Origin of the sequence: Pseudomonas sp. 22490, from assembly GCF_052044465.1 — a bacterium.
Classification (GTDB): domain Bacteria; phylum Pseudomonadota; class Gammaproteobacteria; order Pseudomonadales; family Pseudomonadaceae; genus Pseudomonas; species Pseudomonas aeruginosa.
Genome location: NZ_JBQENS010000033.1, coordinates 1 through 55,595, shown reverse-complemented (window position 1 = coordinate 55,595; position 55,595 = coordinate 1). Strand labels below are relative to the sequence as shown.

Genomic DNA, 55,595 nt, shown 5'->3' with positions numbered 1-55,595 from the left:
GGTTGGCAGGCCCGCGACCCACGGCCACGGAGCATGAGCGAAGGGCGCCAGTTGCTCGGCTGGGGCATGGCCGGCGGCGTCTGGGAGGCCATGCAGAGCAAGGCCAGCGCGAGGGCGCGGCTGGAGGCGGACGGCCTGCTGCGGGTGGCCAGCGCGACCACGGATATCGGCACCGGCACCTACACGGTGATGACCCAGATCGCCGCCGACGCCGCTGGCATGGCGCCGGAAGAGGTGCGCTTCCAGCTTGGCGACAGTGCGTTGCCCAAGGCTCCATTGCAGGGCGGCTCGTTCACCGTCTCGTCGGTCGGTTCCGCCGTCCGCCTGGCCTGCCTGCGCCTGCGCCAGGCCCTGGTCGCCCATGCCAGGGCCCGCCATCCGGAGCTGGCCGGCACCGCCGAAGAACGCTTCCGCATATGCCGTGGCCATCTGGAAGCGGGCGATACGCGATACGCCCTGGCCGACCTGCTGCAAGGGCTGCCGGAAGACGCGTTGCAGGTGGAGGTGGAAGCTGAACCCTCGGCGCGGCGCAAAGGCTACGCCACCGCGACCCATTCGGCGGTATTCGTCGAGGTGCGGATCGACGAAGCCCTCGGTACCCTGCGTGTGAGCCGGGTGGTCAGCGCGGTCGCGGCGGGGCGGGTGATCAACCCGAAGACCGCTCGCAGCCAGATACTCGGCGGGGTGGTCTGGGGCCTGGGCATGGCCTTGCAGGAGGAAACCCAGGTCGACCATGCGCTGGGCCGCTGCATGAACCACAACCTCGCCGAGTACCACATCCCGGTTAACGCCGATATTGGCGATATCGAGGTGATCTTCGTTGACGAACCCGACGATATCGTTAACGAACTGGGCTCCAAGGGCGTCGGCGAAATAGGCATCGTCGGCGTCGCCGCCGCAGTGGCGAATGCCGTGTACCACGCCACCGGCCGCCGCCTGCGCGACTTCCCGCTGACCGTCGACAAGTTGTTGCTCGGCTGAGCCCGGCAGCCTGCGCAAGCGGCTTGGCGGCCACCCGCCGGGTCGCCGGGCTGGACTCTCCCCCAAGGGAAGATCGCAGGCCCCGCTCGCCACCCGCAACGGAGTCGAACACGACATGCCGCCGACAGCCTCGGTGGCGCCCTCGCCGAGCGCTACCGCGATGCCGGTCCAGGCGCACTTGTTGCATCGCGGCCACGCCGAAGCGGACCTGCCCGGCGCCCATTGGGCCATCGCCTGGGCCGAGCGTCCGGCCTGTGGTTGCAAGTGTTCGAGGGCAGCTTGGCGGGCGCGAGGATCGTGTGGGGCCGAAGACCGGCGCTCCGCGTAGCGAGCGGTTTTCGCCTGGAAGCACGGTTGCGGGAAAAGTTCCGCTGGAAACCCTCCGACTTGCAGAACACGAGGCGCCCCGCATTCCTTGGCACTGCGCTTGATCGCGGCGAAAAGACCCACGGAAAATCACCGGGTCGTTCAGTCTTTGCCAAAGGAAATCAGTATGAAGAACGCAATGGCCCTGACCCTGGCCGGCCTGCTGGCCGCTCCTTCCCTCGGCTTCGCCGCCGCGCCGGACGCAGTGATGGTCTTCGCCCGCCAGGGCGACAAGGGCAGCGTATCCGTCGGCGACAAGCACTTCCGCACCCAGGCCTTCAAGGTCCGCCTGGTGAATGCGGCGAAGAGCGAGATCAGCCTGAAGAACAGCTGCCTGGTGGCGCAGTCCGCCGCCGGCCAGTCCTTCAGGCTGGATACCGTGGACGAGGAACTCACCGCCGAGACCCTCAAGCCGGGGGCCACCGTCGAAGGCGAGGCGATCTTCGCCTCCGAGGACGACGCGGTGTACGGCGCATCGCTGGTCAGGCTGAGCGACCGGTGCAAGTAGGCGGATAGCCGTTGCGCAGCGAAAGCCGCAGGGCAGCCTCGGCGGCTTTCGGGTGCGAGGAAACGGCTTTCGAAGGTTTCGGCGCGAATCTGAAATCATTCAGGGCGCGTTTCCGGTGCTTCTGGTTGCCTGGGCTGGGGGCCGAATTCTAGATGCCAGATGCCAGATGCCAGATGCCAGATGCCAGATGCCAGATGCCAGATGCCCGGGGCTAGGGGAGGTAGACATCGCTCCAGGCTGCGCCCGAGCGAGGCGCTCGACCCATAAGGCACGCCCGGCCCCCTCTCCCGCGTGCGGGAGAGGGTTGGGGTGAGGGCCGCCAACACCACATTTCAAAAACCAAATCCGCAGCACTCAAGCCGCGACTATTGCGGTTAGCAGCGGGGGAGGTTGTGGTTTTGCGGGTGGCAATAGGTGTGCCGTTCAGGTATGGGGAAGGGCTATGGCTTAGGGAGGGAAGGGCTGTATACGGCCAGAAGCTGTCACTCACCAAAGGATACTTCTGTCACTAACTATCGGGGGCCTGCACTCAGGAGCACGCTGGCGAACCGTCACACCAGATACGCCCAACTATGACATCCTTAAGGATGTGTTGGACGATGATGTGGATGTGGCCGTGTCCTACCGTATGCAAGTCGGCCACGGCTTAAGGTGTGACTGAGATCTGTCCTGGTTAGACGAACCATGATCACTGACTAGGCGGCTATGATGCTTCCGGGACTCTCTAAACACGGAACGGCCAAATAGCCTTTGGCGCCGTTACAGTTTCGCACCAAGCGACCTCGTACAACACAGGGCCGACCCTCGACGATCCTTCGCTCCCGGCCACGGTCTACGCCCGCCTGATCGAAGGCGAGGGCGGCACGCACGACCTGATCTGGTCGCGCAGCAAGCCCCATGCGGCGTAACCGCCGCTGCACTCCGCCCACACGCGGCGGGGCTCAGTGTTCATCTAGCCGTCTGCCGTTTGGGTTAGCGCCATGCGTAAGTCTTGTTCTTACGCCATCTGACCACTCCAATGCCTCGGGCAATCGCGTGTGCGCAGCCCAGTGTCATTGCATATTCATGGAACAGCCTTTGATTGAAAAATATCTCTTCAAAATCCTGGGTTCCGTCCGGGTTTTCTATAACAATGGCGGCGTGGGAAATGTCGTTGCATTTGTCTTGCCCAATTTCTTCGGTAACGATAAGCATGTACCTGTTGGGCAATATTCCTACCCCATCTATATCTTTTGCTTCGTTTAGAAGTTCGGATATTTTCTCTTGAAAGACATGGGTTGCATAATGGTGCGTTGTCAATCGCCGATTCCCTCCTGACTCCTCATTCCACTTGAGCCAAGCATCCCAAGTTACAGGAATTGAGATAAATACCTGTCTGTTTGTTGCTTGCTTGGCAGCATCTGCTCTTTTCAGCTTCCAGTCCTCATAGTTTTTCCGAAGCCATTGTGCATTTGGCAGGTTTTCACGAAATGTTGTCCATTGCCCAAGCGACAGATCGCCAAAAACCAGTCCCACCGGAGGAGATGTCGTTATTCCCGTGCTATTCAATCTTGGGCGGCCATGCCGGAAGAAATCTGATTTCCCTCCAATCGGCGGTGCCGGTTTCACGTAGGTGATGTTATCAATGTCGAATTGTGTATCTACCACCGGCCCCTTTATCTCCTGCTTTCCGGGAAATTTTTGCATGAGAGCAGTCATGCTCCTTGTGGCAAGATCGTTCCAGGCACGGTGCAAGTCATCGAACTCTGGAAAATCCTTATCCAGGTTTATGGGGACGTATTCAAAGGGCCACAGGAAAAAGCTGTCGAAGGAATCGCTGTGGAAGTAGCAGCCCGAAACAATGATCCCATCAATCTCATTGGTGTCATTCCGCACTCGGTGAGCTATTAGCGTGAGCAATGCATCGTGATCGAGCGCGGTGTAGCCGTTGTTGACAAACCAAATAATTGAAGTCGTCGTTCCTTCATGTTCAAGCCTGGACTGCTTGAGTTGTTTTTTGGCTTTGCTGATTGCCGTTTTGATTGGACCTTCTAGAATCCGATCATAATTTCTCTGCTCAGGCGGCGGCAAAGAGCCACGATCCAGAACGACAACCGGTCTGTCGGCGTTAAAAGGGCGGAACAACGCAGCAAGTTTGGCTTGTCTCTCTGGCTTTGCTAAGCCCTCATCATCCAGCGCCTTTAACTCTATAACGCAGTTGCCCAGCACATAGTCAGCCCCAATTTGCTCTCGGCGATCAGCATCCGGATGTGCCCGTTTTCCCCTGGCATCTTCAACAACCTGGTCAATGTCAGACTCTGAAATCGGCCGCAGCCTGAAATGATCCATAACTGGATTTGGCATTGTGTCTTTTCCCCGGTGCTGCCCACGATCCTTCTTTTAGCAAATTATTGCTGCGTACGCCCTTGGATGGCGCGCAGCGCATCCCCGGTGTGCAGCCTGGCGCGCGCCTGCTGCTGCACGCTGAGGGAGAGAACCCGGTGCGCGCCGTGCTGGCACGCATTGACGCCATCGAGGCGCTGGGCATCGCGCCTGTCGGCGTCTCGCCCGCGTACTGGCGCACGCTCGCTAACCGGCTCGCGGCACGCTTACCGCTCGCGTTGTGAAAACAGGTGATCAGCGATCGCATCCGCCAATCTGATCTGAGCGGCAACGACCTGGGGCTGGCGCAGGCTGAGGACGTGTCGGTCATGGGCGATGCCAGTGCCCTGGGCATCCTGCTCAACAACCTGACGGCCAAAAGGGGCCAAAAGGACGGCCAAAAGGGGACGGATTTATTTTTCCTATTCTAAACTTGACCGGTCAGGCAGAATTAGAGTGCAATAAATAAATCTTTCCCCTTTTACACAGAGGTCTGATCAGGGCGTTGTGGTAAGTCTTGGTGCTTTCGCTACCTACCACAATGCTGCGCCCCTGGTTGGAAGAAGTGATCTCAACGCGTCGGCGCGAATTTCGATCGGCGGCAAGCTTTAGTGGCTGCCTAGCTTTACCTGCCTCACGGGTGCTCCTGCGCAGACAGGTGCAGAGGAGGGGCGGCGCTAACTCCGACCACTTCGCAGCTGGCGTTACTGGAACAGCCCTGGATTTCGATCAATTGTTTCTTTCAATGCGTCCTCGGTTGTAAGTCCCACTCTGACCATTTCCGCGAAGTCCTCCAAAGCAAACAGCGCGCTTTCGTTTTCCAGAGCTGTTTTCATGAAGGCTGCGGCTAACGCGTGAAGATTTATTTCGCCCCCACTCTTTTCGCCTAGGCGATCAAACAACGCCTGCGCATCTGTCCCTTTAGTGTATTCGTCCAGCCCAAAGAGTGAGTAGAACATCATTCCCAATGAGCCCGTTATGTGGGGTTCTGGCCGGGTCCATTCGTTTCGAAGCTCGGTACCTTGATCGGCGTTTTCCAGTTGCTTACGAATCTTATTAGGAATAGTGGCGGCGGCTGTCTCGCGGTTGTAGTAGCTACGGCTAGCAAGGGCTGCTGCATCTCGAGTGACCTTCCACATGATGAACCACATCTGCGCGACGCTGTATTTGCGCATCCCATGGCGCACGGTGGCTTTGATCTTGTCTACATCTGCAGCGCAGAGGATGTGGTTGTGCACGTCGCATTGATATTCGAAGTAGCACATCACGTCTGTGACGGCATGGTCCAGCCAGAGTTCGGTCAGCGCTACGGAATCTGAGAACTCTCGCTCAAACAGCATGTTGAGCGCTGCCTGACTTCCTCCTAGGTCAGCATCCGGAGGAAGAAAGTAACGAGCTGAAGCTTTGGAGAACCAGAGCTTCTCGTCTTGGATCCAGTAGGTCCCCGGTTTAGCTGCTGCAGGGTCGTCTTGCAGGATGTTTTGCTTGTAGAGGCGATCAATGAGGCCGCCTGTTCCCTGAGGAGTCATCGCTTCACAGTCGTCCAGCGAAAAGGTCCCTTGCGTAAGCAGAGGGCCGACCAGTGCATGGATTGCTTGCAGGATGAGTACAGTGTCGTCAGGTAGCGCAGAGTAGGAAATGGTCGCTTCCCGTGCACGGGAGATGTAAGGGGCGAGCTTAGCTTCCAACTCAGCGCGTTGCTGAGCTTCCTCCTTTTGCCTCTCCTCGTCCTGAATTTTTTGACATTCCTCGCACGGTTGATTGGAGCGTTGAATTACCTTCTTGGCCTCGGTCCGGCCACCTATCTGGATTTGCCCATCGCACTTGGGACAGGTCTGATTTTCGTCATAAGCCGTGCAGATCTGCCGGACAAATTTAGCGACCATGCTGGCCTGGGTAATTTCTCGGAAAGGGAGGAGATCGGCTACGCGTTCCAGGTACGCGCCTTCCTCGTCCATGGCCCAATACCGCTTCGCCAACTCAATCTCTTGACTGTCTGTAGTTTCAAATTCCAACCTAACTGCCATGTAGCGACCTGCATCATCAAAGAGTTCAACGACTTGGAGAAATCCGTTTTGCCTCGCTCAAGCTCCAAGAAAGGCAGCTGAACCACTGAGACAATCGAGATCAGCTTCTGCGAGTTCAGCCGCAGTTTGAGCCATTCTAGTGACTGCGGCACGGCAGGTGTTTACGCTGCCAATAATATAGGGGGAAATCCCGTGATATTAAGCGCGTGCGGTGCTCATTTACCTTGCGGCTCTGGGCGACACCACCCGCGACCCTGGCCAAAGGTACAGTCAATCGTGATGGGGCCTGGAACCCCTGCCGCAAAGTCGACGCCAACCTCAGGCCGCTTTTGGCCGTTTTCTGACAGTCCAAATTGGCGAAATCAATACCAAGGGAGACGCCATACACAGCTACCTTCCACCTTCCCAACCCCTCACCCATTCCTCCCCAACCTATACCCACTGACCGCCTCGTAAACCGCCTTCCGCAACCGGTTGATCCCGCCGATCGGCCGATGCTCCGGCAGTGCGTGCCAGGGGTTGAACGAGAGGTTGTCACAGAACAGGTTCTGTTCCCGGCTATCAAAATCCTGAGCTGGCACAATGATGTCGGCTATGGTAGCGAAGGGCGCGTCCGACTCCTTCCATTCGACGCTGGTGTCTTCGATGGGCATGTACTTGCCCGGGTCCTGGCGCTGCACCTGGAAGGCGTAGCAGGCGGGGGCGCGGTCGATGGAGAGTTGCTGGTACAGGGCGGCGCGGAGGAAGTTGGGCAGGTCCTGGTTCTGCTTCGGCAGCTCGTAGGCCGGGCACTTCTCCGGGGCGGGGACGACGCGGAACTTGATGTTGTGTTCGCCCAGCTTGTACGGCGAGATGCCGTTGTAGCCGGCGTGCAGCGGGCTGTCCGGGGCGGGGGCGAGGGTGCGCAGGGCGATCAGCAGGTGGCGCAGTTCCCAGCTGGCGGGGTTCCAGTTGGGGAAGAAGGCCAGGGCTTTCTTGCCGTCGGCCTGGGCGGCGAAGTTCTGCCGGTATTCGGCGATGTCGCGGATGAAGAACACCGGCTGGTTGAACATGACGAAGTCCTGCTCGCCGTCATGGCCGCGGCCGGGCAGGAGTTTTTCGCCGGGCACGTCGAGCAGCTTGATGGCCATGCCGCGCGCGTCGTTCTTGCTGTCGAACTGCGGGTAGGCGTTGCCGTTGGAGAAGCGCACCCAGGCGTTCCAGCTCTTGCCCGCTTCGGCGAACACGCCGCGACGCAGGGTTGGGTCGAGGTCGGCGCGTACCTTGAATTCGGCCTTCACGCAGCCGTGGGCCTTGGCGTGGGCATCGCGCAGGACGCGGGTGTTGTCGCGGTGCTGTTCGACCACGCGGATGGCGTCCTGGATGATCGCCTGGGTGATGCGGGCTTCGTCCGGGGCGATCTGCTCTTCCGCGGACACCGGGCCGGAGAATTTCCAGGCGTAGTAGAGGCTGCCGATGGCCCAGCCGCCGAGGCCGACGGCCAGCAGGAGGAGGAGCAGACGGCCGAGCCATTTGCCGAGGAACAGCCAGGCGTGGGTGAGGAGTGCGCGCATGGAGTGGGTGTCCTTGGTGGTGTGCGTTGGCTGTGGGCTTTTATTCTTCTTGGGCGGGGAGTGCGCCACGATTGCTTCTCCCCGTCCTCTGGCTAGGCGTCCCCCCTGAAGGGAGAGGGGCTGCTCGGGGTGGAGAGGGGCGGCGGCGCCATGCCTCGCGCTTCTCTATTTCCCAGGTTCAGCGTTGCGCGGTCCGTTGCTCCGGCGCCGGGCATTTCGGGCCGGGCGTCCAGGGTGGGGTCTGGGCCGGGACCAGGCGGCGCTCGAATTCGGGGTTGCCGAGCACCTTCAGGTATTCCACCAGCGCCCAGCGTTCTTCCGGGCTGAGGGCGCGGCCGATCACGCCGTTCTGCCGGCAGCCGTCGCGGAATTCGTGGCCGCTGTTGCGGTTGCCGGTGAGGCGGGTGTCGAGGAGGAAGCCGCCGGGGAATTTCTCGGTGCGGAATCCAACGAATTTCGGATCGAATTCGAAGGTGCCGACGTAGAACTGCGGCGAGCGTTCGGCGGCCGGGGAGAGCAGTTGGAACAGGTTGGGCACCGAGCCGTTGTGCAGGAACGGCGGGGTCGCCCAGACGCCGTCCAGCGGGCGTGCCTTGTAGGCGCGCAGTTCCTGTACGCCGATCGGCAGGTCGAAGCCGTTCATGGTCTTCTGCTGTTCCGGCGGGATGCCGGCGTCCCGGTAGGCGCGCTGCTCGACGAAGGCGGTGATGTAGGCCAGGCCCTTGGCCGAGGACAGTTGCGAGAGGTCGAGTTGCTGCGGATCGGCGCCGATCAGTTGGACGTTCATCCGCGCCAGTTCGTCGACGCTCCAGCCGAGCTTGCGCAGGTCGTAGCGGTGGTCGGCGATGTTGTCGGCGGTGGTCGGATCGGTGCCGATCACCTCGGTCGGCACCATGTGCATGCGCCACTCGGGATTGCGTCCGGGGGCGGCGTATTCCGCCGGTTGCACCTTGGGCGCATGGCAGAAGGCGCAGTTGGCTTCGAACAGGGCGCGGCCCTGGGAGGCGCGTTGCAGGTCGATGCGGCCGAAGAGGTCTTCCGGCCAGGTCGGTGGTTTCAGTTGTTGCAGGGTTTCTTCCAGGGTGTGCAGGTCGTGCAGGCGTACGCTGGAGGCGTAGCGCTGCTCGCCCTGCAGCGGCTGGCCGTGCTCGTCGAAGATCTGCAGGCGCGCGCCGACGCCGAGGGCCTCGCCGATATTGCGCGCCATCGGCTGCATGGCCGAGCCGTTCCATTGCACCCAGTCGAATTTCCAGATGTCCCAGACCTGCGGATAGCTCACCGGGGCGTTGGCGACGCGGTAGTTGCCCGGGTCGATGGCATCGCCGAAGACGCTGTTGGCGATGCGCCCGAAGGCGTCGGTGCGGCCGGGGCCTTCCTCGGTGGGGTAGAGGTGGCGGCGGGTGTCGTTCCAGGCGGTGCGCAGGAGGGTGTCGAGCACGGCCTTGAAGTCGGCGCGCAGTTGCGACTTGTCCTGTTCGTAGCGTTCGCCGAGGACTTTCCTGGCGAAGCGGTTGAACTTGAACGGGTTGTAGTAGGTGGCGGCCATGCTCGCGCCGAGCGCCTGGCCGAAGGCGCCGCCGCGCAGGGTCGGCACGGTGGCGGCGATGGAGTGCATGGCGGCGCCGCCGTCGATGCGCAGCGACTTGCCCTGGTAGCGCAGTTCGCCGGTGTGGCAGGCGGCGCAGGTGATGTCCAGGTAGCGGGTGCCGGTCTTCTCGTCGCGGTGCTGGCTGAAGCCCACCGGCAGGTTGCCGGGGTTGAGGTCGCTGGCCTTCTGCTGCGGATCGACGAGGAAGCCGAAGCGGGCGAGGTATTCGGGGGCGGCGAAGGGTTCTTCGGAGAAGGGCAGTTCGAGGGCGGTGAACCAGTCGTAGTGCAGGCCTTTCACCAGGGTACCCTGGGGCGTGTAGTAGAAGCGCTGGCGGGCTTCGTCCTGCCATTGCGGCAGGTAGCGTACCTCGCTCGGCGCCTGGTAGTGGGGGAGGTTGGGATTGGCGACGTAGTAGACCACCACCCCGACGACCGCCAGCACGATCACGCCGACAACCAGCAGAGCCTTTTTCACGGTGCGCATCAGGAACGTCCTTGTAGGCCTTTTTTGGGCACCGTTATGCCAAGGCGTTGGCATATTGGCAAGCTGCTATCAGCTTTTTTGACAAGGTTTTCTTGACAGCGAACGGGTGAAACGTTTGCGCAGGCCTCGCCTGGCGATGTTGACGACGAAAGCTCGGTATTTCACCGGAGAAAGGCGGGACGCCGGAGCGTCTTGGAACGGCAGGGCGAGGCGCCGGTGGCCTGCCGGTCAGAGACCGGAGAAGGCCAGCCAGGCGATGATTGCGGCGTAGAGCATCCAGGTGGGATCGGTACGGCGGTCGAGCAGGGCTTTCATTTCTTCGCCTCCGCGCTCCAGAAGCCCTGGGCGTTGCGGAAGGGCTGGCGGGCCAGTTGTTCCAGGCGGGTGATGCCGTCGGCGCGCATGGCATTGATCAGGGCCGAGAAGGATTTGGCGGAGTAGCTCATGGTGTCGTCTCCAGTTCCGTTCTGGTTATTCGGGGATCTGGCGACTATGTAAACATCGGCGTTGGCGAATGAAAAATGGATAGTCTCACTAGCCACTATCGATGGAATTGATTGATAGGCGAGAACATCTCCCCGCCGCAGGGCGGGGCGATGCGGATCATTCCGGGTTGAACAGGATCACCGCCGCGCGCAGCTTGCTGCGGCCGAAGCGGCTCATCTTGTCGAACTCGGCGTGGCTTACCGGGATGTGTTGGCAATCCAGCGGCTGGCGGTGCTGGCTGTGGTCGACGTCGGGATCGTGGAGGTAGACGAAGTCCTCGTCGTAGTGGGTGACCAGCACCCAGTGCGGGGCCTTGGAGCGGGTCAGGCGGTAGCTGCTGATCAGCACCAGCGGCTGGCCGCCCCTGGCCAGCTGGCGCGGGATGTCGAGCCTGGCCGAGCGTTTCTGCTCGACGCCCGAGGCGTCCAGTTCCTCGCAGAAGTCCTCGTGGACCAGGCGCATCACCGCCTTCTTGTCTTCGTTGCGTACGCCGTCGAGGAACAGCGGGCCGCTGGCGGACAGCACCAGCTTGACCCGGAAGCCGCGCCGCCAGGCGGCCAGCGCCAGGCCCTGGGGGCTACAGCCGCCGTGCCCGGCGGTCATGTAGATGGTGGTCGCCTCGCGCCACAGGCGCAGTTCCTCGCGGCGGGTCAACTGGCGCTCCGGTTGCAGCGCGCCCATGGCCATCAGCAGGCAGGCCGGGCCGCAGGTGAAATCGGTGGTCTGCCGGTAGAAGGGCACGTGGCGGCGCTGGTCGTGGCCGGGGTTGCGGATGCGTTTCTCGAAGCGCAGCGCTTCGCTGTGGTCCTCGTAGTAGTCGCGCACGGTGGCGAAGGGACGGTAGCCGTTGCGCTCGTAGAGGGCGATGGCGCCACGGTTGTCCGGGCGCACTTCCAGGCGCATGTAGGCGCGGTCGTTGTCCCGCGCGGCCTGCTCGGCGGCTTCCAGCAGCTTCTGGCCGAGGCCGATGCCGCGGGCGCGCGGGTCGATGGCGATGGAGTAGAGGCGGGCCAGCGAGGTGCCTTCGTGGAACAGCACCAGGGCGTAGCCGAGCACGCCGCCGTCGCCCTCGGCTACCGTCAGGCTGGCGTGGGCGCGGGTGAGCATCCACTGGAAGTTGCGGCGGGACAGGCGATCGTAGTCGAAGCAGCGGTTTTCCAGCTCGACCAGGGCGGACAGGTCGTCCACACCGGCCGGGCGGAGGGTCAGGTTCATAGCGGTCTCCACGGCCGCGGGCGGGAACTTCCGCGCGGGCGTGCTGTAATGGGTGCTGTACGCTTCGGTTTGCTGGCAGGCGCCATAGAGCGGTTTCGCAAGGGATTCCCGCCGAGTATTGGCCGGGATGCGTGCGCCGGCAAGCCGGTTCCGAATGCGCCGTGGTTTCGCTGTCACCCCGGGAGGTGTCGTGAGCAAGCTGTTCATCATCGTGGAACGCAAGGAAGACTGGACGTCCTATTACCCCAGCGAGGATGTGGTCACCGCCCAGGAATACCTGGAACTGCCCATCGACGACGACACTGGCAAGCGGGTCCAGGTGATCAACCTGTGCCGGCACTACAAGTACCTGCGCCATGGCTACTACTGCTCGCTGCTCGCCGAGGCGCGCGGGCACAAGGTGATCCCCTCGGTGCGGACGATCAGCGAGCTGGCCAGGAAGTCGCTGTACAGCCTGGTCCTGGAAGATCTGGATCGCACCCTGGACAAGGCCCTGGCCGCGCACCCCTACGGCAGCACCGATGGTTTCACCCTGACCCTGTATTTCGGCCGTACCGACATCGAGCCGCTGCAGGACCTGGCGCGACAACTGTTCGAGGCGTTTCCCTGCCCGTTGCTGCTGGTGGAGTTCAAGCGCAACCGCACCTGGCACATCGAGGGCATCAAGCCCGGCGCCATCCACAAGCTGCGCGAGGACCAGGAAGACCTCTTCGCCAACGCCCTGGACAGCTTCAGCCGGCAGATCTGGCGCAAGCCGCGTTCGCGCAAGCCGTTCCGCTACGACCTGGCGATCCTCCACGACCCCGGCGAGGCGTTCCCGCCCTCCGACGCCAAGGCGCTGAAGAACTTCGTGCGGGTCGGCCGCAGCCTCGGCATCGACGTCGACCTGATCGAGCGCAAGGACTATTCGCGGATCGCCGAGTACGACGCGCTGTTCATCCGCGAGACCACCAATGTCGCCGATCACACCTACCGTTTCGCCAAGAAGGCCGAGAGCGAAGGGTTGGTGGTGATGGACGACCCGGTGTCGATCCTGCGCTGCACCAACAAGGTGTACCTGGCCGACCTGCTGCGCAGCCACAAGCTGGGCATGCCGGCCACCGAGATTCTCTACAAGGAGAACCCGCAGGAACTGGAGAAGGTCGGCGAGCGCCTGGGCTTCCCGCTGGTGCTGAAGATTCCCGACGGCAGCTTCTCGCGCGGGGTGATCAAGGTGGAGGACCAGGAGCAGTTGCTGGCGGCCAGCGCCGAGCTGTTCGAGCGCTCGGTGCTGATCCTTGCCCAGGAGTTCTTCTATACCGAGTACGACTGGCGTATCGGCGTGCTCAACCGCAAGCCGATCTTCGCCTGCCAGTACTTCATGTCCAAGGGCCACTGGCAGATCTACGACCACAGCCCGGACGCCGAGGAGGTCAGCGGCGATTTCCGCACCATGCCCGTGCACGAGGCGCCGCGCAAGGTGGTGGAGCTGGCGGTGAAGACCGCCAATCTGATCGGCGACGGCCTCTACGGGGTGGACCTGAAGCAGGCCGGCGACAAGGTGGTGGTGATCGAGGTGAACGACAACCCGAACATCGACTGCGGGGTGGAAGATGTCTACCTCGGCGACGACCTCTACAAGCTGGTCCTGGAGGAGTTCGTCCGGCGCCTGGAAGTCAAGCGTCGCGGCTACGACTGATAAGACGATTTCGGCATTGGCGATATAAACAAAGATTCACTTTCGCGCGTCAAAAAATTGCTAGATTTTCCTTTCAGAGCGCCAACATGCCGTTTTTATGACGGTTCAAAGAATTGGCGCCGCAAAGGAGCACACATGCCAGATGCATCGAACCTCCGCCGTCTGCTGGTGGTGGACCCGTGCGACGATTGCCGGCGCCTGTTGCCGGGCCTTCGCGAGGCGGGTTGGGCAGTGGACAGCTGCGCGCTGGAAACGGCGCGCGAACGCGCCTGCGACGTCGGCCTGCTGCGCCTGCGGCCGTTCCACCTGGAGCGGCCGGAGACGGTGAAGGACCTGATCAGCCGCAGCGGCACCGAGTGGATCGCTGTGCTCAGCCCGGACACCTTGCCGGTGAATGGCGTCGGCGATTTCGTCTGCGAATGGTTCTTCGACTTCCATACCTTGCCGTTCGACATGGCGCGGGTGCAGGTGACCCTCGGCCGCGCCTTCGGCATGGCCCGCCTGCGCGGGCGCGGCACGGTGCCCGGCGATGCCGAGGGCGAGCACGAACTGCTCGGCGAGAGCCTGGCCGTACGCGACCTGCGCCGGCTGCTGGCGAAGCTGGCGCCGACCGACTCGCCGGTACTGATCCGGGGCGAGAGCGGCACCGGCAAGGAACTGGTCGCGCGTACCCTGCACCGGCAGTCGCGGCGCGCGGACAGGCCGTTCGTCGCGATCAACTGCGGGGCGATTCCCGAGCACCTGATCCAGTCCGAGCTGTTCGGCCACGAGAAGGGCGCCTTCACCGGCGCGCACCAGCGCAAGGTCGGGCGGATCGAGGCGGCCGACGGCGGCACCCTGTTCCTCGACGAGATCGGCGACCTGCCGCTGGAGTTGCAGGCCAACCTGTTGCGCTTTCTCCAGGAACAGCAGATCGAGCGGGTCGGCGGTAGCCGGCCGGTCGAGGTGGACGTGCGGGTGCTGGCGGCGACCCATGTCGACCTGGAGGCGGCGATCGATGCCGGGACGTTCCGCGAGGACCTCTACTACCGGCTCAACGTCCTGCAGGTCGTCACCGCGCCGTTGCGCGAACGGAGCGAGGACCTGCCGCTGCTGGCCCAGCATTTCTCCCGGCTCTACAGCCTGGAGACCGGCCGCCGCCCGCGCCGCTTCAGCGAGGACGCGCTGGCGGCGATGGCGATGCACGCCTGGCCGGGCAATGTCCGCGAACTGGCCAACCGGGTACGTCGCGGGTTGGTCCTGGCAGAGGGAAAGCAGATCGAGGCCCAGGACCTCGGCCTGGAATGCGCGCGCGGCGACGGCCCGCCGTTGTCCAGCCTGGAGGTCTACAAGCTCTGCGCCGAGCGCCAGGCGATGTGTGATGCGCTGGCCCGTTACGGCGACAACCTCAGCGTGGCCGCGCGGATGCTCGGGGTCTCGCGGCCGACCTTCTACCGCCTGTTGCACAAGCACCGGTTGCGCTGAGTGGGCGGCGGGAGATCTGCCGGCCAGGCAAAATATCCTGCGTTTCCCAGCCATAGCGAACTAGAATCCAACCGATCCCGACCGGTTCGCGACAGTTGCTCGTGGCGATTGACAGAATCTGTCAGATCGACGCATATTCACCTAACGCAAACGTTTGCGTCTGGATAATCTCCTGGAAAAGCCTCAATACAACGATAAGAAAAGCTGGAGGATACACCATGAAGCGGGTCGCTTCCCGGCGCCTGTTGGCTGCCGTCGTGCTGACTGCCTGTTCCTCGTTCCTGCCCCTGTCCGCCGTCCACGCGGAAACTCCCGAGAAGCCCAGGATCGCGCTGGTGATGAAGTCGCTGGCGAACGAGTTCTTCCTGACCATGGAGGACGGCGCCAAGGCCTACCAGAAGGAGCATGCCGACCGGTTCGAACTGGTTTCCAACGGCATCAAGGACGAGACCGATACCTCCAGCCAGATCCGCATCGTCGAGCAGATGATCGTTTCCGGGGTCGACGCACTGGTGATCGCGCCGGCCGATTCCAAGGCGCTGGTGCCGGTGGTGAAGAAAGCGCTGGACGCCGGCATCGTGGTGGTCAACATCGACAACCGCTTCGACCCGCAGGTGCTGCAGGTGAAGAAGATCGGCGTGCCCTTCGTCGGGCCCGACAACCGCAAGGGCGCGCGGCTGGTCGGCGAGTACCTGGCGAAGCGACTGAAGGCCGGCGACGAGGTCGGCATCATCGAAGGGGTCTCCACGACCACCAATGCCCAGCAGCGCACCGCCGGCTTCAGGGATGCGATGGACGCGGCGGGGATGAAGATCGTCTCCTTGCAGTCGGGCAACTGGGAAATCGAGAAGGGCAACGCGGTGGCCTCGGCGATGCTCAACGAGCATCCTGACCTCAAGGCGCTGCTCGCCGGCAACGACAGCATGGCCCTCGGCGCGGTATCGGCGGTGCGCGCGGCGGGCCGCGCCGGGCAGGTGAAGGTGGTCGGCTACGACAATATCCAGGCGATCAAGCCGATGCTCAAGGATGGCCGGGTGCTGGCTACTGCCGACCAGTTCGCCGCGAAGCAGGCGGTGTTCGGTATCCAGACCGCGCTCAAGCTGCTTGCTGGGCAAGCCCCGGAACATGAGAAGGACGGCGTGGTCGAGACGCCTGTCGAGTTGGTGACCGCGCCCTGATCCGTCCGATGGAGCCTTCCCATGTCTAGCGACGCATTGCCGCTGCTGAGCATCCGCGGGGTCGGCAAGACCTACGCGCAGCCGGTGCTGGCGGAGATCGACCTGCAACTGTTCGGCGGCGAGGTGCTGGCCCTGACCGGCGAGAACGGCGCCGGCAAGAGCACCCTGTCGAAGATCGTCGGCGGCCTGGAGCGTCCCGGCGCCGGCAGCCTGGAACTCCTCGGCCGGCCCTACGCCCCCGGCAGCCGCCGCGAGGCCGAGGCGCTGGGCGTGCGCATGGTGATGCAGGAACTGAACCTGCTGCCGACCCTGTCGGTGGCGGAGAACCTGTTCCTCCACGACCTGCCCCGGCGCGCCGGCTGGATCGACCGTCGGCGCCTGCGCGCGGCGGCCCGCGAGGCGATGGCCCAGGTCGGCCTGGAGGCGATCGATCCCGACACGCTGGTCGGCGACCTCGGCATCGGCCACCAGCAGATGGTCGAGATCGCCCGCAACCTGATCGGCGACTGCCGCTTGCTGATCCTCGACGAACCCACGGCGATGCTTACCGCGCGCGAGGTGGACATGCTCTTCGAGCAGGTCGAGCGGCTGCGCGAACGCGGCGTGGCGATCGTCTACATCTCCCATCGCCTGGAAGAGCTGGCGCGGATTTCGCAGCGCATCGCGGTGTTGCGCGATGGCCGCCTGGTCTGCGTCGAGCCGATCGAGCGCTACGACGCCGACCAACTGGTGACCCTGATGGTCGGCCGCGAACTGGGCGAGCGCTTCGACCTGGGCCCACGGCAGACCGGTGCGCCGCTGCTGCGGGTGGAGCGGCTGAGCCGGCGCGGCAAGGTGCATGAGGTGTCGTTCGAGGTGCGCGCGGGGGAGATCTTCGGCATCTCCGGACTGATCGGCTCCGGGCGCACCGAATTGTTGCGCCTGATCTACGGCGCCGACCGCGCCGACGGTGGGCAGGTCCTGCTCGGCGATCCGCCGCAGCGCCTGAGCCTGCGTTCGCCGGCCGACTCGGTGCGCCAGGGAGTGGCGCTGATCACCGAGGACCGCAAGGGCGAGGGCCTGCTGCTGGACCAGTCGATCAGCGCCAACCTCGCCCTGGGCAACCTGCCGGCGCTGGCGCGCCACGGGGTGATCGACCGGCGCCGCGAGGAAGCCCTGGCGCGGCGCCAGGTGGAGGCGCTGCGGGTGCGCTGCGCGGACACCGCGCAGGCGGTGGGCGAACTGTCCGGCGGCAACCAGCAGAAGGTGGTGATCGGCCGCTGGCTGGAGCGCGACTGCCAGGTGCTGCTGTTCGACGAGCCGACCCGTGGCATCGATGTCGGCGCGAAGTTCGATATCTATGCCTTGCTCGCCGAGTTGACCCGCCGGGGCAAGGCGCTGGTGGTGGTGTCCAGCGACCTGCGCGAGCTGATGCTGATCTGCGATCGCATCGGCGTGCTCTCGGCGGGACGTATGGTGGACACCTTCGAGCGCGACGCCTGGACCCAGGACGCGCTGCTGGCGGCGGCCTTCGCCGGTTACAAGAAACGCGACGCGCTGCTGGCGACGTCGTGAACACGCAACGCAAGGAACCAGAAATGAGCGACCCGACGTCTTCCGCTACCGCCGCCGCAGCGCCAACCCTGCGACGCGGCAACTATTTCGGCCTGGGCACCTACCTCGGCCTGGCCGGCGCGCTGCTGGCGATGATCGCGCTGTTCTCGGCGCTGAGCAGCCACTTCCTCAGCTATGGCACCTTCCTCGCCATCGCCAACCAGATCCCCGATCTGGTGGTGCTGGCGGTGGGCATGACCTTCATTCTGATCGTCGGCGGCATCGATCTCTCGGTAGGCTCGGTGCTGGCCCTGGCGGCCTCGGCGGTAAGCCTGGCGACGCTCGGCTGGGGCTGGGGCGTGCTGCCGGCGGCGATGCTCGGGATGGCCTGCGCGACCCTGGCCGGCTGCGTCACCGGTTCGATCACGGTGGCCTGGCGGATTCCCTCGTTCATCGTGTCCCTCGGGGTGCTGGAGATGGCCCGTGGGCTGGCCTACCAGATGACCGACTCGCGCACGGCCTATATCGGCGACGCCTATGCCTGGCTGTCCAATCCGCTGGCGTTCGGCATCTCGCCGGCCTTCGTGATCGCCCTGCTGGTGATGTTCGCCGCCCAGGCGGTGCTCACCCGCACGGTGTTCGGCCGCTACCTGATCGGCATCGGCACCAACGAAGAAGCGGTGCGATTGGCCGGTGTGAACCCGAAACCCTATAAGATTGCAGTATTCGCCCTGATGGGGCTGCTCGCCGGGTTGGCCGCGCTGTTCCAGATCTCGCGTCTGGAAGCGGCCGATCCCAACGCCGGGGTCGGCCTGGAACTCCAGGTCATCGCCGCGGTGGTGATCGGCGGCACCAGCCTGATGGGCGGGCGAGGTTCGGTGGTCAGCACCTTCTTCGGCGTGCTGATCATTTCCGTATTGGCGGCGGGGCTGGCGCAGATCGGTGCGTCGGAGCCGACCAAACGAATCATTACCGGGGCGGTGATCGTGGTAGCGGTGGTGCTGGATACCTATCGCAGCCATCGCGCCCGCAGACAGGGCTGAACGATGGCGACAATGAAGGACGTGGCGGCGATGGCGGGGGTTTCCTTCACCACCGTATCGCATGTGGTGAACAGGACGCGGCCGGTCAGCGACGCGGTGCGCAAGAAGGTCGAGGACGCCATCGCGCAGCTGCACTACGTGCCCAGCGCGGTGGCGCGCTCGCTGAAGGTGCGCACCACCTCGATCATCGGCCTGCTGGTGCCGAACAGCACCAACCCGTATTTCGCCGAGCTGTCGCGCGGCATCGAGGATTGCTGCGAGCGTAACGGCTACTGCGTGATCCTCTGCAACTCCGACGACAACCCGCAGAAGCAGGCCAACTACCTGCGCGTGCTCCAGGAGAAACGTATCGACGGCCTGGTCCTGGCGTCCGCCGGCGGCGACGGCGCGCTGGCCAAGGGACTGGCGAACATGCGCACGCCGACCGTGATCGTCGACCGCGAGGTGGAAGGCGTGGAAGCCGACCGGGTGCAGATCGACCATGAGATGGGCGCCTACCTGGCGACCCGCCACCTGCTCGAACTGGGCCATCGCGACATCGCCTGCATCGGCGGGCCGCTGTCGACCAAGGTTTCGACGCTGCGGGTCGAGGGCTACCGGCGGGCGATGGCCAAGGCCGGCCTGGAGGTGCGCCCGCAGTGGCTGCTGGAAAGCGAGTTCAGCAGCCCCGGCGGCTACCACGCGGCGCTCGGTCTGCTGGGCGGCGAGGGCGAGCGACCGACGGCGATCGTCGCCGGCAACGACATGATCGGCATCGGCGTGCTGCGCGCCGCGGCCGAGCTGAATATCAGGGTGCCGCACGAACTGTCGGTGATCGGCTTCGACGATATCGAGCTGAGCCGCTTCGTGTTTCCCGCCTTGACCACCGTGGGCCAGTCGATCCGCCTGCTTGGCGAGATCGCTGCGCAATTGCTGCTGCAACGCATCGCCGAGCGCGAGGAGCCGATGCAGCGGCGGGTGGTGGCGCCGGCGCTGGTCCTGCGCGAATCCACCGCGCCGCCGCTGGTGCGGGTCTGAACCGGGCGCCGGGGGCGCCCTCGCTAGAGAGAGGCTGGAACAAGGACGCAACGATGCAAGCGAAAGTACTGGTGGTGGGCAGCCTGAACATGGACCTGGTAGTGCGCGCGCCGCGCCTGCCACGGGGCGGCGAGACCCTCGCCGGGCAGTCCTTCATCACCGTTCCCGGCGGCAAGGGCGCCAACCAGGCGGTCGCCGCGGCGCGTCTCGGCGCTGGGGTGGCGATGATCGGCTGCCTTGGCGACGATGCCTACGGCGACCAGTTGTACCGCGCGCTGCAGGCCGAGGGCATCGACTGCCAGGGCGTCGAGCGGGTGGCCGGGGAGTCCAGCGGGGTGGCGCTGATCGTGGTCGACGACAGCAGCCAGAACGCCATCGTCATCGTCGCCGGCGGCAACGGCCACCTGTCCCCGGCCGTGCTGGCGCGCCACGAACACTTGCTGGAGCAGGCGCAGGTGGTGGTCTGCCAGTTGGAAAGCCCGCTGGAGACGGTTGGCCATGTGCTGCGCCGGGCCCATGCGCTGGGCAAGACGGTGATCCTCAACCCGGCGCCGGCCACCCGCGACGTGCCGGCGGACTGGCTGCCGCTGGTGGACTACCTGGTCCCCAACGAGACCGAAAGCGAACTGCTCTGCCGCCTGCCGGTGGACTCCCTGGAGAGCGCCGGGCGTGCCGCCGAGCGCCTGCGCGAAATGGGCGCCGGCAGGGTGATCATCACCCTCGGCGCCCAGGGCGCCCTGCTGGTGGGCGAGGGGCGGGTCGAGCATTTCCCGGTGGCGCGGGTCAAGGCGCTGGATACCACGGCGGCCGGCGACACCTTCGTCGGTGGCTTCGCCGCGGCCCTTGCGCGCGGCCTCGACGAGGCGGCGGCGATCCGTTTCGGCCAGGCCGCCGCGGCGATCTCGGTGACCCGCCTCGGCGCGCAGACCTCGATCCCCTCGCGCGAGGAAGTCGAGCGGGCGCTCGCTGGCGAGGCTTGAGAGGGACGGTGCCGTTGCTACCGGCGGATAACGCCTGCGGCGTTATCCGCCCTGCGCATGCGCAGCTAGGCGAGGATCGCTCCCAGGCTCACGCATCCCTTCGAGGGGTAGGGCATGCCCAGGCTCGAACGGTGGCCCCTCAGAAGTAGTAGGGGAATTTCACGCCGAAGGTAAAGTCCGGCGCGTCCGGAGTGATGCCGATGGACAGGCTGGGCACGATGCTGAACCTGTTGCTCACCGCATAGGTCATGCCCAGGCCGAAGTAGCCGGCGTTGGCGTCGCTGCCGCTGACGGTCTGCCAGCTCTGGCCGTCCTGCTTGACCTTGCTCTTCTGGCTGATCAGCTCTGAGAAGGAGAACGACATGCTCATCTTCTCGTTCAGCGCGAAGGCCACGCCGACGCCGAGTTGGAACCAGTTGCCGAGCTTGACCTTGCCGCCGGTCTTCACGCCTTGCTGCGGGTTGATGTCGTCGAACGACTCTTCGAAGTTGTAGGTATACGACAGGCTGCCGAACAGCACCGCCGGGTCCACCGTCTTCACCAGCGAGATGCCCGGGGTGATCGACCAGACGCCGTTGCCGGTGGGCAGGTCGTCGGGCACGTTGAGGTTGTTGTTGCCCGGTACCTGCTTCAGCTTGATGCCGTAGGGATCCTTGCCGGTGGGCGCCTTGACCCGCAGGCTGACCACCGCGTCCGGGGTGCTCTCGCTTTCGTCGAGGAACTTGTAGGCGACGCCGAAGCTGACGTCGCCCAGGCGTGGGTCGCCGGTCACCGATTTCTCGGTGATCTGCGAGGTCGAGCCGCCGGCGCCGGCGGACTGGTAGGTCGATTCGCGATAGACCACCGGGGCGTTGATATCCACCTGCCAGCGCTGGTTCCAGTTGTAGCGGCCGGTCAGGTCGAGGGTCCAGATGTCGGCGTCGATCTGGTCCACGCCGATGTTGCCGAGGAAGATCGAGTCCAGCGCCAGGAAGCCGTTGAGGAACAACTGGCGGGTGTCGTAGTGGCTGTAGGTGAGGCCGGTCTCCAGGCTGAAGGTGCCGCCGCCGAAGAAGCCGCTGGCGTCCTGGTAGATGTTTTCCACGCTGGGCGCGGGTGCGCCATCGTCCTTGAGGCTGGCGCCGTAGGTGCCGGCGACCGCGTTGGCGTCGTTGCGCGCCTGCGCCGGCGGCTGGATCGACTTGACCAGGCGTTGCGGCTGCGGCGCCTGGGGTTGCGCCTCGACCTGGCGCACGCGCTGTTCGAGGACCATCAGGGCGTTCTGCTGGGCCTCGTAGCGTTGGCGTAGCTCCAGGAGTTCCTTCTTCAGCGCCTCGACCTCGGACTCCGTCGCGGCCTGCGCCAGGAACGGGGAAACCAGGGTGGTGGCGCAGAGGACAGCTCGCAGCGAGAGTGTCTGGGTCATGTTTGCCGTTCCGTTTTTATGGCCTTCCGATAGCACAGTGATTTCAGACTAGATCAACTTTCAGTAGCCGCTGGGGCGCAGCGCGCGCAATTGCTCCCAGGCGCAATTCAGTGCCGGATCGGCGCCCGGCCGGTCCTTGAGCATCACCTCGAGCGCCGCCAGGTTCTGCACCAGGTTGCGGTTTCCGCTGAGCGCCACGCTCTGCACCAGGCCGCCGGCGCCGAGGCTTTGCAGGCTGGCGCCCTGGCCGCTGGCCTGGATCGCCAGTTGCAGGGCGCCGCCGTTCGGCGTGACCTTGACCGTGCCGGCCTCGCCGCTGAGGGCCAGCGCACCTTCCAGCGGCGTGCCGCCCGGCAGTGGCGGCGGCGCCTCGCCGTGGCGGACCTCGATGCTGACGCCATTGCTGGCGCTGTTGTGGTCGCCGGCGGTGCGGATGCTCTGGCTGACCCCCTGGGTCTGCGCCAGTCCGGCGCCGCCGAGGACCTGGCCGTTGCCGGCGACGGGTGGCGGGGCGTCGCCTGGCCGATCGACCAGGGTGACGTTGAGGACCGGGCGCGCCAGGTTCTGCCGCACCTGCAGGTCGACGCGTGCGCCGAGGACCTGGCCGCTGGCGTTCTGCCAGGTGCTGCTCATGGTCACCCCGAAGCTGACGATCCGCCCCGGCAGCACGTAGCGCCCGCGCAACTGGGAAAGCTCCTGGTCGCTCAGTTCGGCGGGGGCGAAGAGGTCGCTGGCGGGGGCGGGCAGCGCAGCGCCCAGGCAGCAGGCGAGGACGAAGCAGTGGTGCGTGTACATGGCGTGCTCCCGGAGCATCCGGCTCCTGCGATCAGAAGAAATCGCTCTGGATGAAGCCGAATTCCATCAGTTCGGCGTCCCTGACCGGTTTGAAGCGGTCCAGGCGATTGCGCGCGGTCAGCGGCTCGGGCGGCGTCAGCAGCGGATTGCCGCGGTCGTATCCCTGGCCGATCACGGCGAAGACGATGCCGTTCCAGCCCTTGGCGAACTCTGTCAGCGCGTAGCGTTTGTGCCCCAGCGCCGGGTCACCCACGTACACGTACTCGCCCTGGGTGCGTTGCAGGACGACGAAGTGCTTGTAGCCGCGGATTTCCATCAGCACGATGGCGGGTATCTTCAGTTGTTCCAGTTGCGCCGCCTCGATGCGGTAGCCGCGCGCGCGCATGCCCATGGATTCGACGTAGCGCTTCATGTCGAGCATGGAGAAGCCCTGGGTGCGGACGATCTCCGGGTCGGCGTGGGCGAGCATGCCCTGGATCACCGCCTGCTCGTCGAGCGGGGCGCCGTAGGCCTTCTCCAGGATGGTCGCGAGGGCCGCGGCGCCGCAGCTGAAATCGGTCTTCTGCTCGACCAGGTCGGCGAAGCGCCGCTCGCGGATGCTCTGCACCTGCTTGTAGACCAGGCCGCCGCCGGGCAGGGCGGGAAAGCCGAGGGTCGCCGCCTGGGCGGTGAGGTCGACGAGCAGCAGCAGGGAAAGGATGAGCGTGCGCATGGCCGGTTCCTGTGTCGGATGGAAAAGGGTTCCGGCTGGCGCCGGAACCCCTGGGCCAGGATCAGAAGCCAAGGCTCTCGCCACCGGCCGGGCAGCTGCTGCAACCGGCGGCGATGGACAGGGAGTTGCTCTGCTGGTTGCCGCCACCGGCGGCGATGTTCACCCCGACGTTGCCCGAGACGTTCTGCAACGAGTTGCTCAGGCTGGCGTTGTTGGTGACCGGGGTCTTGAAGCCGACGATCGCCGGGATGAAGCCGGACACCGTGCCTTTCAGGTCGACGTCGCCCTTTTCCTTGAAGGCGAACGCGCCGCCGTCGTGGTTCAGGTCCTTGGCGCCCTGGGCCTGGCTGTCCACGTCGATGTGGCCGGTATTGCTGCCGCCCGGATGGGTCTGGCCTTCCCAGGTGTCGAGGTAGACGTCGCCGATCTGGTCGGAGGTGCCCTTGTAGCTGCCGTCGGCGTTCAGCTTCAGCGACACGTAGGTGCCGCCATAGGCGTAGTTGGCGCTGTTGACGGTGGTGTTGCCGGTGGAGGTCTGCGACGCGGCGCTACCGGCAGTGCTGTACTGGCCGTTGGAGACGGCGGCGGCCAGGTCGTTCTTCTGCTGGTTGAAGTTGCCGGCGGCGACGTTCACGCCCAGGTTGCCCGAGACGTTGTTGGCCGAGTTGCTCAGCGATGCGGTGTTGGGGTTGGAGTAGTTGTTCAGCGTATTGCCGTAGCCGCTCTGCAGCACGCTGGTGCTGGCGGTCGCGGTGCCGAACACGAAGCTGGCGTCGGCGCTGGCCAGCGCGGCGGCGTTGGCCTGCTGGTTGTTGTCGCCGGCGGCGACGTTGACCCCGACGTTGCCCGAGGCATCCTTGATCGAGCCGCTCACCGAGGCATTGTTCAGCGTGCCGAAGTTGCTGACCTTGTTGTTGTAGTTCTGCTGCGTATCCACCACCAGGGCCGTGGCTCCGCCCTTGTTGTTCGACTGCGGGTTGGGTTTCGGCGGGTGCCAGCCACCTTCGTTTCCGGCGTAGGCCGATACCGACAGCACTGCAGCCATTGCCAGGGCCAGCGGTGTCAGGACCATAGTCGCTTTCATGGCGTTTCTCCTTGCATTTCTGTGCTTAGTGTTGGGCTTGTGTTGGCTTGGCAGAGTCATTCCATGACCCTGACGCTGAGGGTGTTCATCGACTGATTGCCCACCCCAGCGCTCTGGTTCACCTGCACCACGCCGCTGCTCCCGGCGAAGGCGCGATCGTCCGTCGAGACGCTGCGTCCCCCCGGGACCGGAGTGGCCGAACCGGAGACTTTGGTCAGCGCCACGCTTTGCGCGAGAACGCTGTCATCCAGGCTTTCCGGGCCGTTGCTGAGACTCAGCCGGAAGGCGTTGATCTGTTGGTTGCCGAGGCCGGCGCCCTGGTTGACGCCGAGGATGCCGCTGCCGCGCAGCGCCGCCCCCGAGATGCTGGCGCTGGCTGCGATCGGCTGGCTGGCGTCGAGTTGCAGATGCTGGCGCTGGTCGCTGCCGACGAGGGCCGCGGAGCCTACCGCGACGACACGAACGTTGCTCTGTTGCTGGGCGTCGCCGGCGGCCTGGTTGAGGGCGAAGTTGCCGCGGTAGGTGCCGCTGGCATCGATGCTGGCGCGATTGCGTGAGGCCAGCGGGTCGGCCTGGAGCGACGCGATACAGGCGAAGGCGAGGAGGAGGGCGGACAGGCGCTTCATTGTCCACCCCCGAGCATCTGCAGCGGCGCCAGGCCCTGCTTGAGGCTGCCGTTGATCTGCCCGGCGAGGCCGGCGCCGGCGCCGCCTCCCGCGCCGTGGGTGGTGCCGACGTTACCGACGGCCTGGACCGTCGCCGGGTTCGCCGGCTGGTTGGCGAAACCCGGCAGGGCGCCACCGGGGAGAATCATGCTGCGAATCCCGGAACCGCTGGTCACGATGGCGAAGTCGGCATCGCCCAGTTCGCGGCTCACGGTATTGCCGCTGGCCGCCCCGTTGGCGAGGGCGTTGACCTCGGCGGAGACGTTGGTGTCGACGACGGTGGGATGTGGGTCGGGCACCATGCTCGGACGGTAGGCGACCCGTGGCTGGACCTGGCGCTGGACGACGATCGTACCGTCCGCCGCATGCGCGGGGAGGCTCACCGGCACGGAGCCGACGATGACCAGCAGCGCTGGAACGACGATGCGTAGCGAACTCCCCGACATGATGGCGCTTCCTTCGTTGGCGCTGAGCCCTAATCAGCGTTGGCAGGGAGCGAGCATGGGGCGTGCCGGTTTTGCGTTTTCCTTGTCCATCAAGGGCTTGGAGGTGAGCGCCGGGGGAACCTGGCGGACAGTGTTGCATCCGTGCAACAGCAGGCCCGCCAACCAGGGGGCGAAGCCTGCCGGGGACGCGCCTGGGCTGTTTCAGCGCCGAGACAGCTTTCCGCGGCGCCGTCGCGAAACGCTCTGCGCCAAGGGCCGGACTGTGCTGGCGGTGTATCGCCGGCGTGACAGGGCCGGCCCTTCAGCCGTCCTGGAGCAGTCCTTGCACTGCGGCGAAAGCCTGGCGCCGGCGCTCGGCCCAGTCGCCGGCGATGGCGCGGTAGGGCTGCCGATGCCGCTCCAGCCAGGCTTGGCATTCGCGGTGGAAGGCCTGGCGCTGCGCCAGTTCCGGCTGGCAGCGCTGGCCGTCGGCGCTCCAGGCCACGCCTTCCGGCGAGAGCAGCAGGTGCAGGTCGTAGCGCCGCCGCAGCAGGGCGGGTTCGAGCCAGTCCGGACAGTCGCCGAAGAGAATCCGGCTCCAGAGGATGTTGCTCAGCAGGTGGGTATCGAGGATCAGCAGCGCCGGCCGTTCCGCGCGAGCGGCGTCCTCCCAGGCCAGTTGCCCGCGGGCGATGGCGGGGATGTCGGCGTAGCAGGTGTCGCGGCGCTGTTCGTCGATGAAGTGGCGGACGTACTCGCCGACCACCCGGCCGCCGAAGCGGGCCTGGAGCTGCTCCGCAAGCCAGCTCTTGCCGCTGGATTCGGGCCCGGTGAGTACCAGCACCTTCATGCGGCGACGCCCTCGCGCAATGCCGGGTCGCGGCGCCAGGTCCGCCAGCCGTGGATCGCCAGCAGGGTGAAGAGGGCGTAGAGGGCGGCGGTCAGGTACAGCGCCTTGCTGGCGAAGAGCGCCACGAACAGCACGTCCACGGCGATCCACAGGGCCCAGCATTCCAGGCGCTTCTGCGCCATCCAGCATTGCGCCACCAGGCTGAAGGCGGTCAATCCGGCGTCCCACCAGGGACTGGCGGCATCGGTGTGGTTGGCCATCAGGTAACCGAGCGCGACGCTGCCGACCAGGCCCGCACCGAGCCCGTAGAGGCGCTGCGCGGCGTTCAGGCGGCTCACCGAGCGGCCGTCGTGGTCCTGCCCGCCGCGGGTCCACTGCCACCAGCCATAGAGCTGTAGCGCCGCGTAGACCATTTGCAGGAGCATGTCCGAATAAAGCTTCACCTCGAAGAATATCCAGGCGTAGAGCGCCACCATCACCAGGCCGATAGGCCAGCACCAGGGATTCTGGCGGACGGTCAGGTAGACGGCGATGGCGCCGAGCGAAGCGGCGAAGAGTTCAAGGGGTGACACGGAAGGCCCTCATGCGACGAGGACGCATTGTAGCGAATGTATCCGGCGCTTCGCGAAGACCAGGGCGGAGGGGACGGGCGCGGACAGATTTGTTCAGACGCCGGCTGGCAAGAATTCCAAGATTCCTGGCCGGCCGCTCTGGTAGCATGCCCGCCGGTTTCGACTTCGGCAGTGGGGGAACTGGTCGGGTTCTTCGGAGTCGTAAGGCCTTCATAAAAGACGGCGAGTGTATCGCCGAGAACAACGAAAGCTCGTTCGGGACAGTAGTAGAAGGGGGAGAAACATGGAGTGGTGGACTGCTTTCCAGGCGTTCATCCTGGGCGTCGTGGAGGGGCTGACCGAGTTCCTGCCGATTTCCAGCACCGGGCACCAGATCATCGTCGCCGACCTCATCGGCTTCGGCGGCGAACGCGCCAAGGCGTTCAACATCATCATCCAGCTGGCGGCGATCCTCGCTGTCGTCTGGGAATTTCGGGGAAAGATCTTTCAAGTCGTCCGTGACCTGCCGAGCCAGCGCCAGGCCCAGCGTTTCACCGCCAACCTGCTGATCGCGTTCTTCCCGGCGGTAGTCCTCGGCGTCCTGTTCGCCGACCTGATCCACGAGTGGCTGTTCAATCCGATCACCGTCGCCCTGGCGCTGGTGGTGGGCGGGGTGGTCATGCTCTGGGCCGAGCGCCGGAAGCATGTGATCCGCGCCGAACACGTCGACGACATGACCTGGAAGGACGCCCTGAAGATCGGCTGTGCCCAGTGCCTGGCGATGATCCCCGGCACCTCGCGGTCCGGCGCGACCATCATCGGCGGCCTGCTGTTCGGCCTTTCGCGCAAGGCGGCCACCGAGTTCTCGTTCTTCCTGGCGATGCCGACCATGGTCGGCGCGGCGGTCTATTCCGGATACGTGTACCGCGACCTGTTCCGCCCCGAGGACCTGCCGGTGTTCGCCGTCGGCTTCGTCACCTCGTTCGTCTTCGCCATGCTGGCGGTGCGCGCCTTGCTGAAGTTCATCGGCAACCACAGCTACGCGGCTTTCGCCTGGTATCGGATCGCCTTCGGCCTGCTGATCCTGGCGACCTGGCAATTCCACCTGATCGACTGGAGCACCGCCGGCGAGGTGTGAGGCCCGGGAACAGGCAAGAGGCGCGGCGCGAGCCGCGCCTTTTTTCGTCTGGCCGCCGCGGGTGGCTAGAATGCAGCGCGAAACGGGTAGCGAGCGAGTGGATGTGGATATGGAAAAGCCGGGCATGATCAGCCGCTGGTATGACGACAAGGGCTTCGGCTTCATCCTGCCGAAGACCGGCGGGGAAGAAGTCTTCCTGCATATCTCCGCGTTCCGCGGCGACCGCCGTCCCCGCCAGGGCGACCAGGTGTGGTTTCTCGCCAGCCAGGATGCCCAGGGCCGCCTGCGCGCCGAGAGGGCGCGGCTGGACGCGCTGACCATCGATCCGCCAACTGTCCGCCGTGGCGCCCAGGCTCCGGTGACGCGGGCCCAGGCGCGGCCGGCGCCGACTCCGCCGAGCGCGTTGCAGCGCCCGTTGGCGAAGCTGCTGGTCCTGCTGATCCTCTGCGTGCTGCCGGCCGCTGGCGCCTGGCGGATGTACCTGGACGGACAGGCCCTCTGGCCGCTGCTGGCCTATCCGCTGGCCAGCCTGCTCGCATTCGCCCTCTACTGGCAGGACAAGCGCAGCGCCGCACGCGGCGACTGGCGTACCCCGGAGGTCCGCCTGCACCTGTTCGAGCTGCTCGGCGGCTGGCCTGGCGCGCTGGTCGCGCAGCAGGTATTCCGCCACAAGACCCGCAAGCTTTCGTTCCAACTGGTGTTCTGGGGCATCGTCCTGCTGCACCAGTCGTTCTGGCTAGACAGCCTGCTCGGCGGGCGCCTGTCCGCCGCGCTGTTGCAGCGGATCGGCTGAACGGCGCGGCTCACTCGCGGGCGCGGCGGTAGGCTGGGCCGGTCTCGCCCGAGGGGCGTTGCAGGGCTTCCACGAGAAAGTCGATCAAAGCACGGATAGCCGGAATCTGGCTGCTGCGCGGCAGGTAGGCGGCCTGCAGGGTGCTTTTCGGCAAGGTCCACTGCGGCAGGATGCGCACCAGGCTGCCATTGGCCAGTTCCCTGTCGCAGTAGCCTTCGGGCAGCAGGGTGACGCCGAGGCCGGCCACGGCGGCTTTCTTGCGCAGGACGAAGTCGTCGACGCCCAGGCGCGGTTCGCGTTCCAACTGGTAGCGGCTGCCATCCGGCCCGATCAGGGTCGCGTGGACCTTGCGGTCGTTATGAATAGCGCCGAGGAAGGGCAGGTCTTCGAGGTCTTCCGGATGTTCCAGGCGACGCCCGGCGATCAGCGATGGGGCGGCGAGGATCTGCGTGGTCGCCGGAGCCAGGCGCCGGCAGACCAGCGCAGGGTCCTCGTCGCCGAGTTCGCGCACGCGCAGTGCCACGTCCACCCCCTCGTTGAGCAGGTCGACCCGGCGGTTGGTCAGGAGGATTTCCAGCTGGACCTGCGGGTGTCGTTCGAGAAACCGCGGCAACAGGTCGGCCAGGTTGCTCGAAGCCATGGCCACCGGTGCGGAAAGGCGCAGCCGGCCACGCGGCTCGACGCTCAGCTCGGCGATCACCTGTTCGGCCATCTCCGCTTCCAGCAGCAGGTTGCGGCAGTGCTGCAGGTAGCGTTCGCCGACCTCCGTGAGCACCAGCTTGCGTGTCGTGCGGTGCAGCAGGCGTACCTGGAGGCGTTCCTCCAGCTCGGCGATGCGCCGCGACAGGCGCGACTTGGGAATCCCCGTCTCGCGTCCGGCCGCGGCGAAGCCGCCGCATTCCACCACCTTGGCGAAGTAGTAGAGGTCGTTGAGGTCGTGGGGCATGCAGGCGCTCCGCTGGGGGAAAAACAGATTGTCCTATGTGTGGGACGAATAGTCATGTTTCTGCCGACTAATCGTCGATTGGCCTTGCCGGTAGGATGCAAACCACTCGATCGCCACACTGCGATCCCCCACTTTCAGGAGCGAGACATGAAACTTTTGCATATCGATTCCAGCATCCTCGGCGACGCCTCCGCTTCCCGCCAACTGAGCGCCGAGCTGGTCCAGGCCTGGCGGCAGAACGAAGACGGGCTTGACGTCACCTACCGCGACCTGGCCGCCGACGCGGTGGCGCATTTCTCCGCCCTGACCCTGGCCGCCGGCAGCACCCCGGCGGAGCTGCGCGATGCCGCGCTGAAGCATGAAGTCGCGGTGGGTGAAGAAGTGCTGGAAGAGTTCCTCGCCGCCGACGTCGTGGTCATCGGCGCGCCGATGTACAACTTCACCATCTCCAGCCAGCTCAAGGCCTGGATCGATCGCATCGCGGTCGCCGGCAAGACCTTCCGCTACACCGAGAACGGCCCGGTTGGCCTGGCCGGCGACAAGAAAGTGGTGATCGTCTCCACCGCCGGTGGCGTGCATGCCGGCCAGCCGACCGGCGCGGCCCACGAAGGCTACCTGCGCACCGTGCTGGGCTTCTTCGGCATCACCGATATCGAAGTGGTTCGCGCCGAAGGCCTGGCCTATGGCGAGGAGCCCCGCGCCCAGGCCATCGCCGCCGCCCGCCGGCAGATCGCCGGGCAGTTCGCCGCGGCCTGATCCCCGCGTCATCGGAAAACCCCGCTTCGGCGGGGTTTTCGCGTTGTGCGCAGCGGCGCGCTGCGTGTAGATTGGCCGGACAATTACAAGCACAAGGAACCGGCCTGTGAGCGCGTGTTACTGCCGCAACTGCGGCACCCGAGCGACCCGTCTCGTCGAGAGCGGCATCTGCGAAGCCTGCAAGCGGCGCTCGGACATCAATCCGAAGAACGTCCTGATCGCCGCCGCCCTGATCGTCTACATCGGGGTGAACGTGGCTGCCTACATCAAGGACCACCCGCCCCGCGAGCTGACCGCCGAACAGCGCGAGAAGATCGCCGAGGGCCAGCGCCTGGCGACCCGCGCGGCGATGATGGCCGGCTACGTCGACTGAGTCGCGCTCCCCATAGGCCCTGCGCGTCCATGTCGGAATGAAAAAGCCCCGCGGATGCGGGGCTTTTGCGTTGCGCGACGGGGACTCAGACGATCACGCCCTGGCTGCGCAGGTAGTCGTCATAGCTGCCGCTGAAGTCGGTCACGCCGTTCTCGCCCAGCTCGATGATGCGGGTAGCCAGCGAGGAAACGAATTCGCGGTCGTGGCTGACGAAGATCAGCGTGCCCGGATAGTTGTCCAGCGCCAGGTTCAGCGCCTCGATGGACTCCATGTCCAGGTGGTTGGTCGGCTCGTCCATCACCAGCACGTTGGGACGCTTGAGGATCAGCCGGCCGAACAGCATGCGGCCCTGCTCGCCGCCGGAGATCACTTTTACCGACTTCTTGATCTCGTCGTTGGAGAACAACATGCGGCCGAGGGTGCCGCGCACCAGTTGTTCGCCGCCCTGGGTCCACTGGGCCATCCAGTCGAACAGGCTCATGTCGTCGGCGAAGTCGTCGGCATGGTCCTGGGCGAAATAGCCGACGTCGGCGCTGTCGGTCCATTTCACCTCGCCGCCGTCCACCGGCAGGTCGCCGACCAGGCAGCGCAACAGGGTGGTCTTGCCGATGCCGTTGGGGCCGATGATGGCGACGCGCTCGCCGGCCTCGACCTGCAGGCTCAGGCCCTTGAACAGCGGCTTGCCGTCATAGCCCTTGCTGATGTTTTCCACGGTCACCGCCTGGCGGTGCAGCTTCTTGTATTGCTCGAAGCGGATGAACGGGCTGACCCGGCTGGACGGCTTGACCTCTTCCAACTGGATCTTGTCGATCTGCCGGGCGCGGCTGGTGGCCTGCTTGGCCTTGGAGGCGTTGGCCGAGAAGCGGCTGACGAAGGATTGCAGCTCGGCGATCTGCGCCTTCTTCTTGGCGTTGTCCGACAGCAGGCGCTCGCGGGCCTGTTCGGCGGCGGTCATGTACTCGTCGTAGTTGCCCGGGAACAGGCGCAGCTCGCCGTAGTCCAGGTCGGCCATGTGGGTGCAGACGCTGTTCAGGAAGTGCCGATCGTGGGAAATGATGATCATGGTGCTGTTGCGCGCGGTGAGCACGCCTTCCAGCCAGCGGATGGTGTTGATGTCCAGGTGGTTGGTCGGTTCGTCGAGCAGCAGCACGTCCGGGTCCGAGAACAGCGCCTGGGCCAGCAGCACGCGCAGCTTCCAGCCGGGGGCGACGGCGCTCATCGGGCCGAAGTGCTGCTCCAGCGGGATGCCCAGGCCGAGCAGCAGCTCGCCGGCGCGGGACTCGGCGGTGTAGCCGTCGAACTCGGCGAACTGGACTTCCAGCTCGGCCACCGCCATGCCATCTGCCTCGCTCATTTCCGGCAGGGAGTAGATGCGGTCGCGTTCGGCCTTCACCGCCCAGAGTTCCTCGTGGCCCATGATCACCGTATCGATGACGCTGAAGTCCTCGTAGGCGAACTGGTCCTGGCGCAGCTTGCCCAGGCGCACGTTGGGTTCCAGCATGACCTGGCCGGCGCTCGGCTCCAGGTCGTTGCCGAGGATCTTCATGAAGGTCGACTTGCCGCAACCGTTGGCGCCGATCAGGCCGTAGCGGTTGCCGTTGCCGAACTTGACGGAAACGTTCTCGAACAGCGGCTTGGCGCCGAACTGCATGGTGATATTCGCGGTGGAGATCAACTTCTTTACCTATAGAGGACTTACGCACGCTGGACCATGGCGATACCGGTCTGCTACCGGTCTCGGCTTTCCGCTGCGCTCCATCTGGAGCATGGGGCGATCCTGCGGGCATTCGTGGAGTGCCGCAGCCAGCGTCATGACGTGGCTGTAGCGCGATGAAGGCGGGGTGTGATGCCTGGCATTCGGCGAATTGTCTCACAGGTGCGCCTGCCGTTGCATGACAGCGTACGCCGAAGCGGTTTTTTCCGCTGCCCGGCAGGTGGTAGAGTCCCGTCTTCCGCTCATCCGCAAAGGACTCCCCGATGAAGCCCGCTGTTCTCCCCGCGTTGTTGGTTCTGTCGCTGCTGGGCGGTTGCGGGGATTCATCGTCGGACGGAAAGGCCGCTTCCGGGCCGCTGGCGTTGCACTGTGGAGACTTCGGCAAACTCGAGGTGATCGACGGTTTCGCCAGTCTAAAGCTGCCCGACGGCAGCAGCGTCCAGTCGCTGGGCGGCGATGTCCGCAGCCTCGCCGATGGCCAGGCGCTGAGCGCGATTTCCTATAGCGACGGTTCGGTCCTGTACCGCCAGGCGGGCGACACGCCCGGCTACCTGTACACGCCGGCCAAAGGCCAGCGGCAGGCCTGCGAGACGCGCTGAACGATCCCGCCGGAGGGAATGCCCATGCCCGGTGCCGCCGATATTGTCCGTCATCACGACAGCGACCCGCTGGAAAATCCCTGGGTCGACGGCCAGCCGCCAAGCGCGGCGAGCAACGGGTGGCGGACTACAACCGGTGCAAGGAGCCGCTGATCCGCGCCATCTACGCGCGGGTTTTCGCGGCCGCCGGGTTGATCTGAGCCACGCAGGCGCAGGCCGGCTGTCGCATCGCTCGTCGAGCCGCTAGAATCCCGCTCCCCATTCCCCGCAAGGCCCGCCAGCATGCCGCATCTCGTCATCGAAGCCACTGCCAACCTCCGCCTCGAAACGTCCCCCGGCGAACTGCTGGAGCAGGCCAATGCCGCGCTGTTCGCTTCCGGGCAATTCGGCGAGGCGGACATCAAGTCGCGCTTCGTCACCCTGGAGGCCTACCGGCAGGGAACCGCGGCGGTCGAGCGCGCCTACCTGCATGCCTGCCTGTCGATCCTCGACGGGCGCGACGCGGCGACCCGCCAGGCGCTGGGCGAGGTGCTCGGCGAGGTGCTCGCCGGAGCGGTGGCGGGCGGCGGCGAGGAGGGCGTGCAGGTCAGCGTCGAAGTGCGCGAGATGGAGCGCGCCAGCTACGCCAAGCGCGTCGTCGCCCGGCAGCGCTGAGAGACTGGCGCGCGCCTGGCTCAGATCCAGGCGTTCAGCGTCGCGCCGGCCTGCGTCGGGTCCTCTTGCCGTCCCGGCGCCTGGCCGTTCTGCATGGCGATCATCTCGCGCATGCGTTCGCCGATGCCTTTCTCCACCTGTTCGCGTTTCTCCGGCGGCATCGCGTCCAGTTCCTCCTCGGTCAGGCCGAGGCTCTTCAGGACCTGCTCGCGCATCCGCTCGGCGGGCGATTTCTGCATGTACTCCTTGAACTCGTCATAGGCCGACTTGCCTTCGCTGGCGCCGGCAGTGGCATTCGCCTGGTTCTGCTTCAGCGTCAGGTTCAGCTTCGCGAAACCCTCGTCCAGGGCCTGGCGGGCGGACTCCGTGGCGGGATCGGCGGCCTCGTTGCGCAATGGCGTGCCGAGGGCGGGGCGCGGTTTCAGCAGATCGCCGTTGCCGATCTCGGTGCTGGCTTGCCGCTGGTTGTTCGGGTAACGCGCAGACCAGCCGGAAAGGCTGGCGGGACCGATGCTGTTCATGACCTGCCTCCATGGAAATGAATGACCGCCGCTCCGTCGCAAGGGCCGTGCCAGGTCGCCGAACCCCGCGCCAGAGGGCTCGGTGCATGGCGCAGGGCGGGGCGGAGGCAAGCGCTTGCCGCGAACGGCAACGGCGTTCCTCGGTTAGAATGTCCGACTTGTGCAGCAGGTTGCGAAGAGAGCCATGACCGACACTTCCGACGATCGAACCGGAGATGCCTCCGGCCTGTCGAAGCGCCAGGCATTCCATCGGCAGCACCGGCAACGGGCGGAGGAAGAGGCGCGGCGCCTGCTCGACGCCCGCGCCGAACAGGGCGGCCGCTGGCTGGACTGGGTCGCGGGCCAGCTCTACCTCCTGCGTCCGCCGGAATACGCGGCCATGGTGCGTCGCGAACTGCAGCGCCTGAGCGGCGACTGAAGCTGGCGAATTTGTCAGCACGGATTGCAGTTTCGCCAGGAAACCCATGCCACTGGTAAGGTGGCGATCCCAGAAGATCAGAGGAGGCGGTATGCCTTTGAAGCAGTTTTCCAGTGCACTCGTTCTCGCGGCCCTGCTCGCCGGTTGCAGCAGCAACGGCGACAGCCCGTCCACCGAAGGCGCCAGCGTAGCCACCGGCAGCGCCAGCGCGCCCGCGGCCACCCCGGCAGCGGACGGTCGTTGCGATGCCAATGCGGTGCAGGCCTATGTCGGCAAGCAGGCTTCCGCGGCCATCATCGAGGAGGCCCGCCGCGCCGCCGGAGCGGAAGTCGCCCGGGCGCTGCGCCCGCACGATGCGGTGACCATGGACTACAACCCGCGCCGGCTGAACATCGATGTCGACGACACGCTGGTGATCAAGCGCCTGTCCTGCGGCTGACCGCCCAGCCCCGAATACGAAGAAGCCCCGCATCGCGGGGCTTTCTCTTGGCCGTTCGAAAAGGCCTCAGATGGCGGTACTGCGTAGGGCGGCGTTGGACTGGCTGACGGCGGTTTGCGGTTTTTCCTCGAGAATTGCCTGACGCTTGGCCTGGTATTCCTCGAACGACAGGCTGCGCCGGGCCAGGTCTTCCAGCGCCAGTTGCCTGACCTCGTCGCTGCTGTACGGGCGAGAGGGGTTGTAGTCGCTGGCGCAGCCGGCGAGGGCGAGGGAGAACAACAGTACGCTGATGAGTGCCTTGGCCATGACCGGCTCCTGGATTCGCTTTCCTGGGGGAATGGTCGAAAGGCTAACAACCGCGCCGCTGCGCTAGAAATCATCCCGCTCGATAGTGCTTATTCGTTCGGCTGAACGCGGGAAGAAGCGCTGCCGGCGGCGGCAGGCGCCAGCCGGGCCGTGGGGCGGACGCCGCGATTGGCGCCGCCCGCCGGCATGTCCCGCGCTCGGCCGGGAGAACAGGCGGCAGGCCGCTGGGGCCTGCTCAGGCGGCGACTTGCGCAGGCTTGCCCAGCAGGCGGTCGACCAGGCTGCAGGCGGCGAGAGTGGCGACCGAGGGGATCAACCAGGCCAGGCCCTGTTCGGCCAGCGGCAGGTGCAGCAGCCATTGCGGGAAGTCCTGGCCCAGGCCCGCCGCCTTCAGGGCATCGAGCACGCCGAACGCCAGGGAAACCAGCATCACCGGGGCGAGGATGCGCGTCGCCGAATGCCAGAGGCCGATGCAGAAGCTCAGCGCCACCAGCACGATGCACGGCGGATAGATCGCGGTGAGCACCGGGATCGAGACCTGGATCAGCTTGGTCAGGCCGAGGTTGGAAACGATGAAGGAGAACCCTGCCAGGATGATCACCAGGCTGCGGTAGGACAGCGGCAGGCGCTGGCAGAAGTACTCGGCGCAGGCGCAGGTCAGGCCGACCGCGGTGACCAGGCAGGCCAGCGCGATAAGTCCCGCCAGGAACGAGCTGCCGAGGCTGCCGAAGGTATGTTGCACGTAGGCATGCAGGACCGCCGCGCCGTTGCTGGCGTCGGCGGCGATGGCGTGGCTGCCGGCGCCGAGCCGGAACAGGCTGACGTAGACCAGCACCAGGCCGACACCGGCGATCAGCCCGGCGACGATGGCATAGCGGGTGATCAGACGCGGCGACTGCACGCCGCGGGAACGGATGGCGTTGACGATGACGATGCCGAAGACCAGCGCGGCGAGGGTGTCCATGGTCAGGTAGCCGTTGACGAAACCCTGGGAGAACGCGGCCTGGGTGTACTCCGGCTGGGCCGTGCCGATCGGGCCGGCGGGCCAGAGGAAGGCGGCGACGCCGAGAATCGCCAGGGCGAGGATCTTCAGCGGGGCGAGGAAGCGTCCGACGGTGTCCAGCAGGCGACCGGGGTAGAGGGAGATGGCCAGGGCGAGGAGGAAGTACGCCAGGCTGTAGACGAACAGCGCCGTGCCGCTCTCGCCGAGCAGCGGCACCACGCCGACCTCGAAGGACACCGTGGCGGTGCGCGGAATGGCGAACAGCGGGCCGACCGCCAGGTAGCAGACCGCCGCCAGCAGGCCGCCGGCATACCTGCCGATCGGATGGCTGAGGGCGTCGACCGAACCGCCGACCTTGGCCAGGGCGATCACGGTGATCACCGGCAGCCCCACCGCGGTGATCAGGAAGCCCAGCGCCGCCAGCCACACATGGGGGCCGGACTGCAAGCCGACGATGGGCGGGAAGATGATGTTGCCGGCCCCGACGAACAGGGCAAAGGTCATAAAACCAAGCGCCAGGATGTCCTGGCCTTTCAAAGCGTTCATGCTGGAGAGGTACCGCGCTGCTCGAGGAAATTCACAGAAGGGTTTCCCGGGGGGTAGGGGAAACGGCACTCATCTGGATGGGACGAGCAGGGGAGGCGGCCGCCGTCCTTGTGGGAACCGGGCCGTAAGCTTGGCATGCTAACGAAAATGCCGTGGTCGCGGGATAGACATTGGTCTGGCTGTCCTTTTGTTGAAAAACGACGTCGCAATCAGAACAGTCCGTAGGCACTGGCGCCGGAGCGCTCCGCGTTCCTTGCCGCTTGCTGTCTTCCGCCCGCATCGGCGGCGCCATGCGGGGGGATGCCGGCGAACCCGGAGAGCTCCCGGAAAGCTTCCCGCGAACTTTTTGCAATCCGGCTGAAAGCCCCGGAATACAAGGGTTGCGGCGCTTTCGGAGGGTTACGTTTTCTGTAGGTATTCTTCACGAAAGATTGACGGATCGCCGAGCAGACTGCCGCCGTCGTCGAGTGCTGCCAGGGGCAACGCTGCGCACGGCAACCCGGAAGTCAGTGAAGATCCGTGCCCATGTCGAAAGCCCGCGCCGTCCGTCCCGAACTGCTGACCCTGCTGGTCAGCCTCGCCTTCCTGCTGTTCTACAACCTGCCGCTGTGGCAACGCCTGCTGGCGATCACCCCGGGGGGCTGGCAGGGCCTCGGCATGATGCTGGCGGTCGGCCTGATGATCGCCGCGATCTTCAACCTGGCGCTGACCCTGCTGGCGTTCCGCTGGCTGCTCAAGCCGGCGCTGACCCTGCTGATCCTGGCGGCCGCCGGTACCACCTACTTCATGACCCAGTACGGCGTGCTGATGGACGTCGGCATGCTGCGCAACGTCATGCAGACCAACCCGGCCGAGGTCGCCGACCTGCTTTCGCCGAAGCTCGCCGTCTACCTGGTGTTGCTTGGTGCGCTGCCGGTCTGGCTGCTGTGGCGCACCCCGGTGCGCTACCGGCCGTGGCCACGCGAGCTGCTGAGCAAGCTGCTGGTGGCGCTCGCCTGCCTGGCCCTGCTCGCCGGGGTGGCGCTGGCCAATTACCAGGGGCTGTCCTCGCTGTTCCGCAACAACAAGGAACTGCGCCTGCAGGTCACCCCGAGCAACCTGGTCGGCGCCGCCATCGGCTACGCCAAGGGCCAGGCCCAGGCCGCCAGCCAGCCACTCCGGCCGATCGCCGTCGATGCCCGGCGCGCCGCCCTGTGGCAGGGCCATGCGCGCAAGTCGCTGACCGTGCTGGTGGTGGGCGAGAGCGCTCGGGCACAGAACTTCGGCCTCAACGGCTACGCTCGCGAGACCAACCCGCGGCTGAAGGCCGAGGAGGGCCTGATCAACTTCTCCAACGTGCACTCCTGCGGTACCGAGACCGCGGTGTCGGTGCCCTGCATGTTCTCCAACCTGGGCCGCGCGGACTACAGCGACGCTCGCGCGCGCACCCAGGAAGGCCTTCTCGATGTGTTGCAGCGCGCAGGCCTGCGGGTCCTGTGGCGGGACAACCAGTCCGGCTGCAAGGGCACCTGCGACCGCGTCGCCTTCCAGGACCTGAGCGAGAGCAAGGATCCGGCCCTGTGCGACGGCGGCGAGTGCCATGACGAGATCCTCCTGCGCGACTTGCAGGCCTTCATCGACGGGCTGCAACAGGACACCGTGCTGGTCCTGCACCAGATGGGCAGCCACGGCCCGGCCTACTTCAAGCGCTATCCCAGGGAGTACGAGAAGTTCACCCCGGTCTGCGCCAGCAACGACTTCAGCGCCTGCTCGCGGGACAGCATCATCAACGGCTACGACAACACCCTGCTGTACACCGACCACGTGCTGGCCAGCCTGATCGACCTGCTGCGCAAGAACGAAGAGCGCATCGATACCGGCATGCTCTACCTCTCCGACCATGGCGAGTCGCTCGGCGAGTACAACCTCTACCTGCATGGCACGCCTTACCTGCTGGCGCCGGACCAGCAGAAGCACGTCGGCATGCTGGCCTGGTTCTCGCCCGGCTACCAGAGCGCCTTCGGCCTCGACAGTGGCTGCCTGCGCCAGCGCAGCAACGAGGAGCTGTCCCAGGACAACCTGTTCCACTCGATGCTCGGCCTGCTGGAAGTGCGCACCGGCGCCTACGATCCCGGCCTCGACCTGTTCGCCCCGTGCCGTGCGCCCGAGGTCCTGCAGGCGCTCAAGGCCGACGGCGGACGGGCGCTGTACTCCGAGGAAGCGTCTGGCCAGGAGCCGCCGGCTTCCTGATACGACCCGGCGAAAGGACTATTTCCTTCGCCTCGCGGAAGGGTAAGGTTCAGCCTCGGAACCCGCGAGGACGCCCATGGATCGCCACGCCCAACACCACCCCAGGAGCCGCGCCTGCGTGCTGCCCAACGGCCTGCGCCTGCACCTGGCGCATGATCCGGCGGCATCGCGCGCCGCTGCCTGGCTGCGGGTGGCGGCGGGCAGCCACGACGAGCCGAGCGCGCATCCCGGCCTGGCCCACTTCCTCGAGCACCTGTCGTTTCTCGGCGGCGCGGCGTTTCCCGGCGACGAGCGCCTGATGCCGTGGTTGCAGGTGCGCGGCGGCCAGGTCAACGCCAGCACCCGGGGCAGGACCACCGACTATTTCTTCGAGGTGACGGCGGAGCACCTTGGCGCCGGTCTGGCACGGCTGATCGACATGCTCGCCCGCCCCTTGCTGGACATCGATGCGCAACGGCGCGAGCGCGAAGTACTCGAGGCCGAATACCTGGCGCGCTCGGCCGACGAGCAGACCCTGATCGACGCAGCGCTGGCCCTCGGCCTGCCCGCCGGACACCCCCTGCGGCGTTTCGCTGCCGGGCGCCGCGACAGCCTGGCCCTGGAGAACGATGCGTTCCAGCGGGCCCTGCGCGAATTCCATGCCGCCCACTATCACGCCGGCAATTGCCAGCTATGGCTGCAAGGGCCGCAGGCACTGGACGAGCTGGAGAGGCTGGCGCAGCGTGCCTGCGCCGACCTGCCGGGGCGCGCGCCAGGCGCGAGTCCGCCGCCGCCGCCGTTGCTGCCCTTCGCCGGCGAAGCGCTGGCGCTGCGCCTGCCGGGACCGCCGCGGCTGGTGCTGGGCTTTGCCCTCGACGCTTTGCGGGAGGCCGACGAACAGACCCTGCAGGCGTTCGCCGAATTGCTCGGCGATCGCTCGCCGGGCGGGTTGCTGGCGGCACTCGGCGAACAGGGCCTGGGCGAATCGGCGGCGCTGCGGGTGGTTCACCGGGATGCGCGGCAGGCGCTCCTGGCGTTGACCTTCGAACTGTTCGACGGCAGCGCGGCGGCGGCGCTGGAGGCGGCCTTTTTCGACTGGCTGGGCGCCCTGCGCGACGATGCCGCCAGCCTGCTGGCGGCGCGCCGGCCGTTGCTGGCGGAGCCCACTGCACCGCTGGAGCGACTACGCCAGCGCGTTCTTGGCCTGCCAGCGGAGATTCGCCCGGCCTGCCTGGACGCGCTGCGCGCCGACCGTTGCCTGCGGCTGCACCTGGACAGCGAACTCGACGGTGCCGAAGCGCGCTGGTCGGCGGGCTTCCGCCTGAGTGTGGCGCCGGTTGCCGCAGCGCCGCCGCTGGCCGCGCAGCGGCATGCCTGGCGCTTCGAACTGCCGTTGCCGCCCAGTGCCGCCGCCGAGGGCGCGCTGTTCCTGCGCTGGCGCTTTCCCGGTGTGCCCGCACGATCACGCTTCCTGGCGCTGCGCCAGGCGTTGCGTCCGCTGTGCGGCCAGGCGCGCCTGGGGGGAGTGGAGATGGGCCTGGAGGCGCTCGGCGAAGACTGGTCGCTGAGCCTGCGCGGTCCGCGCGATCGCCTCGAGGCCGCCGTGCGCCCGGCCCTGGCCCGGCTCCTCGCGGCGCCGCCCGACTGGCGCGCGAGCGGCGAGCGTCTGTCCTCCGCCGAGCGGCGCCGCAGCGCCACTGGCCTGCCGATCCGGCAGTTGCTGGACGCCTTGCCCGGCCTACTCGGCGAGCCGCTGGCGGAGGTCGACGATTGGCGGCGGACCCGCTGGGACGCCTTGGTCATGCAGGCCGCGATGCCAGATCCCCGATGGATGCCCGGCCAGGCTGCCGGCGAGCGCCTGGAGCCTCTGCCGCCGAGGCCCGGACGGCATCGCCGCGAACTGGCCGTGGACGGCGAGTCGGCGTTGCTGCTGTTCTGTCCGCTGCCCACGCAGGAGGTGCCGATGGAGGCGGCCTGGCGCTTGCTGGCGCGCCTGCACGAACCGGCCTTCCAGCGGCGCCTGCGCGACGAGCTGCAACTGGGCTACGCGTTGTTCTGCGGCTTCCGCGAGGTCGGCGCCCGGCGCGGCCTGCTGTTCGCCGCGCAATCTCCGCGTGCCTGCCCGGAACGCCTGCTGGAGCATATGGAGACCTTCCTCCAGCGCTCCGCCGAGGCGCTCGCGCAACTGCCGGCGCGACGCCTGGCCGGCCTGCGCGAAGCCCTCGCCGACGACCTGCGCCGAGCACCGGGTAGCTTCGCCGAGCGAGCACGGCGCGCCTGGGCGGAGCACCTTGGCGGTGGCGCCGGTCGCTCCCGGCTGCTCGCCGAGGCCGCCCTCGGCCTGAGCGGCGACGACCTGCTCGCGGCCCAGGCCCGGTTGCTGGAGGCGCGTGGCGGCTGGTGGGTGCTTTCCAGCCGGCGCTGAAGCGAGCCACGCGGTAACTCGACGACAGCCTTGCCGGCGTTACTGCGGCGTTAGGTCGAAAGCCGCGCTGCTTCGGTGGCGCTCCCGCCGCGACCAAGGTTGCGCTACCGCCGGAGGAGCGCTGCCCGCGCCTTGCGCAGCGGCACCCATGCCCACCATGAAGAAGCGTCGAAGCAGGCCCAAGGAAGCGTATGGCAGGGCTTTCCCGGTTTCGATAATCGGCTCCGCCACGACCGGCCCGGTCGTTTCACCTCGCGGAGTGCGCCATGAACAAGAACAACACCGCCGTTCGCCGAATCCTGCCGCTGACCCTGGCCTCGCTGGGTGCCCTGGGCGGCCTGCAACCGGCCGCCGCCGATATCCTGCTGTACGACAAGGACGAGACCACATTTTCCACCGACGGCTACTTCAATGCCTTCTACGTCAACAGCGACGTCGACCGCCAGGGCGAGACCTACGATCGCCGCCAGTCGCGGGTGAAGATGGGATTCCTGCCGAACTACATCGGCTTCAACTTCGGCAGGAAGGTCGACGAGCTGAGCCTCGGTGGTCGCGCTTCCTTCTGGGTGACCATCAACGACAGCGAGACCGACGGCACCGATACCGCCATCGACGTCCGTCAGTTCTATGGCACGGTCGCCGGCGACTGGGGCGAGGTGCTGATCGGCAAGGACTTCGGCCTGTTCTCGCGCTCGAACATCTTCCTCGACGAACTGCTGGCCGGTTTCGGCAACCCCAGCGACACCCTCGGCCTGGTGGACGGCAAGGGCGTCTCCTTCGGCAACATCGGCACCGGCTATCCGTATCCGTTCCCCACCTCGCAGATCACCTACCGCAACAACAACCTGCTGCCCGGCCTGCGCATCGCCGTGGGCATCCTCGACCCGATCGACTCCAACCAGATCGACAAAGATGCCAGCGACGGCCTCGACGACAAGGCCTACCAGGACAACCCGCGCTACGAGAGCGAGGTCAGCTACCAGTTCGACCTGGCCGGGGCGCAGGTCTACAGCTGGATCAACGGCGGCTACCAGACTTCGAAGAACACCAGCGACAGCGTCGACAGCGTGACTTCCAAGGGGGTCGGCTATGGCTTGCAGGTGAAGATGGGCGGCTTCTCCGTGACCGGTTCGGGGTTCACCGCCAAGGGCATCAATCCCTTCTTCACCAACAACGCCGGCGAAGCCGCGCTGCGCGAGGTGGACAGCCGCGGCGCATTGCTGCAGGGCTCGTATTCATGGGGCAAGAACCGCCTGGCGCTGTCCTACGGCAAGACCGTCGACGACGGCAACGGCCTGGGTTCCGCGGCCGACTACGAGAGTCGCGGCATCGCCTATTTCCGTACGATCAACGACAACCTCAAGCTGGTCGCCGAGCTGAACCGCTACCGGATCGACGGGCGCGACGGTGCCGCGCTCGACGAGGACACCGACACCGTGGCCCTCGGCGCCGTACTGAACTGGTGATACCGCTACTTTCGAAGGACCCCGCCGCGACCCAAGTAGGATAGGGGCCGCGGCGGCGCCCTTCGTAGAATGCTGGCGAGGCGGAACGACGGGGGAGCGGGCATGTACGAAGGGCAGGGGGAAGGGGTCTGCAGGGGCATGTCCAGCGCGCGCGACGTCGAAGTGGTGGCCCAGGACCTGGCGCGCCAGCTTATCCATCCGCACCTGGGCTTCGTGCTGTTCTTCTGTTCCGCGGAATACGACCTGCCGGCCCTTGCCGAGATGCTCGAACGCTACTTCGGCGGCATCGACCTGGTCGGCTGCACCACAGCCGGCGAGATCACTCCGGCGGGCTACGGACGCGGCTGCGTCAGCGCGGTGGGCTTCGACGTGCGCAGCTTCGCCATCAGCAGCGCGCTGATCGACGAAATGGAGCGCTTCAGCCTGCTGGACGCGCAGCAGATGGTCGAGACCCTGGTGGCCGGCTGTCGCCGCGGCGGCCTGGCGCCGATCAAGGACCACAGCTTCGCCCTGACCTTGCTCGACGGCCTGTCCAGCCGCGAAGAGGTGGTGCTCGCCGCGCTTGGCGCGGCGCTCGGCGCGATCCCGCACTTCGGTGGCTCGGCCGGCGACGACCGCCACCTGACCCACACCCATGTCTACCACCAGGGCCAGTTCCATACCGGGGCGGCAGTGGTGGTGCTGGTCAACACCTGGCTGGACTTCGAGGTCTTCACCACCCATCACGTGGTGCCGCGCGCCGAAAAGTTGGTGGTGACCCGCGCCGACAGCGGCAGCCGGCGGGTCCACGAACTCAACGCCGAGCCGGCGGCGCTGGAATACGCCCGGCTGGTCGGGGTGCCACCGCAGGCGCTGGATTTCGCCCTGTTCTCTGCGCATCCGCTGGCGGTGCGGGTCGACGAACGCTATTACGTGCGCTCGATCCAGCAGGCCAACGAGGACCTGAGCCTGACGTTCTACTGTGCGGTGGAGAACGGCATCGTTCTCACCGCGATGAGCACCGGTCCGCTGTTGCCCAACCTGGAGGCGCAGTTCCGCCGCCTCCACGAGCGCCTCGGACCGCCGTTGCTGACCATCGGTTGCGACTGCTTCCTGCGGCGCCTGGAGCTGGAGGTCGGCGGTGACACGCAAGCTACCGCCGCGTTTCTCCGCAGCCAGCAGGTGATCGGCTTCAACACCTACGGAGAGCAATTCAATGGCATGCATATCAACCAGACCTTCACCGGGGTCGCCATTGGCCGACCCCGCGGAGGTGTCCGTCGCTGAGCTGCAGGCGCGGGTCGTCGCCCTCGAAGAAGAGCGGCACAAGTTGCAGCGGATCAACCAGGCGCTGATCGGACGCATCGAGTCGAGCGCCGCGCAGAGCGACGAGGCCTACGGCGCCTTCCAGTACTCCGTGGTGCTGGCCGAGCAGGTCCGCGAGCGCACCGACGCGCTGAGCCAGACGATGCTCGAACTGAAGGCCAGCAACCAGTTGCTCAGCGACGCTCGCCTGCGTGCCGAGACCGCCCACCAGCATCTGCTCGACGCTATCGAAAGCATCTCCGACGCCTTCGTCCTGTTCGATCCGCAGCAACGCATCGTGTTGTTCAACGAGCGCTTCCGCGCGCTGTGGATCGACAGCCGGGCGCGGATCGGTCCTGGCATGCGTCGCGCCGAACTGCACCGGCTGGCGCGTAGCGGCGGGCTGATCGTCGAGGAGCAGCGTGGCGGCGACCAGCAGACCCTGTACCGCCTGCGCGACGAGCGCTGGCTGCGGATGAGCGAGCGACCGACCCGCGACGGCGGGCTGGCGGTGCTCTACAGCGACGTCACCGAGATCAAGCTCAGCGAGACCGCGCGCCGCGAGCAGGCGCTGGCGCAGAAGTCGCACCTGTTGCAGCGGGCGGTGGACAATCTCTCCCAGGGCGTGGCGATGGTCGGTGCCGACGGCGTGCTGGAGTTGTGGAACCGGCGCTTCCTGGAGCTCTGCGGGCTGGCCCCGATCGCCGGGCACCGGGCCTTCGCCGAAGTCATGGCGGAGAGCGAATTGCCGTTGCTCACGCCGCGCAGCCAGGACTCCCAGGGGAGTCCGCTGAGCGCCCGCGAGCAGCGCCTGTTCGATGGCCGGGTGCTGGAGATCCGTACCCATGCGCTGCCCACCGGCGGCTTCGTCAACACCTTCACCGACATCACCGAACGCTATCGCCACGCCGAGGCGTTGCGTGCCAGCGAGCGCTGGATCCGCCTGATCACCGACCAGGTGCCGGCGCTGATCGCCTATCTCAGCGACGAACTGGTCTACGAATTCACCAACAAGGTCTACGAGGAGTGGTACCGCTGGCCCAGCGGCTCGATGCTCGGCCGCTGCCTGCGCGACGTGCATGGCGCCGAGCACTGCCGGCGCCTGGAGCCGTACTTCGAGCGGGCCCTGGCCGGCGAAAGCGTGACCTTCGAGATCGCCGAGACCGCGTTGTCCGGCGAGGAGCGCTACATGCAGCGCTCCTACGTGCCGAACCGCCAGGCCGACGGCCGGGTCGCCGGGCTGTTCGTGCTGATTCGGGATATCACCGAGCGCCGGCGGACCGCCGAGGCGCTGCACCAGGCCTACCAGAACCTCGAACAGCGGGTGCGCGAGCGGACCGCCGAGCTGACCACCCTCAACGACCAGTTCAAGCGCGAGATCCACGAGCGCAGCCAGGTCGAGGCGCGCCTGCGCGAGGCCAAGCGCGAGGCGGAACAGGCCAACCTGTCGAAGACCAAGTTCCTCGCGGCGGTCAGCCACGACCTGTTGCAACCGCTGAACGCCGCGCGGCTGTTCACCAGCGCCTTGCAGGAGCGCGGCAGCGCGGCGCGGGACAACGAGGCGCTGGTGAACAACATCAGCCATTCGCTGGAGGACGTGGAGAACCTGCTCGGCACCCTGGTGGACATTTCCAAGCTGGACGCCGGCGTGATCACCCCGGACATCGCCCCGTTCGAGCTTGGCGAACTGCTCGGCAACCTGGCCGCGGAGTACCGCCAGGTAGCCGCCAGCGAAGGGCTACGCCTGGACTTCGTGGCCTGCGGGGCGCTGGTCCGCAGCGACCAGCAACTGCTCGCGCGAATCCTCCGCAACCTGCTTTCCAACGCCATCCGCTATACCCCGCGAGGGCGCGTGCTGCTGGGTTGCCGCCGGCATCGGCAGCGCCTGTCGATCGAGGTCTGGGACACCGGGGTGGGCATCGCCGCCGACAAGCTCGGCGAGATTTTCCAGGAATTCAAGCGCGGCGAGTCACAGCGTTGTCACCAGGACCGCGGGCTCGGCCTGGGATTGGCGATCGTCGACAAGATCGCCCGCATGCTCGGCCACCGGGTCCGGGTCGGCTCGCTGCCGGGCAAGGGCTCATGCTTCGCCATCGAGGTACCGCTGGCCCGCCATGCCCCGCGCAGTCGCGCCGAGCCGCTGGCCAGCGCGGACGACCTGCGCGAGCGCCTGCGTGGTTCGCGGGTGTGGGTGCTGGACAACGATGCGGCGATCTGCGCAGGCATGCGCACGTTGCTCGAAGCCTGGGGCTGCCGGGTAGTGACGGCGCTGTCGGAGGAAGACCTGGCGCGACAGGTCGACAACTACCATGCCGAGGCCGACCTGCTGATCGTCGACTATCACCTCGACGACCAGCGCAACGGCGTCGACGCGGTCGCCGCGATCAACGCCCGGCGCGGCTCGCCGCTGCCGGCGCTGATGATCACCGCCAACTACAGCAACGAGCTCAAGCAGCAGGTCCGCGAGCTTGGCCATACCCTGATGCACAAGCCGGTGCGGCCGATGAAGCTGAAGACCGCGCTCTGCCACTTGCTGGAGCGCGAAGCCTCGGTCTGATTCAGGCGCCTTCGCGCGCCGCGCGGCCCAGGCGCGGGGCGAGGATCAGGGCGATCCCGCCGAGCACCGCCAGGGTCGCCGGCGGCAATCGCGGGGCGAGCGGCTCGCCGAGCAGCAGGGCGCCGCAGAGGGCGGCGAGCACCGGCACGCTGAGCTGCACCGAGGCGCCCTGGATCGCCGTCAGCCCCGGCAGTGCGCTGTACCAGACGGCGTAGCCGAGGCCGGAGGCGAGGGCGCCGGAAAGCAGGGCATAGGCCAGCCCGGCGCCGTCCAGCCGCAACTGTCCGTGGAATGCCAGGAGCAGCAGGGCGGCGAAGGCAAGGGCACGCAGGAAGTTGCCCGCGCTGACCGCCAGCGGATCGCCGCCGCCGCGGCCGAGCAGGGTATAGAGGCCCCAGGCGAGGCCGGACAGGAGCATCAGCAGGGCACCGCCCAGCGGCGGCGCGCTGGCTCCGGGGAGCAACAGGAACAGCAGGCCGCCCAGGGCCAGCAGGAAACCGAGCAGCGCCTGTCCGCCCAGCCGTTCGCCGCGCAGCAGGCCGGCCAGCAGCAGGGTGACCTGTACCGCGCCGAATAGCAGCAGCGCGCCGGTGCCGGCGTCCAGCTGCACGTAGGCGTAGGAGAACGCGGCCGCGTAGACGAACAGCGCCGCCGCCCCGCGCCAGCCGCCGCGCGCGGGCGTGGCCGGGCCCCGGCGCAGATGCAGCAGGATGGCGAGCATGAGGGCGCCGGAGAAGAGACGCAGGGCGGTGAAACTGACCGCGTCGATGGCGGTGTCCTTCAGCGCCGCGCGGCAGAGCAGCGAATTGCCGGCGAAGGCCAGCATCGCCAGGACAGTGAGCAGCAGGGTACGGCGGTCGGGCATCGGCGGGTCTCAGCGGCGCAGGTAGGCGGCGAAGTCGATGTCGCCGGCGCTGAGGATCGCCTGGACCCGGTTGTGTACCTTGAGCTTGCGCAGGATCGCCGAGACGTGCGCCTTCACCGTGGTCTCGGCGATGTCCAGGTTGTAGGCGATCTGCTTGTTCGACTCGCCCTTGGTCATCCGCTCCAGCACCAGCAGCTGCTTGCGGGTCAGGGCCTGGAGCAGTTCCGGGGAGATGCCGTGTTCTTCGTGGCCGCTGCGTCGCGGCGAACTCTTCTGGGTGCGGATCACGTCCGAGGGCAGGTAGACGTTGCCGTTGAGGATCTGCTCGATGGCTTCGGTCATCTGCGCGCGTGGCGAGGACTTGGTGATGAAGCCCACCGCGCCGTAGGTGATGGCCTGTAGCACCACCTGCTTGTCCTGCTCGGCGGAGACGATAACCACGGGAATGGTCGGGGCCTCGTTGCGCAGGTTCATCAGGCCGTTGAGGCCGTGCATGCCGGGCATGTTCAGGTCGAGCAGGATCAGGTCGAGGTCGTCGTGTTCCTGGGTCAGGCCCAGGGCGCTGTCGAGGTCGGCGGTTTCCATCACTTCGCTGCCGGGGAATCCGTCGGCGATGACATTGTGGATGGCCTCGCGGAACAGCGGGTGGTCGTCGGCGATCAGGATCTTGTACATGGCCTGCACCTCGTTATTGTCGTTATGGGCGGCTGGTGGCGGCTCGGGGCACGCGGGCGGATGCGAATGCGCTCACGGTAGCAGTCGTGGGCGCGATAGCCCAGCGGGCGGGCGTTCCGCCGCGCGCTGCCGGGGACGCGTCGCGGAGCGTCGGCGGCCGGGTAGGCGGAGAAGGCAAACTCGGTACTGCGGCGGGACCGCCGCAGGGTAGTCGGGCGCTACGCGGGGCAAGGCAAGGCGGGGCATGGCGGCTTCTCGTCGTTTCTTCTTGTATGCGTCATTACAGGGCAGGCGCGCTGCTTTGGAAATTCGACGTCCGGAGGGGTGAACCAGTACCAAAGTAGCAGGACCAGGCGCTTGCGCAGCGCTCCTGCTGCATCGGCGGCGCCCGCAAGGGCGGCTGGAGGCGGGTGGCCGCGCAAAAGTAGCGGCCCGGCAGTACCAAGGTAGTAGCACGCCGTGGCTCCGCGCGTCCTAGCATGTCTCGACAACGACAATGGACAGGAGTCGCCGCCATGCGCATCGCCGTCACCCTGGTGTTGCCCATCCTGCTGATCCTCAGCCTGCTCGGGTTCGATTTCCTCTATTCCCGCCACCTCGGCCAGGAAAGACCTGCCGCCTGCGCCGTCGGACAGGCCTGTCGGATCGCCCCCTGAGCCACGCCATGGATGACCTGCGACCCGCCGGCCCGGCGGAGTACCGCTGGCTGCTCGCCGTGCAGGAGCGCGAGCGGCGCTTGCTGGCCCAGGCGGTGCATGACGATATCGGCCAGTACCTGACGGGCATCCGCACCCAACTGTTGTTGCTGCGCTGCACGGCAGGCGACGGGCAGCCGGCGCTGGCACGCCTGGAGCGCTACTGCCAGGGGCTGGACGACAGCTTCCGCGCGCTGCTGCGCGGTCTACCGCCGCCGGCCCTGCAACGCCAGTCGCTGGACGAGGCGCTGCGCGCCTGCGTGGCGGACTGGCAGGAAGGCCAGGGCATCGCCTGCGAGCTGCGCCTGGGCGGTCCGCTGCCGCCCCTGGATGCGGCGGCCGGGACCCATCTCTACCGCCTGTTGCAGGAGGCGCTGAACAACGTCGCCCGGCATGCCGGCGCCAGCCGCGTGCGGATCCGCCTGCAATGCCGTGGCGGCTTTCTCTACCTGAGCGTACGCGACGACGGTCGCGGCTGCGCGGCGGACCCGGCACCCGGCTTCGGCCTGGACTCGATGCGCCAGCGCGCGCGCTGCCTGGGCGCTGAACTGAGCCTGCGCAGCCGTCCCGGACAGGGCCTGGCGTTGCGCCTGCGGATGCCGCTGGAACGCGACGACTGAGAGGAGAGGACGATGAAGATCCTGCTGGTGGACGATCATTTCGTGGTCCGCGAAGGGCTGGCCGCGCTGTTGCGCGGGCTGCTCCCCGACGTGGAGGTGAACGAGGCCGGCGACGGCGAAGAAGCCTTGCAGGCGGTGCAGCGGGAAATTCCTTCGCTGGTCATCGTCGATCTCGGCCTGCCGGGCATCAGCGGCCTGGAACTGACTCGCCGGCTGCGCCAGCGCCTGCCGCAGTTGCGCGTGCTGTTCTTCAGCCTCCACGACGAACTGGCCCTGGTGCGCCAGGCGCTGGATGCCGGTGCCCGCGGCTACGTGACCAAGCGCGCGGCGCCGACGGTGCTGCTGGAGGCGATACGGCGAGTGCTCGCCGGCCAGCTCTATCTGGAGCAGCCCCTGGCCACGCGCCTGGCCTGCCAGTCGTGGGAAGAGCAGGGCGGGGCAGCGTTGCGCGGGCTGACCCGTCGCGAGTTCGAGATCTTCCGCCTGCTCGCGCGTGGCCTGGCCCTGCGCGAGGTGGCCGAGCACCTGGGGGTAAGCGCCAAGACCGTGTCCAACCATGTCAGCCTGCTCAAGCAGAAGTTGCAGGTGAGTACCCAGGCGGAACTGGTGCACCGGGCCATCGACAGCGGCGTGCTGCGGCTGGGCCTGCCGCTGCCGCTCGCCGAGGAGGCTCGCGGCAGCCTCGGCTAGGGGGCCGTCGCTGCTGTCCGGCGCTTCACTGCCAGCCCGCGGGGCAATCCTTGCAACCCTGCATGTTGCTGCCCTGGAAGTTGCCGAAGCGCACCTTGCTGCCGCGCAGGTCGGCATCTTCCAGGTTGGCCTCGGCCAGCTTGACTTCCTGCAGGTTGGCGTCGCGCAGGTCGGCGCCCTTGAGATCGGCGCGGGACAGCCAGGTCATCTCCAGGTCGGCGGCGCGCAACGTGGCCTGGTGCAGGCGGCCGCCGCTGAGACGGGCGAACTCCAGGTAGGCGGCGGTGAGGTCGGCGCCTTGCCACTGGGCGCCCTGGGCGAACAGGCCCCAGGCCTGGATCGCCACCGCCCTGGCGCCGGAGAGGTCGGCGCCGCGCAGGTTGGCTTGCTGCAGGCTAGCGCGGGTGAGGTCGGCGCCACGCAGGTTGGCTTTTTCCAGGTTGGCCAGGTCGAGCCTGGCGTGACGCAGGTCGGCGCCGGAGAGATCGGCGCCGGCCAGGTCGATGCGGCCGAGGTCGAGGTTGCGCAGGTCGGCGCCGCGCAGGTCGGCCTTGGCGCAGCGCGCGCCGGGCTCCAGGCGGCAGCCGGCGATGACGCGGACGTCGTCGATGTCGTCGGCGGCCTGGGCCAGGCCGGCGCCGAGCAGGGCGGCGCAGAGGAGGAAGGTCTTCATCGGGATACTCCGCAGGCGGGGAAAGCCGCGCCTCGCAGGGCGCGGCGCGGGGATCAGCGGCTGGCGGTGCGGTTGTCCCAGCTGGGCAGCTTGAATACCCAGAAGGAACCGCCCTGGGCCACCGGCCGGGTCAGGTCGGCCATGTCGCCGCCCCACAGCGGCACGGCGCCGCCGTAGCCGACGGTCACGCCGAGGTACTGCTCGCCGTCCTGTTCCCAGGTGATCGGTGGCGAGACGATGCCGCTGCCGGTCTGGAATTTCCACAGCTCCTTGCCGCTCTTCGCGTCGAAGGCCTTGAAGTAGCCGTCGCCGGTGCCGGTGAACACCAGGTTGCCGGCGGTGGCCAGCACCCCGGCCCAGAGCGGCAGGTGTTCCTTGTGTTCCCAGACCACCTTGCCGCTGACCGGGTCCATGGCGCGCAGGCTGCCGACGTGGTCGTCGTACATGCGCTTGATCCGGAAGCCCATGCCAAGGTAGGCGCTGCCCTTCGTATAGCTGACCTCCTCGGTCCAGTAGTCTTCCTTCCAGTGGTTGGCCGGCACGTAGAACAGGCCGGTGTCCTGGCTGTAGGCCATCGGGTTCCAGTTCTTGCCGCCGAGGAACGGCGGCGATACTTCCACCGCCTTGCCATGCTTCTGCCCCGGTTCCGGCAGCGGCGGGCGCTGGCCCTCGCGCTCCACCGGGCGGCCGGTCTTCAGGTCGATGTGGCTGGCCCAGGTGATGTTGTCGACGAAGGGGAAGGCGTTCTGCAACTTGCCGTTGCTGCGGTCGACCACATAGAAGAAGCCGTTGCGGTCGGCGTGGGCGGTGGCCTTGACGATCTTGCCGTCCTTGGCCTTGTAGTCGAACAGCACCAGTTCGTTGTTGCCGGAGAAGTCCCAGGCGTCGTTGGGGGTGTGCTGGTAGAACCACTTCACCTCGCCGCTGCTCGGGTCCACCCCGACCTGGCCGGAGGTGTAGAGGCTGTCGTAGTCGTGCGGGTTGCCGCCCTTGGCGGTGCGCGCCCAGGTGTTCCACGGGCCGGGGTTGCCGGCGCCGACGATGATGGTGTTGGTCTCGGCGTCGAAGCTGGCGCTCTGCCAGGGAGCGCCGCCGCCGTGGCTCCACGACTCGACCTTGCCGGTCGGCGAGTTGCGATCGTCCGGCCAGGAGGGCGCCTTGACGTCGCCGGTCACCGTGCTGTCCTTGCCGTTCAGGCGGCCCATGTGGCCTTCGACGAAGGGACGCATCCAGATTTCCTCGCCGGTATCCGGATCGCGGGCGAACAGGCGGCCGACCACGCCGAACTCGTCGCCCGAACTGCCGTGGATCAGCAGGACCTTGCCGGTCTTGCCGTCCTTCACGATGGTCGGCGCGCCAGTCATGGTGTAGCCGGCGCCGTGATCGGCGAACTTCTTCTTCCACACCACCTTGCCGGTGTTCTTGTTCAGCGCCACCACCGAGGCGTCGAGGGTGCCGAAGAACACCTTGTCGCCATAGATCGCGGCGCCGCGGTTGACCACGTCGCAGCACGGGCGGATGTCGTCGGGCAGGCGGTGGTTGTAGGTCCACAGGCGCTTGCCGGTCTTCGCGTCGAGGGCGAACAGCCGCGAGTAGGATGCGGTCACGTAGATCACGCCGTCGCTGACGATGGCCTGGGACTCCTGGCCGCGCTGTTTCTCGTCGCCGAAGGAGTACGACCAGGCCGGGGTCAGCTTGAACACGTTGTCGGCGTTGACCTGCTTGAGCGGGCTCCAGCGCTGGGCGTGGGTGCCCATGCCGTACTGCAGCACGTCGCCGGTGGTCTTGTCGTCGTTGGCGATGTCCTCCCAGGTCACATCCTTGGCCAGCGCGGCGCCAGCGCTGCCCAGGGCGACGGCGAAGGCGAGGCAGTGCAGGCTCGGGCGCAGGAGGCCGGCAGGGGCGGGTGAGGTTCTTGTTGTCATGATCGGGTTCCCGTTTGGAGTGAGGGTCGAGAAACGGCAGGCCGCTGCTCGGGCCGCGGCGGCTTCATGGTGGAAGCGGGGCGCGCCGACGGGAACGGAAGATCGCCCGATTCGTCCGGGAAGACTTCCCGGACGGGGCATGACTTGGACTTGCTGCCAAAGCCCCGCGTAAGGCCTTCCGAGGCTCTACTCCGAAGGGAGTAGGCGAGGACGCCCAAAGCAGGATTCGGGCGCGCGGCGGAGCTTCCTAGGATGGCGATGAGCGCCGTTTGGCGCCCGTGCCTTGTCCTGTCTCCCCGGAGGAATGAAGTGATGAACAAGAACAACGCCTTGCGCGGCCTGCTGGTGCTGGCCGGTCTCAGCCTCTCGAGCCTGGCGCTGGCCCACGGCGATGTGACCCCCCAGGCAGTGGACACCAAGGGACTCGAGCCGCTGGGCAAGGAATGGCGCGACACCAACCCCTACCGCAAGCCCTACGCCAAGCACGACCTCGCCGTCGAGATCGGCGCCTCCGCCTACAACCAGAACTGCGCGCGCTGCCACGGCCTGGAAGCCAAGTCCGGCGGCATCGCCCCGGACCTGCGCCTGCTGGAGACCGGCGCCGAGGGCGACGAATGGTTCAAGGAGCGGGTCATCAACGGCGCGGTGCGCGATGGCGCGGTGTACATGCCGAAGATGGCCGACTTCATCAGCCAGGAAGGCCTCTGGGCGATCCGCAGCTATCTGGAAAGCGTGCACGTCGACGAGTGACGCGCCCGACCCTTCGCCGCCGACCGCGGCGCCCTTGCACGAGTCCGCCGCGCCACGGCGGAACGACCACACAGGAGAGCTTCGCCATGATCTACGCAGCGCCCGGAACCCCCGGTGCCGTCGTCACCTTCAAGCCTCGCTACGGCAACTACATCGGCGGCGAGTTCGTGCCTCCGGTCAAGGGCCAGTACTTCACCAACACCTCGCCGGTGAACGGCCAGCCGATCGCCGAGTTCCCCCGTTCCACCGCCGAGGACATCGACAAGGCCCTCGACGCCGCCCACGCCGCCGCCGACGCCTGGGGCCGCACCTCGGTGCAGGAGCGCTCGAACATCCTGCTGAAGATCGCCGACCGCATCGAGCAGAACCTGGAACTGCTCGCCGTCACCGAGACCTGGGACAACGGCAAGGCCGTGCGCGAGACCCTCAACGCCGACATCCCCCTGGCCGCCGACCACTTCCGCTACTTCGCCGGCTGCATCCGCGCCCAGGAAGGCTCCGCCGCCGAGATCAACGACAGGACCGTGGCCTACCACATCCATGAGCCGCTGGGCGTGGTCGGGCAGATCATCCCGTGGAACTTCCCGCTGCTGATGGCCGCCTGGAAGCTGGCCCCGGCGCTGGCCGCCGGCAACTGCGTGGTGCTCAAGCCGGCCGAGCAGACCCCGCTGGGTATCTGCGTGCTGCTGGAACTCATCGGCGACCTGCTGCCGCCGGGCGTGCTCAACGTCGTCCAGGGCTTCGGCAGGGAGGCCGGCGAGGCCCTGGCCACCAGCAAGCGCATCGCCAAGATCGCCTTCACCGGTTCCACCCCGGTCGGCTCGCACATCCTCAAGTGCGCGGCGGAGAACATCATTCCCTCCACCGTCGAGCTGGGCGGCAAGAGCCCGAACATCTATTTCGAAGACATCATGCAGGCCGAGCCGGCGTTCATCGAGAAGGCCGCCGAGGGCCTGGTGCTGGCCTTCTTCAACCAGGGCGAGGTGTGCACCTGCCCGTCCCGCGCGCTGGTCCAGGAGTCGATCTACCCGGCATTCATGGAAGAGGTGCTGAAAAAGGTCAGGGCGATCAAGCGCGGCGACCCGCTGGACACCGAGACCATGGTCGGCGCCCAGGCTTCCCAGCAGCAGTACGAGAAGATCCTCTCCTACCTCGACATCGCCCAGCAGGAAGGCGCCGAGCTGCTCGCCGGCGGCAGCGTCGAGAAGCTCGAAGGCAACCTGGCCAGCGGCTACTACATCCAGCCGACCCTGCTCAAGGGGCACAACGGCATGCGCGTGTTCCAGGAGGAAATCTTCGGCCCGGTGGTCGGCGTCACCACCTTCAAGGACGAAGCCGAGGCCCTGGCCATCGCCAACGACACCGAGTACGGCCTCGGCGCCGGCCTCTGGACCCGCGACATCAACCGCGCCTACCGCATGGGCCGCGGGATCAAGGCCGGTCGCGTGTGGACCAACTGCTACCACCTGTACCCGGCCCACGCCGCGTTCGGCGGCTACAAGAAGTCCGGCGTCGGTCGCGAGACGCACAAGATGATGCTCGACCACTACCAGCAGACCAAGAACCTGCTGGTGAGCTACGACATCAACCCGCTGGGCTTCTTCT

Annotated in this window: 52 protein-coding genes and 1 pseudogene (1 of these 53 running past the window's edge); 30 read left to right on the top strand and 23 right to left on the bottom strand. The window is 66.6% G+C overall.

All coding sequences use genetic code 11. The features are described from left to right. The 3 genes from ACTJJX_RS28240 to ACTJJX_RS28230 form a co-directional block, all read left to right on the top strand. On the top strand, positions 1-981 hold the 3' portion of the coding sequence (locus tag ACTJJX_RS28240) for a xanthine dehydrogenase family protein molybdopterin-binding subunit (protein WP_016851719.1). 1,227 nt of this gene lie to the left of the window's left edge; only the last 981 of its 2,208 coding nucleotides appear in the window; its start codon lies beyond the left edge, outside the window; the stop codon is at positions 979-981. A 493-nt stretch (positions 982-1,474) separates the two neighbouring features. Continuing rightward, a complete protein-coding gene (locus ACTJJX_RS28235; protein WP_003111130.1) occupies positions 1,475-1,855 on the top strand; it encodes a DUF4354 family protein in 381 nt (126 codons plus the stop codon). A gap of 743 nt (positions 1,856-2,598) precedes the next feature. Then, positions 2,599-2,763 carry a DUF736 family protein gene (locus ACTJJX_RS28230; protein ID WP_071535722.1) on the top strand — a complete coding sequence of 55 codons (165 nt, stop codon included), beginning with the start codon at positions 2,599-2,601 and terminating at the stop codon, positions 2,761-2,763. Positions 2,764-2,827: 64 nt separating this feature from the next. On the opposite strand, the gene ACTJJX_RS28225 is transcribed toward ACTJJX_RS28230, so the two are convergent. After that, the gene (locus tag ACTJJX_RS28225) at positions 2,828-4,198 is read right to left on the bottom strand and encodes a hypothetical protein (protein WP_003119168.1); all 1,371 of its coding nucleotides are present in this window, start codon (positions 4,196-4,198) and stop codon (positions 2,828-2,830) included. 56 nt (positions 4,199-4,254) lie between these two features. On the opposite strand from ACTJJX_RS28225, the pseudogene ACTJJX_RS28220 reads away from it, so the two are divergent. Both ACTJJX_RS28220 and ACTJJX_RS28215 read left to right on the top strand, forming a co-directional pair. Further along, positions 4,255-4,461: pseudogene (locus tag ACTJJX_RS28220) on the top strand (DUF2840 domain-containing protein); the annotation flags it as partial. A gap of 6 nt (positions 4,462-4,467) precedes the next feature. Further along, positions 4,468-4,647 (top strand): hypothetical protein, encoded by a 180-nt coding sequence (locus tag ACTJJX_RS28215; protein WP_016851718.1) that lies wholly within the window; start codon positions 4,468-4,470, stop codon positions 4,645-4,647. 273 nt (positions 4,648-4,920) lie between these two features. Here ACTJJX_RS28215 and ACTJJX_RS28210 read toward each other — a convergent pair whose 3' ends face one another. The 5 genes from ACTJJX_RS28210 to ACTJJX_RS28190 form a co-directional block, all read right to left on the bottom strand. Beyond that, positions 4,921-6,174 (bottom strand): hypothetical protein, encoded by a 1,254-nt coding sequence (locus tag ACTJJX_RS28210; RefSeq protein WP_170869670.1) that lies wholly within the window; start codon positions 6,172-6,174, stop codon positions 4,921-4,923. Between the two features lie 482 nt (positions 6,175-6,656). Then, the gene (locus tag ACTJJX_RS28205; protein ID WP_003119166.1) at positions 6,657-7,796 is read right to left on the bottom strand and encodes a catalase family protein; all 1,140 of its coding nucleotides are present in this window, start codon (positions 7,794-7,796) and stop codon (positions 6,657-6,659) included. 178 nt (positions 7,797-7,974) lie between these two features. Further along, positions 7,975-9,870, bottom strand: coding sequence for a di-heme-cytochrome C peroxidase (locus ACTJJX_RS28200; protein ID WP_016851717.1), 1,896 nt, complete (start codon positions 9,868-9,870; stop codon positions 7,975-7,977). A gap of 311 nt (positions 9,871-10,181) precedes the next feature. Then, positions 10,182-10,316, bottom strand: a complete 135-nt coding sequence (locus tag ACTJJX_RS28195) for a hypothetical protein (RefSeq protein WP_003088290.1) — start codon at positions 10,314-10,316, stop codon at positions 10,182-10,184. Positions 10,317-10,473: 157 nt separating this feature from the next. Continuing rightward, entirely contained in the window at positions 10,474-11,571 is a 1,098-nt protein-coding gene (locus ACTJJX_RS28190) for a GNAT family N-acetyltransferase/peptidase C39 family protein (RefSeq protein WP_003121988.1), read from the bottom strand. A gap of 190 nt (positions 11,572-11,761) precedes the next feature. Here ACTJJX_RS28190 and ACTJJX_RS28185 point away from each other — a divergent pair, with 190 nt between their 5' ends. The 7 genes from ACTJJX_RS28185 to rbsK all read left to right on the top strand — a co-directional run bounded on the left by ACTJJX_RS28185 (position 11,762) and on the right by rbsK (position 20,464). Then, positions 11,762-13,249: a RimK family protein gene (locus ACTJJX_RS28185; protein ID WP_003088294.1), complete on the top strand. Its 1,488-nt coding sequence runs from the start codon at positions 11,762-11,764 to the stop codon at positions 13,247-13,249. A gap of 135 nt (positions 13,250-13,384) precedes the next feature. Further along, complete coding sequence (locus tag ACTJJX_RS28180) at positions 13,385-14,713, top strand: sigma-54 dependent transcriptional regulator (RefSeq protein ID WP_023082775.1); 1,329 nt, start codon at positions 13,385-13,387, stop codon at positions 14,711-14,713. 218 nt (positions 14,714-14,931) lie between these two features. Further along, on the top strand, positions 14,932-15,891 hold the full coding sequence (locus ACTJJX_RS28175) for a sugar ABC transporter substrate-binding protein (protein ID WP_016851716.1): 960 nt from the start codon (positions 14,932-14,934) through the stop codon (positions 15,889-15,891). 21 nt (positions 15,892-15,912) lie between these two features. Beyond that, the gene (locus tag ACTJJX_RS28170; protein ID WP_003102342.1) at positions 15,913-17,445 is read left to right on the top strand and encodes a sugar ABC transporter ATP-binding protein; all 1,533 of its coding nucleotides are present in this window, start codon (positions 15,913-15,915) and stop codon (positions 17,443-17,445) included. Between the two features lie 23 nt (positions 17,446-17,468). Next, complete coding sequence (locus ACTJJX_RS28165; RefSeq protein WP_003088303.1) at positions 17,469-18,467, top strand: ABC transporter permease; 999 nt, start codon at positions 17,469-17,471, stop codon at positions 18,465-18,467. A gap of 3 nt (positions 18,468-18,470) precedes the next feature. Further along, a complete protein-coding gene (locus ACTJJX_RS28160) occupies positions 18,471-19,484 on the top strand; it encodes a LacI family DNA-binding transcriptional regulator (protein WP_003119158.1) in 1,014 nt (337 codons plus the stop codon). Positions 19,485-19,537: 53 nt separating this feature from the next. Further along, complete coding sequence (rbsK, locus tag ACTJJX_RS28155; RefSeq protein ID WP_012614244.1) at positions 19,538-20,464, top strand: ribokinase; 927 nt, start codon at positions 19,538-19,540, stop codon at positions 20,462-20,464. 139 nt (positions 20,465-20,603) lie between these two features. Here rbsK and ACTJJX_RS28150 read toward each other — a convergent pair whose 3' ends face one another. The 8 genes from ACTJJX_RS28150 to pnuC all read right to left on the bottom strand — a co-directional run bounded on the left by ACTJJX_RS28150 (position 20,604) and on the right by pnuC (position 26,972). Then, complete coding sequence (locus tag ACTJJX_RS28150; protein ID WP_003088309.1) at positions 20,604-21,869, bottom strand: transporter; 1,266 nt, start codon at positions 21,867-21,869, stop codon at positions 20,604-20,606. A 60-nt stretch (positions 21,870-21,929) separates the two neighbouring features. After that, positions 21,930-22,682, bottom strand: a complete 753-nt coding sequence (locus ACTJJX_RS28145; RefSeq protein ID WP_003121981.1) for a hypothetical protein — start codon at positions 22,680-22,682, stop codon at positions 21,930-21,932. Positions 22,683-22,695: 13 nt separating this feature from the next. Continuing rightward, positions 22,696-23,376, bottom strand: coding sequence for a C39 family peptidase (locus ACTJJX_RS28140; RefSeq protein ID WP_003117395.1), 681 nt, complete (start codon positions 23,374-23,376; stop codon positions 22,696-22,698). 61 nt (positions 23,377-23,437) lie between these two features. Then, a complete protein-coding gene (locus tag ACTJJX_RS28135) occupies positions 23,438-24,460 on the bottom strand; it encodes a hypothetical protein (protein WP_003113480.1) in 1,023 nt (340 codons plus the stop codon). A gap of 56 nt (positions 24,461-24,516) precedes the next feature. Continuing rightward, positions 24,517-25,086, bottom strand: coding sequence for a hypothetical protein (locus tag ACTJJX_RS28130; RefSeq protein WP_003119156.1), 570 nt, complete (start codon positions 25,084-25,086; stop codon positions 24,517-24,519). Further along, positions 25,083-25,571, bottom strand: a complete 489-nt coding sequence (locus tag ACTJJX_RS28125; protein WP_009876312.1) for a hypothetical protein — start codon at positions 25,569-25,571, stop codon at positions 25,083-25,085. The genes ACTJJX_RS28130 and ACTJJX_RS28125 overlap by 4 nt, the downstream gene beginning before the upstream one ends. Positions 25,572-25,872: 301 nt before the next feature. Next, the gene (locus tag ACTJJX_RS28120) at positions 25,873-26,400 is read right to left on the bottom strand and encodes an AAA family ATPase (protein WP_003113477.1); all 528 of its coding nucleotides are present in this window, start codon (positions 26,398-26,400) and stop codon (positions 25,873-25,875) included. Beyond that, positions 26,397-26,972: a nicotinamide riboside transporter PnuC gene (pnuC, locus tag ACTJJX_RS28115; RefSeq protein WP_003088324.1), complete on the bottom strand. Its 576-nt coding sequence runs from the start codon at positions 26,970-26,972 to the stop codon at positions 26,397-26,399. Before pnuC ends, ACTJJX_RS28120 begins: the two co-directional genes overlap by 4 nt. 283 nt (positions 26,973-27,255) lie before the next feature. On the opposite strand from pnuC, the gene ACTJJX_RS28110 reads away from it, so the two are divergent. Then, positions 27,256-28,089 (top strand): undecaprenyl-diphosphate phosphatase, encoded by an 834-nt coding sequence (locus ACTJJX_RS28110; protein ID WP_003113476.1) that lies wholly within the window; start codon positions 27,256-27,258, stop codon positions 28,087-28,089. 70 nt (positions 28,090-28,159) lie between these two features. Beyond that, positions 28,160-28,882, top strand: a complete 723-nt coding sequence (locus ACTJJX_RS28105; RefSeq protein ID WP_023082774.1) for a DUF1294 domain-containing protein — start codon at positions 28,160-28,162, stop codon at positions 28,880-28,882. A gap of 10 nt (positions 28,883-28,892) precedes the next feature. Here the strand turns inward: ACTJJX_RS28105 and ACTJJX_RS28100 are convergent, their stop codons facing one another. Then, positions 28,893-29,828 (bottom strand): LysR substrate-binding domain-containing protein, encoded by a 936-nt coding sequence (locus tag ACTJJX_RS28100; RefSeq protein WP_016851714.1) that lies wholly within the window; start codon positions 29,826-29,828, stop codon positions 28,893-28,895. Positions 29,829-29,975: 147 nt separating this feature from the next. Here ACTJJX_RS28100 and azoR2 point away from each other — a divergent pair, with 147 nt between their 5' ends. Beyond that, the gene (gene azoR2 / locus ACTJJX_RS28095) at positions 29,976-30,584 is read left to right on the top strand and encodes an FMN-dependent NADH-azoreductase AzoR2 (protein ID WP_003088332.1); all 609 of its coding nucleotides are present in this window, start codon (positions 29,976-29,978) and stop codon (positions 30,582-30,584) included. 106 nt (positions 30,585-30,690) lie between these two features. Continuing rightward, positions 30,691-30,957, top strand: a complete 267-nt coding sequence (locus ACTJJX_RS28090; protein ID WP_015503049.1) for a hypothetical protein — start codon at positions 30,691-30,693, stop codon at positions 30,955-30,957. Between the two features lie 85 nt (positions 30,958-31,042). Here the strand turns inward: ACTJJX_RS28090 and ACTJJX_RS28085 are convergent, their stop codons facing one another. Further along, entirely contained in the window at positions 31,043-32,632 is a 1,590-nt protein-coding gene (locus ACTJJX_RS28085) for an ABC-F family ATPase (protein ID WP_003111315.1), read from the bottom strand. A gap of 302 nt (positions 32,633-32,934) precedes the next feature. Between ACTJJX_RS28085 and ACTJJX_RS28080 the strand changes: the two genes are divergently transcribed. Both ACTJJX_RS28080 and ACTJJX_RS28075 read left to right on the top strand, forming a co-directional pair. Further along, positions 32,935-33,270, top strand: a complete 336-nt coding sequence (locus ACTJJX_RS28080; RefSeq protein WP_003119150.1) for a hypothetical protein — start codon at positions 32,935-32,937, stop codon at positions 33,268-33,270. Positions 33,271-33,552: 282 nt separating this feature from the next. Then, on the top strand, positions 33,553-33,924 hold the full coding sequence (locus ACTJJX_RS28075; RefSeq protein WP_003139776.1) for a 5-carboxymethyl-2-hydroxymuconate Delta-isomerase: 372 nt from the start codon (positions 33,553-33,555) through the stop codon (positions 33,922-33,924). A 20-nt stretch (positions 33,925-33,944) separates the two neighbouring features. On the opposite strand, the gene ACTJJX_RS28070 is transcribed toward ACTJJX_RS28075, so the two are convergent. Beyond that, on the bottom strand, positions 33,945-34,445 hold the full coding sequence (locus ACTJJX_RS28070; protein WP_003139775.1) for a hypothetical protein: 501 nt from the start codon (positions 34,443-34,445) through the stop codon (positions 33,945-33,947). A gap of 184 nt (positions 34,446-34,629) precedes the next feature. Between ACTJJX_RS28070 and ACTJJX_RS28065 the strand changes: the two genes are divergently transcribed. Beyond that, positions 34,630-34,863: a hypothetical protein gene (locus ACTJJX_RS28065; RefSeq protein ID WP_003450286.1), complete on the top strand. Its 234-nt coding sequence runs from the start codon at positions 34,630-34,632 to the stop codon at positions 34,861-34,863. A gap of 91 nt (positions 34,864-34,954) precedes the next feature. Further along, positions 34,955-35,302, top strand: a complete 348-nt coding sequence (locus ACTJJX_RS28060) for an I78 family peptidase inhibitor (RefSeq protein WP_023082773.1) — start codon at positions 34,955-34,957, stop codon at positions 35,300-35,302. 66 nt (positions 35,303-35,368) lie between these two features. On the opposite strand, the gene ACTJJX_RS28055 is transcribed toward ACTJJX_RS28060, so the two are convergent. Both ACTJJX_RS28055 and brnQ read right to left on the bottom strand, forming a co-directional pair. Beyond that, positions 35,369-35,608: a hypothetical protein gene (locus ACTJJX_RS28055; protein ID WP_003088496.1), complete on the bottom strand. Its 240-nt coding sequence runs from the start codon at positions 35,606-35,608 to the stop codon at positions 35,369-35,371. Between the two features lie 235 nt (positions 35,609-35,843). Continuing rightward, the gene (gene brnQ, locus ACTJJX_RS28050) at positions 35,844-37,157 is read right to left on the bottom strand and encodes a branched-chain amino acid transport system II carrier protein (RefSeq protein WP_016851712.1); all 1,314 of its coding nucleotides are present in this window, start codon (positions 37,155-37,157) and stop codon (positions 35,844-35,846) included. A gap of 525 nt (positions 37,158-37,682) precedes the next feature. On the opposite strand from brnQ, the gene ACTJJX_RS28045 reads away from it, so the two are divergent. From ACTJJX_RS28045 to nahK, 5 genes are all read left to right on the top strand, one after another. Continuing rightward, positions 37,683-39,386 (top strand): phosphoethanolamine transferase, encoded by a 1,704-nt coding sequence (locus tag ACTJJX_RS28045; protein WP_009876318.1) that lies wholly within the window; start codon positions 37,683-37,685, stop codon positions 39,384-39,386. A gap of 76 nt (positions 39,387-39,462) precedes the next feature. Continuing rightward, positions 39,463-41,790, top strand: coding sequence for a pyrroloquinoline quinone biosynthesis protein PqqF (pqqF, locus tag ACTJJX_RS28040; protein WP_049284449.1), 2,328 nt, complete (start codon positions 39,463-39,465; stop codon positions 41,788-41,790). A 266-nt stretch (positions 41,791-42,056) separates the two neighbouring features. Further along, positions 42,057-43,256: a porin gene (locus ACTJJX_RS28035; protein WP_003107001.1), complete on the top strand. Its 1,200-nt coding sequence runs from the start codon at positions 42,057-42,059 to the stop codon at positions 43,254-43,256. Positions 43,257-43,358: 102 nt separating this feature from the next. After that, on the top strand, positions 43,359-44,522 hold the full coding sequence (gene nosP / locus ACTJJX_RS28030; protein ID WP_010794091.1) for a nitric oxide-sensing protein NosP: 1,164 nt from the start codon (positions 43,359-43,361) through the stop codon (positions 44,520-44,522). Then, complete coding sequence (nahK, locus tag ACTJJX_RS28025) at positions 44,452-47,097, top strand: hybrid sensor histidine kinase/response regulator NahK/ErcS' (RefSeq protein ID WP_003119141.1); 2,646 nt, start codon at positions 44,452-44,454, stop codon at positions 47,095-47,097. The genes nosP and nahK overlap by 71 nt, the downstream gene beginning before the upstream one ends. A gap of 1 nt (position 47,098) precedes the next feature. Here the strand turns inward: nahK and ACTJJX_RS28020 are convergent, their stop codons facing one another. Further along, the gene (locus tag ACTJJX_RS28020) at positions 47,099-47,962 is read right to left on the bottom strand and encodes a DMT family transporter (RefSeq protein ID WP_016851709.1); all 864 of its coding nucleotides are present in this window, start codon (positions 47,960-47,962) and stop codon (positions 47,099-47,101) included. Between the two features lie 9 nt (positions 47,963-47,971). Then, on the bottom strand, positions 47,972-48,637 hold the full coding sequence (agmR, locus tag ACTJJX_RS28015; protein ID WP_003107754.1) for a response regulator AgmR: 666 nt from the start codon (positions 48,635-48,637) through the stop codon (positions 47,972-47,974). Between the two features lie 515 nt (positions 48,638-49,152). Here agmR and ACTJJX_RS28010 point away from each other — a divergent pair. The 3 genes from ACTJJX_RS28010 to ACTJJX_RS28000 are packed head-to-tail and all read left to right on the top strand — an operon-like array spanning position 49,153 to position 50,642. Further along, positions 49,153-49,293 carry a hypothetical protein gene (locus ACTJJX_RS28010; protein ID WP_003088510.1) on the top strand — a complete coding sequence of 47 codons (141 nt, stop codon included), beginning with the start codon at positions 49,153-49,155 and terminating at the stop codon, positions 49,291-49,293. An 8-nt stretch (positions 49,294-49,301) separates the two neighbouring features. Further along, positions 49,302-49,952 carry a sensor histidine kinase gene (locus ACTJJX_RS28005; protein ID WP_003107757.1) on the top strand — a complete coding sequence of 217 codons (651 nt, stop codon included), beginning with the start codon at positions 49,302-49,304 and terminating at the stop codon, positions 49,950-49,952. A gap of 12 nt (positions 49,953-49,964) precedes the next feature. Then, positions 49,965-50,642: a response regulator transcription factor gene (locus ACTJJX_RS28000; protein ID WP_003124732.1), complete on the top strand. Its 678-nt coding sequence runs from the start codon at positions 49,965-49,967 to the stop codon at positions 50,640-50,642. A gap of 25 nt (positions 50,643-50,667) precedes the next feature. Here the strand turns inward: ACTJJX_RS28000 and ACTJJX_RS27995 are convergent, their stop codons facing one another. Together ACTJJX_RS27995 and exaA are read right to left on the bottom strand one after the other, a co-directional pair. After that, positions 50,668-51,315, bottom strand: coding sequence for a pentapeptide repeat-containing protein (locus tag ACTJJX_RS27995; RefSeq protein WP_003088520.1), 648 nt, complete (start codon positions 51,313-51,315; stop codon positions 50,668-50,670). Positions 51,316-51,368: 53 nt separating this feature from the next. Further along, entirely contained in the window at positions 51,369-53,240 is a 1,872-nt protein-coding gene (exaA, locus tag ACTJJX_RS27990) for a quinoprotein ethanol dehydrogenase (RefSeq protein WP_003088524.1), read from the bottom strand. Between the two features lie 312 nt (positions 53,241-53,552). Here exaA and pedF point away from each other — a divergent pair, with 312 nt between their 5' ends. Then, positions 53,553-53,990 (top strand): cytochrome c-550 PedF, encoded by a 438-nt coding sequence (pedF, locus tag ACTJJX_RS27985; protein ID WP_003107652.1) that lies wholly within the window; start codon positions 53,553-53,555, stop codon positions 53,988-53,990. Positions 53,991-54,076: 86 nt separating this feature from the next. Next, a partial coding sequence (gene exaC / locus ACTJJX_RS27980) for an acetaldehyde dehydrogenase ExaC (RefSeq protein ID WP_049284278.1) occupies positions 54,077-55,595 on the top strand: 1,519 nt, incomplete at its 3' end.

Bases quoted from the DNA above. Each gene is read 5' to 3' on its own strand.
- ACTJJX_RS28235 (WP_003111130.1), top strand. From the start codon at position 1,475: ATGAAGAACGCAATGGCCCTGACCCTGGCCGGCCTGCTGGCCGCTCCT.
- ACTJJX_RS28225 (WP_003119168.1), bottom strand. From the start codon at position 4,198: ATGCCAAATCCAGTTATGGATCATTTCAGGCTGCGGCCGATTTCAGAG.
- ACTJJX_RS28210 (WP_170869670.1), bottom strand. From the start codon at position 6,174: ATGGACGAGGAAGGCGCGTACCTGGAACGCGTAGCCGATCTCCTCCCT.
- ACTJJX_RS28205 (WP_003119166.1), bottom strand. From the start codon at position 7,796: ATGCGCGCACTCCTCACCCACGCCTGGCTGTTCCTCGGCAAATGGCTC.
- ACTJJX_RS28200 (WP_016851717.1), bottom strand. From the start codon at position 9,870: ATGCGCACCGTGAAAAAGGCTCTGCTGGTTGTCGGCGTGATCGTGCTG.
- ACTJJX_RS28195 (WP_003088290.1), bottom strand. From the start codon at position 10,316: ATGAGCTACTCCGCCAAATCCTTCTCGGCCCTGATCAATGCCATGCGC.
- ACTJJX_RS28190 (WP_003121988.1), bottom strand. From the start codon at position 11,571: ATGAACCTGACCCTCCGCCCGGCCGGTGTGGACGACCTGTCCGCCCTG.
- ACTJJX_RS28180 (WP_023082775.1), top strand. From the start codon at position 13,385: ATGCCAGATGCATCGAACCTCCGCCGTCTGCTGGTGGTGGACCCGTGC.
- ACTJJX_RS28175 (WP_016851716.1), top strand. From the start codon at position 14,932: ATGAAGCGGGTCGCTTCCCGGCGCCTGTTGGCTGCCGTCGTGCTGACT.
- ACTJJX_RS28170 (WP_003102342.1), top strand. From the start codon at position 15,913: ATGTCTAGCGACGCATTGCCGCTGCTGAGCATCCGCGGGGTCGGCAAG.
- ACTJJX_RS28165 (WP_003088303.1), top strand. From the start codon at position 17,469: ATGAGCGACCCGACGTCTTCCGCTACCGCCGCCGCAGCGCCAACCCTG.
- ACTJJX_RS28160 (WP_003119158.1), top strand. From the start codon at position 18,471: ATGGCGACAATGAAGGACGTGGCGGCGATGGCGGGGGTTTCCTTCACC.
- rbsK (WP_012614244.1), top strand. From the start codon at position 19,538: ATGCAAGCGAAAGTACTGGTGGTGGGCAGCCTGAACATGGACCTGGTA.
- ACTJJX_RS28150 (WP_003088309.1), bottom strand. From the start codon at position 21,869: ATGACCCAGACACTCTCGCTGCGAGCTGTCCTCTGCGCCACCACCCTG.
- ACTJJX_RS28145 (WP_003121981.1), bottom strand. From the start codon at position 22,682: ATGCTCCGGGAGCACGCCATGTACACGCACCACTGCTTCGTCCTCGCC.
- ACTJJX_RS28140 (WP_003117395.1), bottom strand. From the start codon at position 23,376: ATGCGCACGCTCATCCTTTCCCTGCTGCTGCTCGTCGACCTCACCGCC.
- ACTJJX_RS28135 (WP_003113480.1), bottom strand. From the start codon at position 24,460: ATGAAAGCGACTATGGTCCTGACACCGCTGGCCCTGGCAATGGCTGCA.
- ACTJJX_RS28130 (WP_003119156.1), bottom strand. From the start codon at position 25,086: ATGAAGCGCCTGTCCGCCCTCCTCCTCGCCTTCGCCTGTATCGCGTCG.
- ACTJJX_RS28125 (WP_009876312.1), bottom strand. From the start codon at position 25,571: ATGTCGGGGAGTTCGCTACGCATCGTCGTTCCAGCGCTGCTGGTCATC.
- ACTJJX_RS28120 (WP_003113477.1), bottom strand. From the start codon at position 26,400: ATGAAGGTGCTGGTACTCACCGGGCCCGAATCCAGCGGCAAGAGCTGG.
- ACTJJX_RS28110 (WP_003113476.1), top strand. From the start codon at position 27,256: ATGGAGTGGTGGACTGCTTTCCAGGCGTTCATCCTGGGCGTCGTGGAG.
- ACTJJX_RS28105 (WP_023082774.1), top strand. From the start codon at position 28,160: ATGCAGCGCGAAACGGGTAGCGAGCGAGTGGATGTGGATATGGAAAAG.
- ACTJJX_RS28100 (WP_016851714.1), bottom strand. From the start codon at position 29,828: ATGCCCCACGACCTCAACGACCTCTACTACTTCGCCAAGGTGGTGGAA.
- azoR2 (WP_003088332.1), top strand. From the start codon at position 29,976: ATGAAACTTTTGCATATCGATTCCAGCATCCTCGGCGACGCCTCCGCT.
- ACTJJX_RS28080 (WP_003119150.1), top strand. From the start codon at position 32,935: ATGAAGCCCGCTGTTCTCCCCGCGTTGTTGGTTCTGTCGCTGCTGGGC.
- ACTJJX_RS28075 (WP_003139776.1), top strand. From the start codon at position 33,553: ATGCCGCATCTCGTCATCGAAGCCACTGCCAACCTCCGCCTCGAAACG.
- ACTJJX_RS28070 (WP_003139775.1), bottom strand. From the start codon at position 34,445: ATGAACAGCATCGGTCCCGCCAGCCTTTCCGGCTGGTCTGCGCGTTAC.
- ACTJJX_RS28065 (WP_003450286.1), top strand. From the start codon at position 34,630: ATGACCGACACTTCCGACGATCGAACCGGAGATGCCTCCGGCCTGTCG.
- ACTJJX_RS28060 (WP_023082773.1), top strand. From the start codon at position 34,955: ATGCCTTTGAAGCAGTTTTCCAGTGCACTCGTTCTCGCGGCCCTGCTC.
- ACTJJX_RS28055 (WP_003088496.1), bottom strand. From the start codon at position 35,608: ATGGCCAAGGCACTCATCAGCGTACTGTTGTTCTCCCTCGCCCTCGCC.
- brnQ (WP_016851712.1), bottom strand. From the start codon at position 37,157: ATGAACGCTTTGAAAGGCCAGGACATCCTGGCGCTTGGTTTTATGACC.
- ACTJJX_RS28045 (WP_009876318.1), top strand. From the start codon at position 37,683: ATGTCGAAAGCCCGCGCCGTCCGTCCCGAACTGCTGACCCTGCTGGTC.
- pqqF (WP_049284449.1), top strand. From the start codon at position 39,463: ATGGATCGCCACGCCCAACACCACCCCAGGAGCCGCGCCTGCGTGCTG.
- ACTJJX_RS28035 (WP_003107001.1), top strand. From the start codon at position 42,057: ATGAACAAGAACAACACCGCCGTTCGCCGAATCCTGCCGCTGACCCTG.
- nosP (WP_010794091.1), top strand. From the start codon at position 43,359: ATGTACGAAGGGCAGGGGGAAGGGGTCTGCAGGGGCATGTCCAGCGCG.
- nahK (WP_003119141.1), top strand. From the start codon at position 44,452: ATGGCATGCATATCAACCAGACCTTCACCGGGGTCGCCATTGGCCGAC.
- ACTJJX_RS28020 (WP_016851709.1), bottom strand. From the start codon at position 47,962: ATGCCCGACCGCCGTACCCTGCTGCTCACTGTCCTGGCGATGCTGGCC.
- agmR (WP_003107754.1), bottom strand. From the start codon at position 48,637: ATGTACAAGATCCTGATCGCCGACGACCACCCGCTGTTCCGCGAGGCC.
- ACTJJX_RS28010 (WP_003088510.1), top strand. From the start codon at position 49,153: ATGCGCATCGCCGTCACCCTGGTGTTGCCCATCCTGCTGATCCTCAGC.
- ACTJJX_RS28005 (WP_003107757.1), top strand. From the start codon at position 49,302: ATGGATGACCTGCGACCCGCCGGCCCGGCGGAGTACCGCTGGCTGCTC.
- ACTJJX_RS28000 (WP_003124732.1), top strand. From the start codon at position 49,965: ATGAAGATCCTGCTGGTGGACGATCATTTCGTGGTCCGCGAAGGGCTG.
- ACTJJX_RS27995 (WP_003088520.1), bottom strand. From the start codon at position 51,315: ATGAAGACCTTCCTCCTCTGCGCCGCCCTGCTCGGCGCCGGCCTGGCC.
- exaA (WP_003088524.1), bottom strand. From the start codon at position 53,240: ATGACAACAAGAACCTCACCCGCCCCTGCCGGCCTCCTGCGCCCGAGC.
- pedF (WP_003107652.1), top strand. From the start codon at position 53,553: ATGAACAAGAACAACGCCTTGCGCGGCCTGCTGGTGCTGGCCGGTCTC.